At 67.4% G+C, this 57,671-nt stretch carries 53 protein-coding genes and 1 pseudogene (2 of these 54 cut by a window edge); 30 read left to right on the top strand and 24 right to left on the bottom strand.

What is annotated here, in order from left to right:
- The 6 genes from ACN675_RS02410 to ACN675_RS02385 all read left to right on the top strand — a co-directional run.
- Positions 1-356, top strand: the 3' end of a protein-coding gene (locus ACN675_RS02410; protein WP_420749394.1) for an FAS1-like dehydratase domain-containing protein. Its footprint begins 925 nt before the window's first position; only the last 356 of its 1,281 coding nucleotides appear in the window; its start codon lies beyond the left edge, outside the window; it ends in the stop codon at positions 354-356.
- A complete protein-coding gene (locus ACN675_RS02405) occupies positions 353-1,762 on the top strand; it encodes a phosphotransferase family protein (RefSeq protein WP_420749393.1) in 1,410 nt (469 codons plus the stop codon). The genes ACN675_RS02410 and ACN675_RS02405 overlap by 4 nt, the downstream gene beginning before the upstream one ends.
- Before the next feature lie 40 nt (positions 1,763-1,802).
- Entirely contained in the window at positions 1,803-2,585 is a 783-nt protein-coding gene (locus ACN675_RS02400; RefSeq protein ID WP_420749392.1) for an enoyl-CoA hydratase/isomerase family protein, read from the top strand.
- Between the two features lies 1 nt (position 2,586).
- Positions 2,587-3,777, top strand: coding sequence for an acyl-CoA dehydrogenase family protein (locus ACN675_RS02395; RefSeq protein ID WP_420749391.1), 1,191 nt, complete (start codon positions 2,587-2,589; stop codon positions 3,775-3,777).
- A 314-nt stretch (positions 3,778-4,091) separates the two neighbouring features.
- The gene (locus ACN675_RS02390) at positions 4,092-5,606 is read left to right on the top strand and encodes a class I adenylate-forming enzyme family protein (protein WP_420749390.1); all 1,515 of its coding nucleotides are present in this window, start codon (positions 4,092-4,094) and stop codon (positions 5,604-5,606) included.
- A 30-nt stretch (positions 5,607-5,636) separates the two neighbouring features.
- A complete protein-coding gene (locus tag ACN675_RS02385; RefSeq protein WP_420749412.1) occupies positions 5,637-6,791 on the top strand; it encodes a thiolase family protein in 1,155 nt (384 codons plus the stop codon).
- A gap of 96 nt (positions 6,792-6,887) precedes the next feature.
- On the opposite strand, the gene ACN675_RS02380 is transcribed toward ACN675_RS02385, so the two are convergent.
- Positions 6,888-7,283: an acyl-CoA dehydrogenase family protein gene (locus ACN675_RS02380; RefSeq protein WP_420749389.1), complete on the bottom strand. Its 396-nt coding sequence runs from the start codon at positions 7,281-7,283 to the stop codon at positions 6,888-6,890.
- The gene (locus ACN675_RS02375) at positions 7,244-7,942 is read right to left on the bottom strand and encodes a hypothetical protein (RefSeq protein WP_420749388.1); all 699 of its coding nucleotides are present in this window, start codon (positions 7,940-7,942) and stop codon (positions 7,244-7,246) included. The genes ACN675_RS02380 and ACN675_RS02375 overlap by 40 nt, the downstream gene beginning before the upstream one ends.
- A gap of 241 nt (positions 7,943-8,183) precedes the next feature.
- On the opposite strand from ACN675_RS02375, the gene ACN675_RS02370 reads away from it, so the two are divergent.
- The 3 genes from ACN675_RS02370 to ACN675_RS02360 are packed head-to-tail and all read left to right on the top strand — an operon-like array spanning position 8,184 to position 11,769.
- A complete protein-coding gene (locus tag ACN675_RS02370) occupies positions 8,184-9,839 on the top strand; it encodes an AMP-binding protein (RefSeq protein WP_420749387.1) in 1,656 nt (551 codons plus the stop codon).
- Positions 9,836-10,840 (top strand): NAD(P)H-dependent flavin oxidoreductase, encoded by a 1,005-nt coding sequence (locus ACN675_RS02365; protein WP_420749386.1) that lies wholly within the window; start codon positions 9,836-9,838, stop codon positions 10,838-10,840. The genes ACN675_RS02370 and ACN675_RS02365 overlap by 4 nt, the downstream gene beginning before the upstream one ends.
- Entirely contained in the window at positions 10,840-11,769 is a 930-nt protein-coding gene (locus ACN675_RS02360; RefSeq protein WP_420749385.1) for a DUF7065 domain-containing protein, read from the top strand. The genes ACN675_RS02365 and ACN675_RS02360 overlap by 1 nt, the downstream gene beginning before the upstream one ends.
- A 23-nt stretch (positions 11,770-11,792) precedes the next feature.
- Here the strand turns inward: ACN675_RS02360 and ACN675_RS02355 are convergent, their stop codons facing one another.
- Complete coding sequence (locus ACN675_RS02355; RefSeq protein ID WP_420749384.1) at positions 11,793-12,482, bottom strand: TetR/AcrR family transcriptional regulator; 690 nt, start codon at positions 12,480-12,482, stop codon at positions 11,793-11,795.
- 287 nt (positions 12,483-12,769) lie between these two features.
- Between ACN675_RS02355 and ACN675_RS02350 the strand changes: the two genes are divergently transcribed.
- The 10 genes from ACN675_RS02350 to ACN675_RS02305 all read left to right on the top strand — a co-directional run bounded on the left by ACN675_RS02350 (position 12,770) and on the right by ACN675_RS02305 (position 23,868).
- The gene (locus tag ACN675_RS02350; protein ID WP_420749383.1) at positions 12,770-12,958 is read left to right on the top strand and encodes a ferredoxin; all 189 of its coding nucleotides are present in this window, start codon (positions 12,770-12,772) and stop codon (positions 12,956-12,958) included.
- A gap of 181 nt (positions 12,959-13,139) precedes the next feature.
- Positions 13,140-14,000, top strand: coding sequence for a mycofactocin-coupled SDR family oxidoreductase (locus ACN675_RS02345; RefSeq protein WP_420749382.1), 861 nt, complete (start codon positions 13,140-13,142; stop codon positions 13,998-14,000).
- A 31-nt stretch (positions 14,001-14,031) separates the two neighbouring features.
- Complete coding sequence (locus ACN675_RS02340; protein ID WP_420749381.1) at positions 14,032-15,498, top strand: aldehyde dehydrogenase family protein; 1,467 nt, start codon at positions 14,032-14,034, stop codon at positions 15,496-15,498.
- 38 nt (positions 15,499-15,536) lie between these two features.
- A complete protein-coding gene (locus ACN675_RS02335; RefSeq protein WP_420749380.1) occupies positions 15,537-16,757 on the top strand; it encodes a cytochrome P450 in 1,221 nt (406 codons plus the stop codon).
- A 55-nt stretch (positions 16,758-16,812) separates the two neighbouring features.
- Complete coding sequence (locus tag ACN675_RS02330; RefSeq protein WP_420749379.1) at positions 16,813-17,991, top strand: amidohydrolase family protein; 1,179 nt, start codon at positions 16,813-16,815, stop codon at positions 17,989-17,991.
- A gap of 79 nt (positions 17,992-18,070) precedes the next feature.
- Positions 18,071-18,313 carry a hypothetical protein gene (locus ACN675_RS02325; RefSeq protein WP_420749378.1) on the top strand — a complete coding sequence of 81 codons (243 nt, stop codon included), beginning with the start codon at positions 18,071-18,073 and terminating at the stop codon, positions 18,311-18,313.
- 38 nt (positions 18,314-18,351) lie between these two features.
- Positions 18,352-20,019, top strand: a complete 1,668-nt coding sequence (locus ACN675_RS02320; RefSeq protein ID WP_420749377.1) for a thiolase C-terminal domain-containing protein — start codon at positions 18,352-18,354, stop codon at positions 20,017-20,019.
- A 51-nt stretch (positions 20,020-20,070) separates the two neighbouring features.
- A complete protein-coding gene (locus tag ACN675_RS02315) occupies positions 20,071-21,300 on the top strand; it encodes a CaiB/BaiF CoA transferase family protein (protein ID WP_420749376.1) in 1,230 nt (409 codons plus the stop codon).
- A 91-nt stretch (positions 21,301-21,391) separates the two neighbouring features.
- Positions 21,392-22,927, top strand: coding sequence for an acyl-CoA synthetase (locus ACN675_RS02310; RefSeq protein ID WP_420749375.1), 1,536 nt, complete (start codon positions 21,392-21,394; stop codon positions 22,925-22,927).
- Positions 22,928-23,013: 86 nt separating this feature from the next.
- Complete coding sequence (locus tag ACN675_RS02305; RefSeq protein ID WP_420749374.1) at positions 23,014-23,868, top strand: SDR family oxidoreductase; 855 nt, start codon at positions 23,014-23,016, stop codon at positions 23,866-23,868.
- 64 nt (positions 23,869-23,932) lie between these two features.
- Here the strand turns inward: ACN675_RS02305 and ACN675_RS02300 are convergent, their stop codons facing one another.
- Positions 23,933-24,640: a TetR/AcrR family transcriptional regulator gene (locus ACN675_RS02300; RefSeq protein ID WP_420749373.1), complete on the bottom strand. Its 708-nt coding sequence runs from the start codon at positions 24,638-24,640 to the stop codon at positions 23,933-23,935.
- 95 nt (positions 24,641-24,735) lie between these two features.
- On the opposite strand from ACN675_RS02300, the gene ACN675_RS02295 reads away from it, so the two are divergent.
- The 3 genes from ACN675_RS02295 (at position 24,736) to lpdA (ending at position 28,005) form a co-directional block, all read left to right on the top strand.
- A complete protein-coding gene (locus ACN675_RS02295) occupies positions 24,736-25,695 on the top strand; it encodes an ABC transporter ATP-binding protein (protein ID WP_420749372.1) in 960 nt (319 codons plus the stop codon).
- Positions 25,692-26,519, top strand: coding sequence for an ABC transporter permease (locus ACN675_RS02290; protein WP_420749371.1), 828 nt, complete (start codon positions 25,692-25,694; stop codon positions 26,517-26,519). The genes ACN675_RS02295 and ACN675_RS02290 overlap by 4 nt, the downstream gene beginning before the upstream one ends.
- A gap of 82 nt (positions 26,520-26,601) precedes the next feature.
- A complete protein-coding gene (lpdA, locus tag ACN675_RS02285; protein WP_420749370.1) occupies positions 26,602-28,005 on the top strand; it encodes a dihydrolipoyl dehydrogenase in 1,404 nt (467 codons plus the stop codon).
- Positions 28,006-28,141: 136 nt separating this feature from the next.
- Here lpdA and ACN675_RS02280 read toward each other — a convergent pair whose 3' ends face one another.
- On the bottom strand, positions 28,142-28,792 hold the full coding sequence (locus ACN675_RS02280; protein ID WP_420749369.1) for a helix-turn-helix transcriptional regulator: 651 nt from the start codon (positions 28,790-28,792) through the stop codon (positions 28,142-28,144).
- Positions 28,793-28,969: 177 nt separating this feature from the next.
- On the opposite strand from ACN675_RS02280, the gene ACN675_RS02275 reads away from it, so the two are divergent.
- Positions 28,970-29,326, top strand: coding sequence for a cupin domain-containing protein (locus ACN675_RS02275; protein ID WP_420749368.1), 357 nt, complete (start codon positions 28,970-28,972; stop codon positions 29,324-29,326).
- 7 nt (positions 29,327-29,333) lie between these two features.
- On the opposite strand, the gene ACN675_RS02270 is transcribed toward ACN675_RS02275, so the two are convergent.
- On the bottom strand, positions 29,334-29,708 hold the full coding sequence (locus ACN675_RS02270) for a winged helix-turn-helix transcriptional regulator (RefSeq protein ID WP_420749367.1): 375 nt from the start codon (positions 29,706-29,708) through the stop codon (positions 29,334-29,336).
- A gap of 88 nt (positions 29,709-29,796) precedes the next feature.
- On the opposite strand from ACN675_RS02270, the gene ACN675_RS02265 reads away from it, so the two are divergent.
- Positions 29,797-30,348, top strand: a complete 552-nt coding sequence (locus ACN675_RS02265) for a hypothetical protein (RefSeq protein WP_420749366.1) — start codon at positions 29,797-29,799, stop codon at positions 30,346-30,348.
- 383 nt (positions 30,349-30,731) lie between these two features.
- Here ACN675_RS02265 and ACN675_RS02260 read toward each other — a convergent pair whose 3' ends face one another.
- The 14 genes and pseudogenes from ACN675_RS02260 to ACN675_RS02195 all read right to left on the bottom strand — a co-directional run bounded on the left by ACN675_RS02260 (position 30,732) and on the right by ACN675_RS02195 (position 48,071).
- Complete coding sequence (locus ACN675_RS02260) at positions 30,732-31,145, bottom strand: hypothetical protein (RefSeq protein WP_420749365.1); 414 nt, start codon at positions 31,143-31,145, stop codon at positions 30,732-30,734.
- Between the two features lie 72 nt (positions 31,146-31,217).
- Positions 31,218-31,925, bottom strand: coding sequence for a hypothetical protein (locus tag ACN675_RS02255; RefSeq protein ID WP_420749364.1), 708 nt, complete (start codon positions 31,923-31,925; stop codon positions 31,218-31,220).
- Positions 31,922-33,523 (bottom strand): trypsin-like serine peptidase, encoded by a 1,602-nt coding sequence (locus ACN675_RS02250; protein ID WP_420749363.1) that lies wholly within the window; start codon positions 33,521-33,523, stop codon positions 31,922-31,924. The genes ACN675_RS02255 and ACN675_RS02250 overlap by 4 nt, the downstream gene beginning before the upstream one ends.
- A complete protein-coding gene (locus tag ACN675_RS02245; RefSeq protein WP_420749362.1) occupies positions 33,520-34,455 on the bottom strand; it encodes a hypothetical protein in 936 nt (311 codons plus the stop codon). Before ACN675_RS02245 ends, ACN675_RS02250 begins: the two co-directional genes overlap by 4 nt.
- Positions 34,456-34,470: 15 nt before the next feature.
- The gene (locus ACN675_RS02240) at positions 34,471-38,829 is read right to left on the bottom strand and encodes a TIR domain-containing protein (RefSeq protein ID WP_420749361.1); all 4,359 of its coding nucleotides are present in this window, start codon (positions 38,827-38,829) and stop codon (positions 34,471-34,473) included.
- 190 nt (positions 38,830-39,019) lie between these two features.
- A pseudogene (locus ACN675_RS02235) lies at positions 39,020-39,550 on the bottom strand (carboxymuconolactone decarboxylase family protein); the annotation flags it as partial.
- A gap of 5 nt (positions 39,551-39,555) precedes the next feature.
- A complete protein-coding gene (locus ACN675_RS02230) occupies positions 39,556-40,242 on the bottom strand; it encodes a GntR family transcriptional regulator (RefSeq protein ID WP_420749360.1) in 687 nt (228 codons plus the stop codon).
- Complete coding sequence (gene urtE / locus ACN675_RS02225) at positions 40,242-40,934, bottom strand: urea ABC transporter ATP-binding subunit UrtE (RefSeq protein ID WP_420749359.1); 693 nt, start codon at positions 40,932-40,934, stop codon at positions 40,242-40,244. Before urtE ends, ACN675_RS02230 begins: the two co-directional genes overlap by 1 nt.
- Positions 40,934-41,716, bottom strand: coding sequence for an urea ABC transporter ATP-binding protein UrtD (gene urtD / locus ACN675_RS02220; protein WP_420749358.1), 783 nt, complete (start codon positions 41,714-41,716; stop codon positions 40,934-40,936). Before urtD ends, urtE begins: the two co-directional genes overlap by 1 nt.
- Positions 41,713-42,831, bottom strand: a complete 1,119-nt coding sequence (gene urtC, locus ACN675_RS02215; protein WP_420749357.1) for an urea ABC transporter permease subunit UrtC — start codon at positions 42,829-42,831, stop codon at positions 41,713-41,715. Before urtC ends, urtD begins: the two co-directional genes overlap by 4 nt.
- Positions 42,831-43,715: an urea ABC transporter permease subunit UrtB gene (urtB, locus tag ACN675_RS02210; RefSeq protein ID WP_420749356.1), complete on the bottom strand. Its 885-nt coding sequence runs from the start codon at positions 43,713-43,715 to the stop codon at positions 42,831-42,833. The genes urtC and urtB overlap by 1 nt, the downstream gene beginning before the upstream one ends.
- 38 nt (positions 43,716-43,753) lie before the next feature.
- On the bottom strand, positions 43,754-45,022 hold the full coding sequence (urtA, locus tag ACN675_RS02205) for an urea ABC transporter substrate-binding protein (protein ID WP_420749355.1): 1,269 nt from the start codon (positions 45,020-45,022) through the stop codon (positions 43,754-43,756).
- 377 nt (positions 45,023-45,399) lie between these two features.
- A complete protein-coding gene (ramB, locus tag ACN675_RS02200) occupies positions 45,400-46,812 on the bottom strand; it encodes an acetate metabolism transcriptional regulator RamB (RefSeq protein WP_420749354.1) in 1,413 nt (470 codons plus the stop codon).
- A gap of 53 nt (positions 46,813-46,865) precedes the next feature.
- Entirely contained in the window at positions 46,866-48,071 is a 1,206-nt protein-coding gene (locus tag ACN675_RS02195; protein ID WP_420749411.1) for an FAD-binding oxidoreductase, read from the bottom strand.
- A gap of 514 nt (positions 48,072-48,585) precedes the next feature.
- On the opposite strand from ACN675_RS02195, the gene aceA reads away from it, so the two are divergent.
- The 4 genes from aceA (at position 48,586) to ACN675_RS02175 (ending at position 54,560) form a co-directional block, all read left to right on the top strand.
- Positions 48,586-49,875 carry an isocitrate lyase gene (gene aceA, locus ACN675_RS02190; RefSeq protein ID WP_420749353.1) on the top strand — a complete coding sequence of 430 codons (1,290 nt, stop codon included), beginning with the start codon at positions 48,586-48,588 and terminating at the stop codon, positions 49,873-49,875.
- 242 nt (positions 49,876-50,117) lie between these two features.
- Complete coding sequence (locus tag ACN675_RS02185; RefSeq protein WP_197255106.1) at positions 50,118-51,014, top strand: 3-hydroxybutyryl-CoA dehydrogenase; 897 nt, start codon at positions 50,118-50,120, stop codon at positions 51,012-51,014.
- A gap of 113 nt (positions 51,015-51,127) precedes the next feature.
- Positions 51,128-53,431, top strand: a complete 2,304-nt coding sequence (gene metE / locus ACN675_RS02180; protein WP_420749352.1) for a 5-methyltetrahydropteroyltriglutamate--homocysteine S-methyltransferase — start codon at positions 51,128-51,130, stop codon at positions 53,429-53,431.
- Positions 53,432-53,519: 88 nt separating this feature from the next.
- Positions 53,520-54,560 carry an NAD(P)-dependent alcohol dehydrogenase gene (locus ACN675_RS02175; protein ID WP_420749351.1) on the top strand — a complete coding sequence of 347 codons (1,041 nt, stop codon included), beginning with the start codon at positions 53,520-53,522 and terminating at the stop codon, positions 54,558-54,560.
- A 7-nt stretch (positions 54,561-54,567) separates the two neighbouring features.
- On the opposite strand, the gene ACN675_RS02170 is transcribed toward ACN675_RS02175, so the two are convergent.
- Together ACN675_RS02170 and ACN675_RS02165 are read right to left on the bottom strand one after the other, a co-directional pair.
- Positions 54,568-55,353 (bottom strand): SigB/SigF/SigG family RNA polymerase sigma factor, encoded by a 786-nt coding sequence (locus ACN675_RS02170; RefSeq protein ID WP_420749350.1) that lies wholly within the window; start codon positions 55,351-55,353, stop codon positions 54,568-54,570.
- A complete protein-coding gene (locus ACN675_RS02165) occupies positions 55,350-55,778 on the bottom strand; it encodes an ATP-binding protein (protein WP_420749349.1) in 429 nt (142 codons plus the stop codon). The genes ACN675_RS02170 and ACN675_RS02165 overlap by 4 nt, the downstream gene beginning before the upstream one ends.
- Positions 55,779-55,907: 129 nt before the next feature.
- Here ACN675_RS02165 and ACN675_RS02160 point away from each other — a divergent pair, with 129 nt between their 5' ends.
- Positions 55,908-56,666: a GAF and ANTAR domain-containing protein gene (locus tag ACN675_RS02160; RefSeq protein WP_420749348.1), complete on the top strand. Its 759-nt coding sequence runs from the start codon at positions 55,908-55,910 to the stop codon at positions 56,664-56,666.
- Between the two features lie 210 nt (positions 56,667-56,876).
- Positions 56,877-57,239, top strand: a complete 363-nt coding sequence (locus tag ACN675_RS02155) for an STAS domain-containing protein (RefSeq protein ID WP_420749347.1) — start codon at positions 56,877-56,879, stop codon at positions 57,237-57,239.
- An 11-nt stretch (positions 57,240-57,250) separates the two neighbouring features.
- Here ACN675_RS02155 and ACN675_RS02150 read toward each other — a convergent pair whose 3' ends face one another.
- Together ACN675_RS02150 and ACN675_RS02145 are read right to left on the bottom strand one after the other, a co-directional pair.
- Positions 57,251-57,619, bottom strand: a complete 369-nt coding sequence (locus ACN675_RS02150; protein WP_420749346.1) for a DUF2834 domain-containing protein — start codon at positions 57,617-57,619, stop codon at positions 57,251-57,253.
- Positions 57,620-57,657: 38 nt separating this feature from the next.
- Positions 57,658-57,671 carry the 3' portion of a MarR family winged helix-turn-helix transcriptional regulator gene (locus ACN675_RS02145; RefSeq protein WP_420749345.1) on the bottom strand. It continues 466 nt past the right edge of the window, so only the last 14 of its 480 coding nucleotides appear in the window; its start codon lies off the right edge, out of view — the gene reads right to left on this strand; the stop codon is at positions 57,658-57,660.

Genomic DNA, 57,671 nt, shown 5'->3' with positions numbered 1-57,671 from the left:
GTGACTGCTGGCTCAGCCACTTCCTCACGAATTGGATCGGCGACGAGGGCTGGATCGAGACCATGTCCAGCCAGATGCGCAAGTTCAACTACATGGGTGACACCCACACCTTCACGGGGGAGGTCGTGGGCAAACGCGTCGAGGGCGACCGGCACCTCGTCGACGTCGAACTGCGCGGCACGAGCCAGCGCGGTGAGGTCACGTGCCCGGCCACCGCGACGATCTCGCTGCCCAGCCGTGAAACCGGCCTGGCGGTCCTGCCGACCGCGCCGGTCGAGCTGGAGCGTGTCGCCGCCGAGATGCTCGCACGCAGCGGTGAACTGCGCGCACAGAAGCGGCGGGCCGCACGGGCATGACCACGAACGAGCGCGAAGCGAACGAACTGTCCCCCGATCTCGTGAACTGGATCGGCGAGACGGCGAACGGCACCGTGATCTCGACCGATCGGCGCCCGGGAGGGGGCCGGCGGGAAGCCTGGGTGGTGGAGGTGCGGGACGCGGACGGTACCATCCGGCCGCTGTTCCTGCGCTACGACCGCCTCGACCCCGAAGAGAAGGGTGACGATTTCACGCTGCACCGCGAGGCCGCGTTCTTCCGAGCGTTGAGCGGCACTGCCGTGCCGGTCCCCGAGGTCGTCGGGGTGCATCCGACCGAACAGGCGATCCTGTCCGAACTCGTGCCGGGCCGGGCATGGTTCTCCCGCTTGCGCGACGAGGACGAACGGGTCTCCGTCGCATCGGATTTCATGCGCATCCTCGCCGAGATGCACCGGGTGGATCCGCACCGGCTGGGGTTGCCCGACCAGGACCCCGACGCCGATCTGTGCGTGCTCGTACACCGGGAGATCGACACCTGGGAGAAGATCTATCGCGACGCCGGGACCCGTGACCCGTTGATCGATCTCGGCCTCGACTGGGTCCGCCGCAACGTGCCCGACGTGGGCGGGCCGGTGGTGATCGTGCAGGGCGACACCGGCCCGGGCAACTTCCTCTACGAGGACGGCAAGGTGACCGCGGTCCTCGATCTCGAACTGGGGCATCTCGGCGACCCGCACGACGATCTGGCCTGGGTTTCGGTGCGCGCGGTGCAGGAACCGTTCACCGACCTCATGGAGCGGTTCGCGGAGTACGCGCGCGCATCCGGAACGGACCTGGACGTCGGCCGGATTCGTTACTACCGGGTCCTCGCCGAACTCCGCATCGTGATCCTCGGGCACCGCAACCGCGTCGAACCCGATCTGCTGGGCGAGGTCGGCAACGGTCTCGTGTACGGACTGCTGCACCGGAGACTGCTCCTCGAAGCCCTGGCCGACGTCGTCGGGGTGGAGATCCCCGAGGTCGACCCGGTGCCGGCGACGCCGGGCGAGCGGGACTGGCTCTACGACGCCGCGCTCGAACAGATCCGGCAGATCATCGTTCCGCGGAGCGAGGATCCGTTCGTGATCCAGCGCAGCAAGGGCCTGGCCCGAATTCTGAAGTACCTGCGCGAGGCATCCTCGGTGGCAGGCGCCGTCGAACAGCGGAACCTGGACGATCTCGAAGCGGTGCTCGATCACCGGCCGTCGTCCGTCGCCGCGGGCACCGCAGAACTGGTGGCGCGGTGCCTCGCGGGAACGGTGCCGGCCGGGACCGCGGTGCACATGCTCCTGCGCCAGGTGGCGGGGGAGACGCAGGCGCTGCGACCCGCGATGGGTGTGCTCGCGGACCGGCGTTTCGATCCGCTGCCGCGAGTAGTCGAGACCGGCGCGACGGACGACCGGTGATATTCGTCAGGGCGCGTGCCCGTGTTCTCCAGGAGGAACTGTGGATCTGAGCGGCTTGACCACGGTAATCGCAGAGCTGAAGGACCATGTTCTGACGATCACGCTCAACCGGCCCGACGAGCTCAACTCGTTCACCGATGTGATGCGGGCCGAGTTCGCTGCGTTGTGGGCCTATGCGCGCGAGGAGGGCGACGTGCACGTCATGGTTCTCCGGGCCAACGGCGAACGCGCGTTCTCGACGGGTGTCGACGTCAAGGAGGGAACGTTCCTCTCCGACAACGTTTTCATGCGCCGCGATCCCGGCGCCGATCTCTCACCCAAGCACAACGGGTGCTGGAAGCCCCTGATCTGCGCGGTGCACGGGATGGCCGCGGGTGGTGCGCTGTACTGGCTCAACGAAGCCGACATCATCATCGCGAGCGAGGACGCCCAGTTCTTCGATCCGCATGTCTCGTACGGCATGGTCGCCGCGCTCGAGCCGATCGGTCTGGCTCATCGCATCCCGATCGGGGAAGTGCTGCGCATGGTCCTGCTCGGGCTCGACGAGCGCATGTCGGCGAAGCGTGCGCTGGAGATCGGATTCATCACCGAAATCGTGGGCCGCGACGCCCTGTGGGACCGGGCGCACGACCTCGCGGAGCGCATCGCGGCGAAGCCACCGGCCGCGGTCCAGGGCAGTATCCGGGCGATTTGGGAGTCGAAGAACACCGGGCGTGCCGCGGCGCTCGCGACCGGCATGTATTACACGGACCTGGGCAACCCGATCGGCATGGCGCAGGTTGCCCGCTCGGAGGTACCGACCCGCAAGTACGAGGTGCGCTGACATGGAGTACGGGATGACTCCGGAACTCGAGAAGTTCCGTGCCGAGGTCAGCGAGTTCGTCGCGGCCAACAAGCCCGCGGTCCCGGTCAAGGCGGGTGTACGCAGCGCCGAGGACGCCGGGGAACTCGCTCTGCTCAAGGAGTGGACCGCGAAGTTGTTCGCGGCCGGGTACATCGGCGCCGACTGGCCGGAGGAGTACGGCGGCAAGGGCGCTGCGCATTCGCCGGAGAAGGACGTCGTCGTCGGGGAGGAGCTCGCGCGCGGGCGGGCGCCGGCCGCTGTCCAGGGCGCCGCACATCTGGTGGCGCACGCGCTGATCGATTTCGGCACCGAGGAGCAGCGGCAGAAGTACCTGCCGGGAATCCGCTCGGGCGAACTCGTCTTCTGTCAGCTGTTCAGCGAGCCGAGTTCGGGCAGCGACCTCGCGTCGCTGCGCACCAAGGCGGTCCCGGTCGAGGGCGGTGGATTCCGGGTCAGCGGCCAGAAGGTGTGGACCACGAACGGGCACTGGGCCGACTACGGCTACCTGCTTGCGCGGACCGACCCGGACGCGCCGAAGCACAAGGGCATCGGCGCGTTCATCGTCGACATGCGGCTGCCGGGTGTCGACGTGCGGCCGTTGCGGGAGATGACCGGCACCTCCGATTTCAACGAGGTCTTCCTCGACAACGTCGAACTCGGGCCCGACGCGCTGATCGGTGGGGTCACGCAGGGCTGGTTGATCGCGAATTCGAGTCTCGCGCACGAACGTAGCGCCGTGGCGACGAGCGCGGTGCGGCTGCAGCAGAACATCGAGGCGCTGAAGGAGCTGGCCTCGCGCGTCACCCGGAACGGCCGTCCGGCTATCGAGGACGGTGCCGTGCAGGAGCGCATCGGCGAGCTGGCGGCGGGTGTTGCCGCGCTCTCGGCGCTCGTGTACGCGAACATCAGCCGGTGGTCGCGGGGGACCGAACGTGCGTACGACGCCCCGATGGCCAAGCTGATGTTCAGCGAACTCGGCGTGGACATCGCGCGATTCGCTCTCGATCTCGCCGGTGAGGCCGGGATTCTCGTCGAGGGTGACGAGAACGCGATCGATCACGGCCGATGGCAGGACGAATTCCTGTACGCGCGCGGGTTCACCATCGCGGGGGGAAGTTCGGAAATCATGCGCAATCTCATCGCCGAGCGTGGGTTGGGGATGCCGCGCTGAAGTGGGCGGCCGGTGCGGAGGGTCTACGGATTCTCCCCACCCGGTCATTCCAGAACCAGCGCATTCCGGGGACGAGCGCATTCCGGGGACGCGCGCGTTCCAGGGCGAGCGGCGGCGTGACGGGAACAGGCCGGGGCGACAGGGTGATCCGCAATGCCGGACACCGCACTACCCGATTGACCTAGTTAACTATGTGATCTATCTTTGGATTCGAGGCGTTTTCGCCCGGCGCCGCCGAAGGGCGGGAGCATCACGAACCGGTACCGATCCAGAAAGAACGCGGATTCTTCCCGGCGGCAGAACTGGAGGCATCAATGACGGGTATCAGGGAAGCGTTGGGCTTGCTCTGGTCGTCACCCGACCACGCGAAAATGGTGCAAGAGGGCAAGACATGGCACACGTGGGGAGAAGTGCGTGCGCTTGCCGAGAAGATCGACGACGAGCTGACGCGCGTCGGTTGCGGCGAGGGTGCCCGCATCGGAGTCGTGCTCGGAAACCGAATGGAGTCCGTCGCATCCCTGATCGCGATCCTCGGTAAGGGCCGCACGATCGTCACCCTCAACCCGATGCAGCCCACCGCTCGCGTTACCGCCGACGCGGTGGCTGCGCTCCCGCAGGTGGTGCTCGCGCCGCAGAATGATTGGGACATCGAGGATTTCACGGTCCCGCTGGCCGGAGCCGGAATCGTCGGATTCGCGGTCGACGGTGTCGAGGTCGTCCAGCGCACGGGTGGCCCGGAGGTCACCATCGAAGTTCCCACCGATGTTTCCGACCCCGTCGCGGTCGAGATGTTCACCTCGGGCACGACCGGGCCGCCCAAGCGGGTTCCGTTGACCTGGCGCCAGCTCGAAGCCGCTCTCGATGCGGTCCACGGCCACACCGGTAAGCGCGGCGGCGAGGGCGAACCGTTCTCCGGCCACGTCGGTCTCATCGCACTCCCGATGGTGCACATCGGCGGGTTCTGGGGCGTCATCCAGTCTCTCGCCGAGGCACGACCCGTCGTCCTGTTGCCGCGGTTCACCGTCGAGGGGTGGGTCGAAGCCGTGTACGAGCACCGGCTTCCGGTCGCGGGCCTGCCGCCGGCAGCCATGCGTTCGGTCCTCGACTCCGGCGTGCCGAAGGAGAAGCTCGCGAGCCTGCGCGCCCTCACCGCCGGAACCACCTTCATCAGCCCCGACCTGGCCGACGAATTCACCGAGCGCTACGGCATTCCCGTCATGATCATGTACGGCGCCACCGAATTCGGCGGTGCGGTCGCCGGGTGGACCAAACCGCTCATCGGAGAATGGTGGAGCCGCAAGCGCGGCAGCGTCGGCCGCCCGTTCCCCGGAGTGAAGATCCGCGCGGTCAGCGACGACGGTGAGGTCCTGCCCACGGGCGCGAGCGGCCGGCTCGAAGTCAATTCCAGCCAGACCGGCACGGGCACGAACGAGTGGGTGCGCACCAGCGACCTCGGCCATCTCGACGACGACGGCTTCCTCTACATCGACGGTCGCGCCGACGACGCCATCGTCCGAGGCGGATTCAAGGTGCAGCCCGAGACCGTGTGCAACGCACTGCGTGCGCATGCTTCGGTGCTCGACGCCTCCGTGTTCGGCAGGGCGGACGAACGGCTCGGCCAGGTGCCGGTTGCGGTGATCGAACTGGCCGAGGGAGCCGGGCCGGTGGACGAGGCGGAGCTCAAGGAGTTCGTCCGCACTCAGCTGACCGGTTACGAAGTGCCGGTCACCATCCACACGGTGGACGCCCTGCCGCGCAGCGTGTCCCTGAAGGTCGACAGGCGGCGACTGCTCGAGATGGTCGCCGAACTCGAATCCACGCGGGTCTGAACCCCGCAAACGCTGACAACGAAGGAACACATCATGACTGCAGTAATCGTGGAGGCCGTGCGCACGCCGGTCGGAAAGCGCAACGGCGGTCTGTCCGGCATTCACCCGGTCGACCTGTCCGCGGTCGTCCTCGACGCGCTCGTCGAGCGCGCGGGGATCGACCCGGTGGTGGTCGGCGACGTGATCTGGGGATGCGTGCAGCAGGTGGGCGAGCAGTCCCAGGACATCGCCCGCACCGCGCTGCTCGCGGCCGGATGGCCCGAAACGGTCCCCGGCGTCACCATCGATCGCCAGTGCGGTTCGTCGCAGCAGGCGCTGAACTTCGCTGTCGCGAGCGTCGAGGCCGGTCACTACGAGGTTGTCGTCGCCGGTGGCGTCGAGTCGATGTCGCGGGTGCCGATGGGTTCGTCGGTGCAGGTCGCCGGCATGCCGTTCAGCCGGTCGTTCCTCGATCGCTACGACGGTGCCGTGCCGAACCAGGGGATCGGTGCCGAGATGATCGCCGAGAAGTGGGGCATGAGCCGCACCGAGGTCGACGAGTTCTCCGCCCGCTCCCACGAACGCGCGGCGGCCGCGCAGGACGCCGGCCTGTTCGACGCCCAGATCGTGCCCGTCACGAACCCCGACGGCACGGTGATCTCGAAGGACGAAGGTATCCGCCGCGGCACCTCTGTCGAGTCTCTCGCCAAGCTGAAGCCGGTGTTCAAGGAGAGCGGTGTCATCCACGCCGGCAACGCTTCTCAGATATCCGACGGTGCTTCCGCCCTGCTCATCATGAGCGAGGAGGCGGCAGCGCAGTACGGCCTGACCCCGATCGCCAGGATCCACACGGCGACGGTCGTCGGCGCCGATCCGATCATCATGCTCACCGCACCGATCCCGGCGACGGTCGCGGCTCTCGAGAAGTCCGGCCTGACCGTCGACGACATCGGTGTGTTCGAGGTCAACGAGGCGTTCGCCCCCGTGCCACTCGCGTGGCTGAAGGAGATCGGTGCCGATCCCGAGCGCCTCAACCCCAACGGCGGAGCGATCGCCCTCGGACATCCCCTGGGCGGATCCGGCGGACGCATCCTCACCGACATGGTTCACCACATGCGCCGCAACAAGATCCGCTACGGACTGCAGACGATGTGTGAGGGCGGTGGGCAGGCCAACGCCACGATCCTCGAACTCGTCGGGAACTGACCGCCCGACAGCCGCGCCCCGGTTACTCGTCGACGAGTACCGGGGCTGCGGTGCGTTCGATGAATCGTGTTGTTGCCGAGCGGATTCAGGCTGCAATCACGCGGCGGCGAGTCGCCGGCGGTGATACGAGACCGTGCCGTCGAGGAGTTCGTCGACCTTGATGCGCCGGATCAGCAGGTGCACATCGTGTTCCCACGTGAAGCCGATACCGCCGTGCACCTGCAGCGCGGTCTGTGCGGTGGTGCCGGCCCCGTCCCCGGTGAACGCTGCTGCTGCGGAGACGGCGCGGAGGCGGGCGGCCGAATCGTCTCCGTCGAGGGCGACGGCTGCGGCCCACAGTGCCGCGCGGGAAGCCTCGACCGACAGCGCCATGTCGGCGCAGTGGTGCTTGACCGCCTGGAAACTCCCGATGGGGCGGTCGAATTGGGTTCGCTGCCCGGCGTACTCGACCGTCATCTCGACGAGGCGGGCGGCCGCGCCGAGTGCATCCATGGCGCGGAACGTCGACAGTGCGTCGTGTACGAAGGCGACGGTGCCGTGCTGCAATGTCGCCCACGCACCTTCGTCGAGGTCGAGGTGCACGTCGGCGACCGCCCCGACCGGGTCACGTCGAGCGACTCGAGGATGCGGATGGAGACCGCGTCGACGGGGACCACGGCACCCACCTCGGCGCCGCTGTCGGTGGCGGCGACGAGCAGGACGCTGTGCGCGTCGATCAGGCCGGTCACCGGCGCCGTCGTGCCGCGCAGTCGCAGCCGTGTGCCGTCGATCTGCGCGTGCAGCGCGGGGTTCTCGAGGGAGGTGAGCCCAGGTACGACGAGTTCGGCGCCGGACTCGGCAGCTTCGTAGGCCGGATGGTCGAGCTGTTCGAGCAGTCGTGTCGCGAGCGCGAGTTCCGCAACGGGCAGCGGGCTCGCCGCGCGACCGTGCTCCTCGACGAGTACGGCGAGGTCCACCTGGGTGCCGCCCGCGTCCTGGGTGAGAAGCCCGATGAGTCCGGACTCGGCGAGGTGCCGCACACCGGCGGCCGTGGTACGGGCCGGGCCGTCGTCGATCCCCGGCCGTCGCGCTGCGATCGGATCGTTCTTGGCGAGCCAGGCGCGCTCCGCCCCGGCGAGGGCTTCCTGTTCGTCACTCAGCGCAAAGTCCACGACACTCCTCCCGAGTCAGATTCGACGACTTAGTCAACCACGTCATCTATGTCTTGGGTAGCACCAACCCACGTCTCCTGAGGGTAGGGCTCTCGCCGCGGCGGGCGCGGCGGATTGCGCCCTCGAACCCCGTTCCGACCCTTGCCAACGACCTAGTTATACAGGTAATACTTGTTTGGCCGGGAGTGTGCACAGGTAACACATGCGCCCCGAAAGCCTTGGGGGAGGAAGCGGAGCTGACGTGGACACGAGCAACACCGAGCGGGTGACAGGTCGATTGGGGACAGTCGATGGCTACGATCCCGCCGCACTGCGAGACCAGTGGTATCGCGAGGGTTTCTACAGCGATCACACCTGGCCCGATGCGCTCGCCGAAAGCTGCGCGACCGGAGCGTCCACCACTCTCGTCTACGCCGGAGGCGAGAGCGAGCAACTCGTCACGACCGCCGGTGAGATCCACGCCCGGGCCCGGCGCGTGGCCGCAGCTCTGCAGGAACGGGGCATCCGCCCCGGAGATTCCGTGGCGGTGCAATTGCCCAACCGGATCGAAGCTTCCATCGCATACGCGGCGGTGATGCTGGCCGGTGCGGTCCTCGTCCCGATCGTGCACATCTACGGACCGAACGAGGTGCGGTTCATCCTCGAACAGTCCGGCGCCAAGGTCCTCGTCCAGCCCGACCGCTGGCGTTCGATCGACTACGGCAACCGCGTCGCCGGGTTCGCCGACATCCCCACGCTCGAACACGTCGTGGTGGTCGGCGAGGCCGTACCGGAGGGCGCGTGCCCGTGGGACGACCTTCTCGCCACCACGACGGAATATGCTCGCCCCACCGTCCACGCCGACGACGTCGCGTTGCTCATCTACACCTCGGGTACCACGTCCGCGCCGAAGGGCGTACAGCACAGCCACAATTCGCTGCTCGCCGAGCAGCAGTCGGCGACGGAATACCTCGGAACGGGTGACGACGCCGTTCAGCTCGTGACGTTCCCGCCCGGACACATCGCCGGCGTCGGCAGCATGCTGCGCCCCTTGCTCCACGGCCGGGACACCGTCTACATGGACATGTGGGATCCCGCTCTCGCGGTCGAACTGATCTCCCGCCACCGCGTCACCGCGACGGCCGGTACCCCCTTCCATCTCACCGGCATGCTCGACATCGAAGGAGTCGCCGGAAAGCTCGCGACACTACGCGAATTCCTCATCGGTGCGGCCACGGTGCCCGAGGACCTGGTCCGTCGCGCAGGGGACATGGGTATCGGCACCTTCCGCTGCTACGGATCGACCGAACATCCCACGGTCACATCCGGCACCGCCACCGACCCGGAACCCGCGCGTCTCGGCACCGACGGTTCGCCGCTGCCGGGCGTGCGCGTACGCATCGTCGACGAAACCGGCACCGACGTGCCCACCGGCGTCGACGGCGAGATCGTCACGCGCGGACCCGACCAGTTCGTCGGCTACCGGGACACAAGCCTCAACGCTGCGGCGTTCACCGCCGACGGCTGGATGCGCACCGGCGACCTCGGCCATCTCGACGCCGACGGGCGTCTCACGATCACCGATCGCATCAAGGACGTCGTGATCCGCGCGGGCGAGACGATCTCGTCGGGCCAGCTGGAGGACGTGCTGGGCACCCATCCGGCCGTGGCGGAGGGTGCGATCGTCGCGGCGCCCGATCCCCGATACGGGGAAGTGGTGGCCGCGGTCGTCGTCCCGATGCCCGGAGCCGACATCGATCTCGACAGCATTCGCGAGCACTTCGCCGAATCGGGACTGGCTAAACAGAAGACGCCCGAACGACTCGTCGTCGTCGACGCCCTGCCGCGCACGGCCCTGGGCAAGGTCCGCAAGGCGGAACTCCGCGCCGAGCACTTCCCGAGGGCCGGCGGCCGATGAGCGTGCGCTGGCAGGATCTGCGACTGCCGGTGATGGCGGCACCGATGTTCCTGGTCTCGAACCTCGACCTGGTGATCGCCGCGTGCCGCGCGGGTGTCGTCGGCGCATTTCCGTCCGCGAACCCGCGGGCACCCGAGACCCTCGACGGCTGGCTCGGCGCCATCCGCGCCGCCGAACGCGAAAGTATCGACCACGGTGAGCCGTTCGCGCCGTTCTGCGTGAACATGCCGGCCTCGGCTGCGCTCGACAAGGAGATGCGCGACCGCGCGCTCGCGACCGTCGCGAAGCACGAGGTGCCGCTGATCCTCACCAACATGGGCGATCCGAAGGAGATCGTCGATGCCGCGCACGGCTGGGGCGGCACGGTGTTCCACGACGTGACGACCGTTCGGCACGCCGAGAAGGCGATCGCGGCCGGTGTCGACGGACTCATGCTCGTCTGTGCGGGAGCCGGGGGACACGCGGGCACATTGTCGCCGTTCGCCTTCCTCCCGCAGGTACGCCGCATGTTCGACGGCCCCATCATGCTCGCCGGTGGTATCGCCGACGGCAACGGCATCGCCGCGGCACTCGCGCTCGGTGCCGACGTCGCGGTGATGGGTACCCGGTTCATCGCGACACTCGAATCGGGAACCGTCGACGACCACAAGAGCATGCTCGTGGAGTCGCGCAGTGAAGATGTCGTGTTCACCGACGCCATCGCGGGCCTGCCCGCGAGCTTCCTGGCATCGTCGATCGCCGCGAACGGGCTCGACCCGGACGATCTGCCGAAACCCGTTGCGCGACACAGACCGAACCTTCCTCCCGGCGTGAAGCCGTGGAAGACGGTGTTCAGTGGCGGTCATTCGACCGGCCTGATCCACGACATTCCACCGGTCGCGGGGGTGGTCGACCGGTTGGCACACGAGTTCGATGCCGCTCGCCGAGCGGGCGATTGGCGTGCCGCGCTCGCCGAATCCCTGTCACGCCGGCCGGAAGCAGCAACCCGAAAGGTGCCATGATGACCACACAGGAAATCGGCTTCGTCGAAGCCGACGACTACTTGCACCCGGTCTCCGACAACTTCTACGAGAACGAGACCTTCTGGTTCTCCTTCTTCGTTCCGGAGCGCAATATCGGCGCCTGGATCTACGTGGGAGTGCGGCAGAACGCGGGAATCACGCACGGAGGGCTGTGGCTGTGGGACGACACTGCGGTGGACCCCTGGGATCTGCCCTTCTACGAGGGTTTCTCGGCCCTGAAGATGCCGACCTTCGACGGACCGAAGCTGATCAGCCCGACCGGCGCGACGATCGAAGTGATCGAGCCGGGTGAGGTCTACGACGTCCGCTACGAGGATCGGAACCGCATCTCCGTCGAACTGTCGTTCCGGGGATTCGAGCGGCCCGTTCCGCTTCTCCGGGGAGCCCCGCCCTATCCGGCGGCCTCGCACTACGACCAGACCGGCCGGGTCACCGGGCACCTGATTCTCGACGGCGAACGAATCGACGTCGAGTGCTGCGCGATGCGGGACCGGTCGTGGGGCCCGCGCACCGAGCGGGGATACGGTCGCGTGGGATACACCTGGCTGGCCGACCCGGAGTGCAGCCTGCTCACCTATTCGGTGCCCACCGACACGACCGACAGGGTGCACACCGGGTATGTGCGCCGCGGCAACGAGGTCTCGCGTCTGGTGGGCGGCGAGCGGAAGGTGGTTCGGGATCCGGCTCGGGCCTGGGTGGACAGGCTCGAGATCGCGGTGACCGACGAGCACGGGGGTGAGGTCGTTGCCACCGGGACTGCCCGGAGCCGGATGATCCTGCCCGGTGCGACCAACGTGTGCATCAATACGTTGCTCGAATTCGAGATCGACGGCCGGACCGTCTACGGGGAGGACCAGGATGTGTGGTCGATCGAGCAGTTCCGCCGAGCGCGTTCGAGCCGGACGTGAATCCGCACACCGGCTGCGGGCGATCAGCGGTCGCCGAACCGCTCGTCGATTCCCTCGAGACGGAATCGGATGCGTACCGCCGCATCCCGGGCGGTGGCGATCGCGTCGGCGGCGGCGGACAGTGCCCGATCGAGTTCCGCATTCGGGTGCAGCGGCGGTCCGGCTGTGGTGCCGGACGCGGGTTGGGGGCGCAGGGCCGGCGCGACGAACGTCCGGAACCGGTGGCGCGCGGCCTTTTCGGATCGGTCCGGGTACTCCGCAGCGAGGTAGGTCTGCTCGAGGAGGAAGTCGATCATCTCCCGGACAGGGATGTCGGTGCGGATGACGCCGGCCGCCTGACCGGCGAGCAGGACCGGACCGGAGATCTCGTCGGTCAGCGACCGGATGTCCTCGTCCAGCACGGCAGCGGAATGCTGAGCCACCAATGCCCTGATGACCGGATCCTCGGGCAGTTCGCGCGTCGTGTAGACCAGGACGTCCTCGATCTTTCCGAGGATGTCGGGTTGCGCTGCGATGATCTCGCGGGTTCGGGCAATGTGGTTCCGGGCTCGATGGATGCCGACCAGGATGATCATGCGGGACGTGTTGCCGAGCTGACGGAACGCCGTCGCCCGCGACACCCCGGCCCGCTCGGCTACGGCGGCCATCGTGATCGCCGTGGTGCCCTGGATGCGCATCTCCTCGTCGGCTGCACGGACGAGTCGGGTTCGCACGCTCTCATCGCAGGCGGGGAGCGAGTTGGATGTCTGCGACGGCATGCGGCCACTCTAACGGCGGAGGCAGCCGGGCGCCCGTGCGACGCGAACAGTGCGTGATGTCACTACCTATCTATCTATGTGACCTAGGTCTCGACAATATGGACGATTCTCGCTACGATCGAACGCGAAAGTCTCAAGCGGTGCGATTCTGCGCGGCTCGAGTCTCACGATGAGTCGGATTTCCAGCGGTACGTGCATCGTGCTCTCCGCACGCACCGCCCACGTCGAAACGGCAGGATCCAATGAAGCTCACGGTCGACACCAACAAATGTTCCGGACATGCCCGCTGCTACGCCGTAGCTCCCGAGGTGTTCGATATCGACGATCTCGGCTATGCCCTCCCACTCGACGTCGAGGTCGAGGAACCGATCGACGAGCGGATCGCCGCCGGAATCGCGGCATGCCCCGAACACGCCATCCACCTCCATTGACCTGGATCTCTCCGGCGGGCGGCGGCACCGGATTCCTTCGCGACGGTCCGCCCTGGCCCATCGAACTGCACTACCTCGTCTCCACCCACCAGCGTCTTTCGAACCCAGCGTCTTTCGAACCCACCGTCGTTCGAGCCCACAGTCGTTCGAACACACCGTCTTCCGAACAAGGACAACAACTATGGGACGTGTACAGGACAAGGTCGTCTTCATCACCGGCGCCGCCCGTGGGCAGGGCCGCGCGCACGCCGTCCGGCTCGCGCAGGAGGGCGCGAAGATCGTCGGCGTCGACTTCTGTGAGGACATCAAGACCAACGCCTACTCTATGGCGACCCCGGAGGACCTCGCCGAGACTGGGCGACTGGTCGAAGAGGCCGGTGGCCGTATGCTCTCCACGATCGCCGATGTGCGTGACCGTCAGGCGCTGACCGCCGCGGTCGAGGCCGGAGTCGCCGAGTTCGGCCGTATCGACGGTGTCGTCGCCCAGGCCGGCATCTGCCCCCTCGGAACCGACGATCCGCAGGCCTTCCTCGACGCGTTCACGATCGACTTCGTCGGCGTCGTCAACGCTGTCGAGGCCGCCCTCCCGCACCTGGCCGACGGCGGTTCGATCGTCGCGACCGGTAGCCTCGCCGCCCTGCTGCCCGGGTCGACCGACAATCCGACGAACGGGGCCGGTGGCCTCGGGTACGCGCTCGCCAAGCGCTCGATCGCCGCTTTCGTGAACGACCTGGCAGTGGTACTCGGGCCCAAGGGAATTCGCGTGAACGCGGTCCATCCGACCAACGTCAACACCCCCATGCTCCACAGCGAGATCATGTACCGGCAGTTCCGTCCGGATCTCGAGTCTCCGACGCGCGAGGACGCCGAGCCCGTCTTCCCCGTGATGACCAACATGGGCGTGCCTTACGTCGAACCCGAAGATGTCGCCGAGATGGTGCTGTACCTCCTCTCCGATGCGTCGCGATACGTCACCGGCATGCAGATGCGCGTGGATGCCGGCGGCTACGTCCGCAACCGTCCGCAGCAACCCTCCTTCTGAACGACATCCACCGAGAATCCGGAGAAATCCCGTGGCACAGAACATCTCGAAGCTCTACATCGACGGCCGGTGGGTCGACAGCGAGTCGGATGTCGTACTCGACGTCCTGAATCCGGCGACGGAGGAAGTGATCGGCCGGGTTCCGCAGGCCACCGTCGGAGAGGTGGGTCGCGCCATCGACGCCGCGCGGCGCGCATTCGACGAGGGCCCGTGGCCGACGATGTCACCTCGCGAGCGGGCCCAGGTGATGCTGAGAATGGCCGACGCGCTGGACAAGCGTCGCGCCGAGCTCGTGGAGCTGAACATCGCAGAGTCCGGCTCGACCCGGATGCTCGCCGAATACCTGCAGGTGGGCATTCCGCTGCAGCACTTCCGCGACATGGCCGACCGGATCCTGCCGACCTTCTCGTTCGAGCGCGGGGTTCTGCCGACCATCGGCGACGGGATCGGCCAGGGCATCGTGGTCCGCGAACCGGCGGGGGTCGCGGTGCTCATCTCGGCGTACAACTTCCCGCTGTTCCTCAACATCATGAAGCTTGCCCCGGCGCTCGCCGCCGGCTGCACAGTGGTACTCAAGCCCGCCCCGACCACTCCGCTCGAGGCCTTCGTTCTCGGCGAGATCGCCGACGAGGCAGGTCTTCCCGCCGGCGTGCTCAACATCGTGACGGGCGACATCGACGCCGGGCGGGAACTGACCACGAATCCGAAGGTCGATCTCGTCAGTTTCACCGGCTCCGACACCGTCGGTCGCCTGGTCTACGAGCAGGCCGCGCCGAGTCTCAAGAAGGTGGTCCTCGAACTCGGTGGCAAGTCCCCGAACATCATCTGCGAGGACGCCGATCTCGTCGCCGTCACCACATCCGTGATCGGCAACATGATCACTCATGCGGGGCAGGGTTGCGCGCTGTTCACCCGCACCCTCGTGCATCGTTCCCGCTACGACGAGCTCGTCGCAGCCGTCAGCGCAGGACTGTCGATGGTCAAGGTCGGCGATCCCGCCGAACCGGACACCGTCATGGGGCCGCTGATCAGCGAAGCTCAGCGCAGCAAGGTCGAGGCGCTCATCGCCACCGGTGTGGAACAAGGCGCCGAGATCGCGTTCGGCGGTGGCCGCCCGGCCCTCGAGAAGGGCTTCTTCGTCGAACCGACGCTGTTCGTCGACGTCGACAACTCCATGGACATCGCCCGGAAGGAGTTCTTCGGCCCGGTCGGCGTCATCATCCCGTTCGACGACGACGACCACGCGGTGCGTCTCGCCAACGACAGTGAGTACGGCCTCGGCGGCAGTGTGTACGCCTCCGACCCCGTACGGGCACTCGCCATCGCCCGGCGGATCCGCACCGGATTCGTCTCGCTCAACGGCGGTGGCGGGGGAGTCACCCCGCACATTCCGTTCGGGGGATACAAGCAGTCCGGCCTGGGTCGCGAATGGGGCGAGGCCGGCCTCGAGGAGTACCTGCAGACCAAGGCCATCACCTGGAGCGCAGCCCGCGGCTGACCGCCCGCGCTCTCGTCGACTTCCACCTAAGGACGATCATGACCCAGACGGAACCCACACCCACGACGCCAGCCGCGGGCAAGTGCCCCGTACACAACTTCAACTACGCCGAGTACAAGCCGGTGGGTGAATGGTTCGCCCGCTACGACGAATTCCGGGAGAAGTCGCCGATCTTCCGGAACGAATTCGGACCGGGGTACTACACCGTCTCCAACTACGAGGGCATCCTCAAGGTGATGCAGGACGCGGAGACGTTCTCCAACAGCGTCGTGACCCCGCTCGACCCCAATCCGCCGTTCAAGTGGATTCCGGAGATGCTCGACGGTGACGAGCACCTGCAGTGGCGGAAGCAACTCGGTCCGCTGTTCTCCCCGAAGACCACCGAGAAGCTGGATGCGAAGGTGCGGGAGCGGGCGATCGAGCTCGTCGAGGGGATCCAGGCGAAGGGCGGTGGCGCGACCGAGTTCATGGCCGAGTTCGCCCAGCAGTTCCCGACCTCGATCTTCCTGGAACTGATGGGACTCCCCGTCGAGGAACTACCGCAGTTCATGGAGTGGGAACACGCGATTCTTCACGCCTCGGACGACGATCTCGCAGCGCGCGAGGCCGCTCAGGTCGCGGCGATGCAGGCCGTGATGGGACGGTTCTACACGACCATCACGGAGCGCCGTGCCGAGCCGAAGGACGACATCGTCAGCAAGGCACTCGAATTCGAGATCGACGGTAAGCCCGTCAGCGACGAGGACCTGCTCTCGTTCTGCCTGCTGATGTTCATGGCCGGTCTCGACACCGTGTCGGTGACGCTCGGCTGGGCGTTCTACCACCTCGCGACGCATCCGGAAGATCGTGCCCGCATCGTCGAGGATCCCGAGCTGATTCCGGATGCGGTCGAAGAGATTCTGCGGGCCTACGCCATCGTGGTGCCGGCGCGGAAGGTCATGAAGGACACCGAGCTGCTGGGCTGCCCGTTGAAGGCCGGCGACATGGTGAATTTCGCGCTCGCCGCGGCGAATCGCGACGAGTCCGTCTTCGAGAGCGGCACCGAGGTCGACATCACGCGGTCGCCGAACAACCACATCGCCTTCGGCGCGGGCCCGCATCGTTGCCTCGGATCGCACCTGGCACGCCGCGAGCTGCGGATCGCACTCGAGGAATGGCACAAGCGGATCCCGGACTACCGGCTCGCCCCGGACGCGGAGCTGTTCGAAACCGGTGGTCAGCTCGGCCTGACCTCCCTTCCCCTCGAGTGGGACCGCTAGTCCGGCTTGCCGTGCCGTTTCCACCAGCTGACTCTTCGAACCCGGGAGACGCATCATGCCACTGCAAGATCACATGCACTTGATTTCCACCGATGATCACCTGATCGAACACCCGCGGCTGTGGTCGGACCGCTTGCCGTCGAAGTACCTCGAGGCCGGCCCGAAGATCATCGAAAAGGCCATGCCGAGCGGTCTTTTCCCGATCCCCGGCGCACCTGTGGGAACCCGGCTGGCAGAAGTATGGGAGTACGAGGGGCGGATCTACCCCTACATCGGCCTGAACGCGGTCGCGGGTAAGAAGCCCGAACAGTACGGCGTGGAACCCACCCGCTACGAGGACATGCTGCCGGGATGCTACGACCCGCACGCACGTGTGCTGGACATGGACATCGACGGAGTGCAGGCGGCGTTGGCCTTCCCCTCCTTCCCCCGGTTCGCGGGCACGGTGTTCCTCGAGGGCGAGGACAAGGAACTCGCCCTGCTGTGCGTCAAAGCATGGAACGACCACATGCTCGACGAGTGGTGCGCGGCGGCGCCGGACCGGTTGATCCCCATCGTGATCCTGCCGCTGTGGTCGGTGGAGGAATGCGTGCGCGAGATCGAGCGGACTGCGGCCAAGGGCGCGAAAGCGATCTCCTTCCCCGAGAATCCGGTGCCGCTGGGGTTGCCGTCGTTCCATACCGATCACTGGGATCCGGTGCTGTCCGCGGCCGAGGCGGCCGGCATGCCGCTGTGCATGCACTTCGGCACGTCCGGTCAGGCGCCGATCACGGCACCCGAGGCGCCGATGGCCGTGATGATCGCACTGTTCGGGTGCAACTCGATGTACGCGACGGCGGATCTGCTGTTCTCCCCGGTCTTCCACAAGCACCCGAACCTGAGGGTGATGATGTCCGAGGGCGGAATCGGCTGGGCACCGTACCTGCTGGAGCGGATGGATCAGACCTGGGAGAAGCACCGGTTCTACCAGAACATCGACCAGTCGTCGCGACCGTCGGAGTTGTTCGCCGAACACATCTTCGGGTGCTTCATCGACGATCAGTTCGGAATCGACAATCGGCACGCCATCGGGATCGACAACATCACCTGGGAATGCGACTACCCCCATTCCGATTCGAACTGGCCGAACAGCCGCAAGCGCGTGCACGACGCCATGATCGATGTTCCGGACGAGGACGTGCACAAGATGGTCGAGCTGAACGCCCGTCGGCTGCTCAACTTCCCCCGTATCTGAACCGCCGGTGTGCCGAAATGGCGGCTCCCACCGCCACAAAGGCACACCGGCGCGTCCCGCGCACTCTCGGAGGACCGACATGGCCGAACCGATCGACCAGCTACCGGAGGACGACTGGGTCGACCAGGACCTACTCACGCGGAACCTGGCCGGCGACCTGCTGGACGAAGAGATCGCCGCCGAACGCGACCGGCTCGCACGGCTGGACAGGGGAGAGGATGGAGACGACATCCACATGTCCCGCGCCGATATGGAACGGCGGCTCGCGGCGATGATCGAAGCGCGAAAGCGCGTCAGCGCACCGAATTCCGTGGAATTCTGACGACCGTGCAGTTCCGACAACCGGGTGATGGAGAATACGTGAGCCGAAGTACCGTCGTCGCCACAGGACGGCCCCTGCCGCAGCCGACCCCGGCGACGTCCGAGTTCTGGGCCTCGGGAGCCGACGGGGTCCTGCGAGTGGCGCAGTGCGGCACGTGTGGCAAGAGAATGCACCCGACGACGGTGCTGTGCCCGGAGTGCAGGGGGCGCGACATCTCGCTGCAAGCGGTCTCGGGCCGCGCGGTCGTGGTGGGTGTGACGATCAACGTGCAGCAGTGGCTCCCGGATCTCCCTCCTCCGTACGTCATCGCGATCGTTGCGCTCGAAGAGGATTCGAGCGTCCGCCTGACGACCAACATCGTCGGGTGTGAACCCGCGGACGTGTCCGTGGGTACGAAGGTGCGGGTCGTGTTCGAGCAGGTGAGCCACGAGATCTGGCTACCGCTGTTCGAACCGGACCCGGACGCGGACGGTGAGCCCGGCCCGCTGCCGGAACCGGAGAACTACCGGGCGCGGTTGCGCCCGCCGGTCACCTCCGGCAAGTTCGAGGACCGTGTCGTGATCTCGGGGGTGGGGCAGTCGAGAATCGGCCGCCGGCTCATGGCCGATCCGCTGACGCTGACGGTCGACGCGTGCCTGCAGGCCATCGCGGATGCGGGTCTGTCCGTCGACGACATCGACGGCCTGTCCACCTATCCGGGTGCCGCCGTCGGCGGCATCTCGGAGGGCGGAATCATGCCCGTCGAGCAGTCCCTGCGGATCCGCCCGACCTGGGTCAACGGCGGCGGCGATCTGCCCGGACAGAACGGGTCCATCATTGCGGCGATGCTGGCGGTCGCGTCGGGACTGTGCCGGCACGTGCTGTGCTACCGCACCGTGTGGGAGTCGACCCATTCCGAACTGGTGCGGTCCGGGCAGTGGGAGGCCGGAATCGGCCGGGCGGCGGGCATGTTCGAGTTCCGTCATCCGTTCGGTGCCATCTCGGCGGCCAACTGGATCGCCTGCCAGGCGTCGCACTACTTCCACCGCTACGGTGACGCGAAGGAGACGCTCGGCGCGATCGCCGTCAACGCGCGGACCAACGCGGGTTCGAATCCCGAAGCGGTCTATCGTGATCCGATCACGATGGCCGATTACCTCGGCGCCCGAACGGTCTCCACGCCGTTCGGGTTGTACGACTGCGACGTCCCGGTCGACGGTGCGGTCGCGGTGATCGTCTCCGCCGCCGAGACCGCCCCGGACCTGCCCCACGCGCCGGTGTTCGTCGAGGCGGTGGGCACCCAGATCCTCGAGAACCTGTCGTGGGATCAGGGCACACTCACGCACCTGCCGCAGTCTCTCGGTCCGTCCGCGCACCTGTGGAGCCGCACCGATCTGCGTCCCGAGGACGTCGACGTCGCCCTGTTGTACGACGGATTCACGTTCAACGCGTTGTCGTGGCTCGAGGCACTGGGATTCTGCGAGTTCGGCGGTGCCCGGGACTTCGTCGACGGAGGGCGCGGCATCGCGATCGACGGTCGCCTACCGCTCAACCCGCACGGTGGGCAGCTGTCCGCCGGACGCACCCACGGCTACGGCTTCTTCCGGGAAGCCGTGCTGCAACTGCGAGGGCAGGCGCCGGGACTGCAGGTCGCCGGCCCGGAGGTCGCAGTCGTCACCGCCGGGGGCGGCGTGCCGTCCGGCGCCGTCCTGCTCCGCACCGGCTAGATCGCCACACCACCCGGTCACCAGTTCACCCATCCACGATCAGGAGTCGTCATGGACCGTCCCCTGGAGGGCATCCGAATCCTCGAGGTCGCCCAGTTCACCTTCGTTCCGGCCGCCGGAGCGGTACTCGCGGACTGGGGCGCCGACATCATCAAGGTGGAGCATGCCGAGACCGGCGACGCGCAACGCGGTCTCGTCCGCGTGCTCGGACTCGCCGCGGGCCAGGCCGGTTCGTCGTTCGCACCGATCATGGAGGGCCCGAACCGCAGCAAGCGCAGCATCGGACTCGACCTCGCCAAGCCCGAGGCACGACCGATCCTCGAGAACCTGGTCCGCAGCAGCGACGTGTTCCTGACCAACTACCTGCCCGGTCCGCTCGCCAAGCTCCGCCTCACCGTCGACGACATCCGCGCCATCAATCCCGACATCATCTATGTCACCGGCAACGGCTTCGGCTCCGAGGGGCCGGACGCGGACAAGGGCGCCTACGACGCAACGGCGTTCTGGGCCCGCGCCGGCAGCGCCGACGGTGTCATGCCGCCGGACACCGATCACATGGCGTTCATGCCGGCCGGTGCCTACGGCGACAACATCGGGGGAATGACGATCGCCGGAGGTATCGCGGCCGCGATCGCCGGGCGCGAACGCACCGGTGAGCCGTCCGTCGTGGATGTGTCGCTGCTCGCCGTCGGTGCATGGGCAACCCAGTTCTCCGTCAACCTGTCGCTGTTCCTCGGCGGCCCGCTGCCCAAGGTACGGCGCACGACGGCCGCGCCCGGCAACCCGCTGAGCGGTTCGTACCGCACCTCCGACGGCCGGTGGCTGCAGTTCTCGATGCTGCAACCGACTCGCTACTGGAACGAGTTCGTGGCCGCGCTCGGTCGCGAGGACCTGGTCGACGACCCCCGATTCGCCACGATGGAAGCGATCTTCGAGCACTCCCAGGAGATCGGTGACTGGTTCGCCGAGGCGATCGCGAAGCGCACCTACGACGAATGGCTCGGGGTCTTCCGCGACATCTCCGGACAATGGGCCCCGGTCCAGGACGGCTGGGAGCTCGGACACGACGAGGCGCTGATCGCCAACGGGCGGATCGTCGAGATCACCGACGCGGACGGCAAACCGCAGAAGCTGGTCGCGAGTCCGGTCAAGTTCGACAACGCGCCGGTGAAGATGTCGCGGGCTCCGCAGTTCGCCGAGCACACGGACGAGATCCTGCGGGAGATGGGACTGAACGACGAACACCTCATCGAACTGAAGATCGCGGGTGCCGTCACCTAGGTTGTACAGCCCGGTTTTCCAACTGTCCTGAGTGCGTGTTCCGGCCGCCCGTCACCACGGCGGCCCTCGTGAAGGGATTGCCGTGACGGCGATGAACCTGACGGATCTGGCGGTGGCCGAGGAGAACAAGCCCGCGATCGTGATGGCCGGCAGCGGCGCGACGCTGAGTTACCGCGAACTCGAAGACGCGTCCAACCGCATCGCCCACCTCTTCCGGCAGAAGGGGCTGCAGGCGGGCGATCACATCGCGATCCTCATGGAGAACTGCCTGGAGATGTTCCCGGTCGTCTGGGCGGCGCAACGAGCGGGACTTCTCTACACGCCCGTCAACTGGCACCTCGCCGACGACGAAGCCGCCTATGTCATCGAGAACTGCGGTGCCCGCGTGCTGGTCCATTCCGAACACCTCGACCGGCTCGCGTCGGTTATCGACTCCGGAAACCCCGCTGTGGAAACACGATTCACGGTGGGGCGGAAGTCGGCGACCGGCGCCGCGTCGCTCGCCGACGTGGCGGCCGCGCTTCCGGCGACGCCGATCGACGACGAGGTCGAGGGCTACTACATGTTCTACTCGTCCGGAACCACCGGGCGGCCCAAGGGGATTCTGCCCGAGCTGACCGGTGCGCCCTTCGGAACCGGACTGGGAATCGATACGGTGATGCGCAACGCATTCGGATTCGGTTCGGACAGCGTGTATCTGAGCCCCGGACCGCTCTATCACGCGGCACCGCTCGGGTGGTCCATGGGTACCGTCCGCAACGGTGGAACCGCAATCGTCATGGAACACTTCGACGCCGAGGGCGCGCTTGCCGCGATCGATCGGTACCGGGTCACCCATACCCAGGTCGTGCCGACGATGTTCGTCCGCATGCTGAAGCTTTCCGACGAGACGAGGGCGCGGTACGACCTGTCGAGCCTGCGTGTGGTGATCCACGCGGCCGCGCCGTGTCCGATCGAGGTCAAGGAACGCATGATCGAGTGGCTCGGTCCCAAGATCCTCGAGTTCTATGCGGGGAGCGAGGGAAACGGGTTCTTCATGATCTCCACGCCGGAATGGCTCGCGCACCGCGGATCCGTGGGCCGGCCCACCGTCGGTGAGGTGCACATCTGCGACGACGACGGACACGAACTGCGTCCGGGCGAGATCGGCACGATCTGGATGAGCGGCACCCCGAGGTTCGAGTACCACGGCGACGCCGCGAAGACCGCCGGCGCGTACAACGACAAGGGCTGGAGCACGCTCGGCGATCTCGGCCACGTGGACGAGGACGGCTACCTCTATCTGTCGGCGCGTCGCACCGACCTGATCCTGTCCGGTGGGGTGAACATCTATCCGCAGGAGATCGAGGATGCGCTCACCATGCATCCGGCGGTCCTCGACGTGGCGGTGATCGGGCTGCCCGACGACGAGATGGGGCAGCGGGTGCACGCGGTGGTGACCCCGGCCGAGGCGACCGTTGCGAACGACGCCCTCGCGGCCGAGCTGATCGGCTATGCGCGGGAGAAGCTCGCGCATTTCAAGGTGCCGCGCACCGTCGAGTTCGGTGAGGTGCCGCGCCTGCCGAGCGGCAAGATCCTCAAGCGTGCGTTGCTGTCCCGGTACGAGGGCACCGCCGTCGCGCAGTAGGAGAGTCACCCCCTGCATACCGGCTGTCGGAAGGGATCGGCCGGGCGGTACCGTCGCTGGAAACCGAAGGCGACGAGGGGATGGTAATGGGCGTTTATGCGGTGACCGGCGCGGCTTCCGGGATGGGTAAGGCAAGCGCGGATCGGCTGCGGGCCGCCGGTCACACCGTGATCGGGATCGACCTGAAGGACGGCGACGTCGTCACGGACTTGTCGACGACGGAAGGTCGCGCCGCCGCGATCGCGAAGACACTCGAACTGGCCGAGGGGCACCTCGACGGTGTCGTCCTCGCTGCCGGGCTCGGACCGCTCGCCGGCAAGGAACGCGTCATCGCCGAGGTCAACTTCCGCGGTGTCGTCGAACTGCTCGAGGGCTGGCGCTCGACGCTCGCGGCGACCGGCAACAGCAAGGTCGTGGTGTTCGGGTCGAACTCGACGACGACGGTCCCGGCCGCCCCGATGTCGGCGGTGCGGGCGTTTCTGGCGGGCGACGTGGAGAAGGCCGTCAAGCGGGCGTGCCGTATCAAGCCCGCCGGCCCGGCCTTCACCTACGCGGCCTCGAAGCTCGCAGTGACGCACTGGGTGCGCCGCGCGGCCGTGACGCCGGAGTGGGCAGGTGCGGGGATCCGTCTCAACGTGATCGCACCCGGGGCGATCGCGACACCGCTGTTGACCGCCCAGCTCGACAGCCCGGAAGGCGATCGGGTGCGGGATTTCCCGGTGCCGATCGGTGGCTTCGGTCAGCCGGAGCAGATCGGGGAGTGGGTCGAGTTCATGCTCTCGCCGGCGGCGGACTTCCTCTGCGGGTCGGTCGTCGTCGTCGACGGCGGTACCGAGCCCTTCTTCCGCGGCAGCGACTGGCCGCGTCCGGTGTCGATTCGGAAGGTCCCGGCCTACCTGCTCGCGATGCGCCGGTTCAACAAGGCGAAGAAGAACAAGTAGCCCTGCGTCGCCGGAAGTGCCCCTGAGTGACGGTCGGCGTACCGATATTTCGATACGCCGACCGTCATTTCCGTTCCGGCCGAGGTGGTTCGGTCCGGGACGCGGCGGGCGCGATTCCGAACAGCATGGCGTCGAGCCCCGCGACGAACGCGGTGTCGTTGTCGAGGGGCGTAGCGGCGCCCGAGGCATTCGAGGTGAACAGGGCCGTCAGGTGCGGATAGTCGCCGTGCGCGAGCATCTCGGACATGTGCGCGGCACCGCCCCCGCTTGCCGAGGCCGTCTCCCCGGCCGATTCCTGCGCCGCGAAATTGGTGACCCAGCCGCTGATCAGGGCGACGCCCATCATGGTGGCGGTCGCGTCGAGTCCGGCCGGTGCCAGTGCGCCGACGAGCCGGTCGAGGTAGCGGATGCTGTTCGGGCCTAGGTCGGTGGCCGGCGTTTCCCGTAGCCACGGATGACGCCGATGCAAGGATCGGGACTGCTGGGCGATGGCGAGTACATCGGTGCGGACGTCACCGGTGAGCGGGGGGAAGTCGAACTCGGCGGCGACTCGGTCGGCCATCAGCGCGAGCAGGTCGTCCTTGCCGGCCACGTATCGGTACAGCGATGCTGCCGAGGTGCCGAGCGCGTCGGCGACGCGCCGCATCGAGAGTGCGCGCATGCCTTCACTGTCGACCAGCCGGACGCAGGCCTCGCCGATGTCGTCGAGGGTGTACGTCGGGCGGGGCCCGCGCTTGCGTTCGTCGGTGCGCAGCCACAGTGAGGTCGGCATGACCCCAGCATGCCTCGAGAAAAGAGTTGCGAACACTGTTCGCATTTATCTACTCTCTAATTGCGAACATTGTTCACAGTTCGAGGGAGATGCGCATGAACGTGCTCGAAGCCGACGGTCTGACCCGGGCCTTCGGAGACCGCACCGTCGTCGACGCAGTGCACCTGAGCGTTCCCGCCGGGCACATCCATGCGCTGCTCGGCCCGAACGGCTCGGGGAAGACGACCACCGTCCGCATGCTCGCCACGCTGCTGCGACCCACCGCCGGTCGTGGCCGCGTCTGCGGCTTCGACGTCGTGCGCGATGCGGCCCACGTGAAGCGATGCATCGGGCTGGTCGGGCAGTTTCACGCGGTGGACCCCCGGCTGACCGGCCTGGAGAACCTGACTATGTTCGCGCGCCTGCACGGGCTCGACGCCCGCTCGGCCCGGGCCCGCGCGACCGAGCTGCTCGATCGGTTCGATCTGGCCGACGCCGCCGCCCGCCCGGTGAGCAGCTATTCGGGAGGCATGCGCCGACGGCTGGACCTGCTCGCCGGGATGGTGGTGCGGCCGGAAGTGCTGTTCCTCGACGAACCGACCACCGGTCTCGACCCGCACAGCCGTAACGAGATCTACCGGCTGGTGGGCGAACTCGTGGGGGAGGGCACTGCCGTGCTGCTCACGACGCAGTACCTCGACGAAGCCGACCGTCTCGCCGACACCATCACGATCCTCGACGCCGGCGCGACGATCGCGACCGGAACCCCGGCGCAGATCAAGGAGGCGGTCGGCGCCGGACTCGACGTCGCCCTGCCCGCCGCCGCGGACGTCGCCGAGGCGGTCGCCGTGACCGCCGCATTCGGCCTGCGGCACATCGCCACCGACACCGCATCCGAAACCGGCACCGTCCGACTGTCTTTCGCCGCCGACGCCGACTCGGTGCCGCTGCTACCGGTGCTGCGCGCGCTCGACGAGGCGGGCGTGCCCGTCGACGACATCGGCCGCCGCCGCGTCGGACTGGACGAGGCGTTCCTGACCCTGACCGGACACGCCCGCACGGAGGAGCCCGCATGACCACCGCCACCCACGGAAGCTCGGCACTCGCCGGCACCCGGACGTTGTTCCATCGGATCGTTCTGACGTACCGGCACTCGCCCGCGCTGCTGCTCGTCACCCTCGCCGCGCCGCTGGGCATGGTGCTGCTGTTCGGATTCGTCTTCGGCGGCGCACTGTCCGGCGGTGACGCCGCCGCCTATCGCGCGTATCTGATGCCGGGGGTACTGGTGCTCGTGGCCGCGATGGGCCTGGCCACCACCGCGGCCACCGCCAACGCCGACCTGCGCAGCGGACTCTCCGACCGGTTCCGGACGCTGCCCACCGCACCGGTGTCGGTGCCCGCCGGGCTCGCCCTCGCCGAAACCGCCACCTGTGCGGTCGCGCTCGTGCCGATGGTGGGGGTCGGGTATCTCGTCGGCTGGCGGGTCGACGCAGGCGTCCGCGAGATCACGCTCGCAATCGTGTTGCTGCTGCTGTTCCGGTTCGCGCTCTCCTGGCTGGGTATCTGGCTCGGCTTCTCGATCCGGGACGAGCAGGTGCTGCAGCAGTGCGCGCCGATGATCTTCGGGACGATCATGTTCTCCAACATCTTCGTGCCCACCGAGACCATGCCCGCGGTGATCCGGGCGATCGCGGAGTGGAATCCGGTCAGTGCCGTGGTGGCGGCCCTGCGCGAACTGCTGGGCGGCGCGGCGCCGATGGCCGCGGACGCGGCTGTGCCGATGGCCGCGGACGCGGCGTGGCCCCTGCAGTACCCCCTGTTGGCAGCCTTCGGCTGGTGCCTCGGAATCGTCGCTGTGATGGTGCCGCTCACGGTCCGCCGGTACCACACGACCCGCTGATCGGGCGCCGATCCGGTCATTACCGACGGGTAACCGGACCATCGACAGACAGCGGAAACCGGCGGGACTACCCTGTATATCCGTGACCTCACACTATGACGTCGTTGTCCTCGGAGCCGGTCCCGGTGGGTACGTCGCTGCTATCCGCGCGGCACAGCTGGGATTGAGCACCGCCATCATCGAGCAGAAGTACTGGGGAGGTGTGTGCCTGAACGTGGGCTGCATCCCCTCGAAGGCACTTCTCCGCAATGCCGAGCTGGCTCATCTCTTCACCAAAGAGGCCAAGACGTTCGGTATCTCGGGGGACGTGTCCTTCGACTTCGGTGCAGCCTTCGACCGCAGCCGCAAGGTGGCAGACGGTCGCACCAAGGGCGTGCACTTCCTCATGAAGAAGAACAAGATCACCGAGTACGACGGTAAGGGCTCGTTCGTCGACGCCAAGACCATCGACGTGGCGCTCACCAAGGGCGGCACCGACCGGGTGACCTTCGACAACGTCATCATCGCGACCGGTTCGGTCACGAAGCTGCTGCCCGGCACCTCGCTCAGCGAGAACGTCGTCACCTACGAGGAGCAGATCCTCACGCGCGACCTGCCCGGCTCGATCCTCATCGTCGGTGCCGGCGCCATCGGCATGGAGTTCGGCTACGTCCTGAAGAACTACGGTGTGGACGTCACCATCGTCGAGTTCCTCGACCGCGCTCTGCCCAACGAGGACGCCGACATCTCCAAGGAGATCACCAAGGCGTACAAGAAGCTCGGTGTCACCATCAAGACCGGTGCCGCCGTGCAGACGATCGACGACGACGGCACCAAGGTGACCGTCGCGATCAAGGACAACAAGAGCGGCAACGTCGAGACGGTCGTCGTCGACAAGGTGCTGCAGTCCGTCGGCTTCGCCCCGCGCGTCGAGGGCTACGGCCTCGAGAACACCGGCGTCGCCCTCACCGACCGCGGCGCCATCGACATCGACGAGCGCATGCGCACCAACGTCCCCGGCATCTACGCCATCGGTGACGTCACCGCCAAGCTGCAGCTCGCGCACGTCGCCGAGGCGCAGGCCGTCGTCGCCGCCGAGACCATCGGGGGTGCCGAGACGCTCGAGCTGGGCGACTACCGCATGATGCCGCGCGCGACGTTCTGCCAGCCGCAGGTCGCGTCGTTCGGTCTCACCGAGGAGCAGGCCAAGGCCGAGGGCTACGACGTGAAGGTCGCGACCTTCCCGTTCACCGCCAACGGCAAGGCCCACGGTCTCGGCGACCCGAACGGGTTCGTCAAGCTCATCGCCGACAAGACGCACGGCGAGCTGATCGGTGGCCACCTCATCGGCCCCGACGTCTCCGAGCTGCTGCCCGAGCTGACGCTGGCCCAGAAGTGGGACCTGACCGTCAACGAGCTGGCCCGCAACGTCCACACGCACCCGACGCTGTCGGAGGCGCTGCAGGAGGCCATCCACGGTCTCGCAGGACACATGATCAACTTCTGACAGAGACCTCCGCGCGGGTAGATCCCCGCCCGGATGTACCGGCCTCGGCCCGTGGAGACTTCACCGTCACCACGGGCCGTTGTCGTTGCGGTGCCCCTGTCGTTGAGGTGCCCCTGTCGTTGCGGTGCGGCTGGCGTTACGACGCCTCGGCGTCCCTGTCCGACTTCCTCAGTGCCAGGCGGATCGAGCAATTGCCGTCCCGCGGGTCCGGGAAGACCGCGGCGGTGTATCGGGCGCCGAGCGCGGCCGCGTTGTCGTCGAGGATCTGCTGGATGAGTCCGCGCTGGATGCCGCGCACGACCTCCGGGTTGGTGCGGGCGATCTCGACCAGGGGGCATGTGCACAACGTTAGCTCGTGGTTTCCGAATGCGCTTGTCGCGGATCGGGTTTCGAATCCCAGGCGGGAGAGGGCGTCGATGACGAAGGCGCCCGCGTCGGTGGTGTCGGCCGGGGCGAATCCGAGCATGCCCGCCCAGTCGCGTCCCACCTCGCAAGCCTTACGCTCCCGCTCCTCGGCGGTGCCGCCGAGCCGGGCCGCGAGCAGTGCGACGAGGTCCGTATAGGACGGTTTCGGCACGGCGGTGTATCCGAGACGCGGCCGGCCGACCTTCGTCGACTCGAGCTGCCGGGTCCGGACCAGGCCCTCCTCGATGAGCGAGTTGAGATGGAAGCGGACGGTTGTGACGTGCAGGTCGAGATCGTCGGCCAGCAGGTGGGCGTCGAGTGGCTCGGCCGACGTTTCGAGCAGGGCGAGAACGCGGTCTCGTTGCTTGACCTGTCGTGCCAATTCCTGCCCCTCTGCCGAACGCTCGGTGGGCCTCGCGTGAGTCCCGCCGTATTCAAATGAGTAATTTCCTTTATAGTCGTCGCCGGTACAGCGCGACGAGGTCAACGTTACGGTGACGGCGATCGGTTCCGGAATCGCGGTCGGGTCGCGCTCGGTCACTACGAAGGAGAGTCGAACATGTCGCAGAACCCGTCGGTGCACACCGAGCCGGACAGCCGCACCGCCGGTGTGACGCGAATCGAAGGACTCGCCGACCTGAACGTCCAGGACGGCCCTACGCCCCGCATCGAACGCATGGCGGCCGGCCCGGGCGCAACCGTCGTGCGGTTGAGCTTCGCCGCGGGCCAGACCATGGAGGAGCACCGTGCGGGCTTCCCGATTCTCGTCTCGGGGGCGAAGGGTCACGTGACCTTCGAGGTCGGCGGGGAGTCGATCGAGCTGGTGCCCGGAACCGCCGTTCATGTCGAGGCGGGAATCATGCATCGCCTCGTCGCGCACGAGGACTCGGTGGTCACACTCGTCGTCCTGCGATGAGCTTCGCTCAGTGAGCGCTGTCGTAGCGCTCCTGGGCTGCAATCACTTCCGGCATCGCGTCCTGCACGAGTTCGATCAGGCCGCGCAGGTGCTGCGCGAATCTCGAACCCAGCTCCGTGAGGCGGTATTCGACGTGCGGCGGAACCGTTGCCCGGACGTCGCGTGCGACGAGGCCGTCGCGTTCGAGCTGCTGCAGGGTCTGCGACAGCATGCGCTCGCTGACGCCGTCGATCCGGCGCCGGAGTTCCCCGAATCGGTGGGTGCCGTCGCCGAGGGCGACCAGGACGAGGGTTCCCCATCTGCCGGTGATCTCCAGCATCGTCCGGCGGGATTCGCAACAGCGCGCGAACACGTCCGCTGCGAGCGCTGGGTCCGAGGCCATGGTGTGACGATATCCCGACCGTCTTGCGCTTACTAATAGTTAGTGCTGTGATGGTGCAGAAGTTGAAGCATCAACAATTGGAGTCGACATGACGATTGCAGTGACCGGAGCGACCGGCAACCTCGGGCGCCTGACCATCGCCGCGCTCCTCGGGCGGGGTGTCGCAGCGGCCGACATCGTCGCCGTGGTCCGGGATGCTGCGAAGGCTGCCGACTGGTACTGGGAGAACTACGAATCGGCCGTCGGCACCGCCCGCGAGACCGGGGCGCTGTTCGGTGCCGCGGGCACCGGCCGCGTCGCGGGAGCGGCCCGCAAGGACTACGCCGAGGCCGCGGCCGCCGTGCTGCTCGCCGACGACGCTGCCGGCAAGGTGTACGAACTCGGTGGCGACCGGCTCACCTACACGGAACTTGCCGAAGCGCTGTCCGGCGTCGTCGGGAAGCCGGTCGTGTACAAGGACCTGTCGCGTGAGGAGTACACGCAGGTCCTCGAAGGCGCAGGGGTACCGTCCCAGTTCGCGGCTGTTCTCGCCGACTCCGACGCGGGCATCGCCGCCGGGGCCCTCGACACCGAGAGCGGCGACCTGCAGCGCCTGATCGGACGCGACGCGACCCCGGTCGCGGACGTGCTGCGCGGCTGACTTGCGCGGTGATCCGGAATCCGCCCACGCTACAGGGTGGGTAGATTCCGAATCATGCGGCGCATCAACCGATCCGACGGTTGTGCACAGGCGTGTGATTCATCCGCAGAAGTCCTGATTCGGGCCTGGTGTGGGTGGTTCGGCCGGATCGGATCGGGCAGGGTCGCCTCATGATCGACCCTCGACCACTGACCTGATCGCACCTGCTCGCATCGGGCTTCTCGGACGACCACATTCGTGCCGCGGTGCGGGCCGGCGACCTCGTCACCCTCTCGCGGGGTGTGTACCTGTGGCGCGCCGATCACGACCGGCTGGACAGCCCCGCGCGTCACCGGGTGCGGGCGCGGCACGTCGCCTCGACGATGTCGCCCGGCGCGGTGGACCTACCCGGACACCCTGGATCTGATGCCCGTGACCTTGGCGTCGGCGCGCCACCGAAGCGGGATCGCACGGGCCGCAGCGATTGTGCCGTTCCTCGACGCGCGCAGCGAAAGTCCCGGGAATCGCTGTCCCGCGTACGGATTGCAGAGAGCGGACTGCCACGTCCCGCGCTCCAGCATCCCCTCGTGTTGCGCGACGGCCGACGCGTCCGCGTCGACTTCTTCCGGGACCGGCGCGGAGTGGTCGGTGAGTTCGACGGCGCCGGCAAGTACGTCGACCACCGCGACGTGTTCACCGAGAAACTCCGCGAGGCCGCCCTGCGCGATCTCGGATTCGAGGTCATCCGCTGGACGTGGGCCGATCCGACGCGGTTCGACGTCGTCGCACAGCGATTCGAGCGAGCGGCCGCCCGCCAATCCACGCGGTGGGTGCGAAGTCGTTCACGTTACAGTGGGGGCGGATTCCGAAGCGGTAAGCGCATTTCGCGGTCAGCCCAGCAATGCAGCCTCGAGCGCCGTCCGCACGGCCTCGGGTTCGGGCGCGACGACCGTGACGAGCGGGGACACCGCGGTCGCGGCGAGCAGATCCGCGGCGCGGCCGGTGCCCGCCAGCACGAGAACCGGGCGCCCCTCGGCCAGCGACTGTGTGACGTCGTCCCGCGCGATCCCGCCGCCGTTCGCGAGCACCGTGACGGTCGGTGATCCCAGGGCGACGGCCTCGGCGACCGCGCCCAGCCACGGCGTCTCGTCGCCCCAGTGATCTCCCTCGACGGCGACGATATGGGTGTGATTCGGTTCCAGCGCGGCCGAATCGGGCAGTGTCCCGTCGTGTCCGGGCCAGCGCACCGTTCCTTCCGCGACGATCCCGAGATGCACCCCCTGAGCGCCGCTCCGGCGGCGTTCCCGCCCGACCAGTCCGATGACCCCGGAGTCCGTGCCGCCGTCGATCAAGGTCGCGCCGAAGGATTCGATCGTCGCCACGAGCGGAACGAACAGACGCTCGCAGAGAGCGGCGTCCGACGGTGCCATGCCATCCGCACCCCCGACGAGGACCACTGCGGGGGCACCGGGGGACACACCGGTTGCCCGCAGCAGTGCGGTGAGTCCGTCTCCCGGTCGCGGCGGTGTACCCGGCGGGATACGGATCAGGGCCAGCTCCCGTCCACCCACCTCGACCACGTCGCCGCCGACCGTCACGCCACCTCCCTGGCCCGGGGTGCGCGGTGTGCGAGCGCCGCGCGGAGGGCACCGACCGTGATCGCCTCGTTCGCCGAGTACGTGCCGCCCTTGTGATTCAGCCGCGGGATGTCGACGCCGCCTGCGTGGTGCAACCCGATGAGTCGCCACTGGTCGTCGAACACCGGGCTGCCGGAGCTGCCTCCCTCGGTGGGCGAACGATAGTGCACCCGGGTGTCATCGTAGTCGAGCACGATGTTGTCCTGGAGCGAGAACTGCGGCTGCTGAAGACCGCGCGGGTGCCCGATCAGATACGCGCGGGGCGGACGGGGTTCGAGTGCGGGCAGGCGTGCTGCGACGGGCAACGGCTCGACGTCGCCGGGCCAGCCGTCCAGTTCCAGGACGGAGGTGTCCAGACCCGCGCCGTCGGACGGGGCGTACCACCAGCAACGCACCGGCCGGAACCGGTCCGTGCAGGCGTCCCGCGCATGGAACACGACCACCGCGTCGGCGGCGGCAACCCCCTCGGGCACGACATGTCCGTTGGTGACGAGCACCCGCTCCGGCAGGTCCGGATGCAGATCCCGGCCGACGACGACGAACCCGGTCCCCACCCCGTCCTCCGACGGTGTGCACACCTGCGCGACCGCACGGCACCGCGACAGCCCATGGCGGTACCACGTCAGCGACTGGTAACGGTCGTGGCCGAACACCTTCTCGAGGTGGGCGAGCCGGGCCGTGCCGACCTCGCGATCGCGGACCAGCACGCCGCCGCCGTCGCGGTGCAGAAGCGCCGAGCGCAGCAGCGGCAGCATGGTGTCGCCGGGCTGCGCGGCGGTGGTCAGTTCCCACACCTCGACCAGTTGCCGCAGTAGTGCGGCGATCTTGAACGCATCGACTCCCGGATCGGCGAGAAACGCGTCGAGCCAGGAATCGGCACCTGCAGGATCGCCGAGCGCGACCTCCGCTTCGCAGGCGGTCGCGGCGGCCCACGCGTCGGGTTCGGCCGCCGTCTCGATCGCACCGAGCACCTGGGCGGCGAGTGCGCGGGACAACACGGCGGGATCGGTGATGCCGGGGACAGCGAGGCCGTCCCGATGTGCGCGGGCGAGCAGGGCTGCCGCGTTGATCGCGTGCCACGGCCGGGCCGGTGCCTCGTCACGCGCTGTCAGATACGCGTCGAGCGACGACCGCAGGTGATGCGCCCGACGCGCGGGGTCGCCGGTGGTGAGGAACAGCTGTTTGTGGCACCGGCCGATCCCACCGCGCGCCTCGACCCGCTCCGACGCCGGCGTCTGCGGATCGTCGGCCAGCTCGGAATACAGATGCAATGCGGCCGCCGGCATACCCCGGTCGACGAGCGCCTGGGCGTACTGCCGCCGCACCGCAGGAAGGTCCAGTCCGCGACCCAGGGCGGCGTCCGCGACGGCAATCACGTCGTCGAATCTGCGGTACCGGCGCAACCCGGCGAGCATCCACATGACCTCTGCCGGAGGCTGTTCGTCCGGTCCGCGGAGGAATCGGCAGTACTCCTGGACGATCCGGCCCACCTCCGGCCAGTCGAAAGTACCTGCGGAGCAGGCGATCCGGTCGATCCAGGCGACGTCGACGGTCGTCATTCCAGCACCTGGCGCAGGAAATCTCGGAGTCGGGGCTGGCCGAGATACTTGCCGATACTGTGCCGCCAGCTGCCGGTGTTCGACACCCCGACATCGGTGACCTTCCGCTGTCCGGCATGCAGGAAGTCGCCCGCGATCTGCCGGTCGAGCAACCCGCAGACCGGGTCGAGCGGGTCGTACACGTTGGTCCACCGGCCGTCGCCGAGGCACCGCGCCGGCCAGCCGTCGTTGCGTGTCCACGGTGGCGTCAGCCCGTCCTGGACCTCCGAGATTCCCAACGGACTACCGACGGTGAGCAGTGCATCCACGCGTGGGGCGTCGTCGATCGCGGTCAGGGCGTCGTAGGCGATGACGCTGCCAAGGCTGTGCCCGACGACGATGTGGGGACCGGGCTGGGAATCGCTCTCCTGCAAGGCTTTCAAGGCACGTTCACGGATATCGCTGCGGATCCGGAAGGTTTCGCCCGGTCGCGGTGTGAACGAAGCGTCGTAGAGGAAATGATGCACATCGCGCAGGAACACCTGCATCAGTCGCTTCTTCATCGCGGGTGGCAGCGGGATCGCCTCGAGTTCCGTGTCCGGCAGCACGAGCGTTTCACACTCGCCGGGAACGGGTTCGACCGTGGCAACTCCGACTTCGCGGCCCAGACGTTCGACGAACCGCCGCTCGTCGTCAGGCAATTCGCAGATCCAGTCCGGATCCTGAACCTCGAACTCGGTGGGATCGTCCGGCCCGAGGGTGGACTCGTGGGCGGTGAACGCGGCAGCGGGCTGCGCGTAGAGCGTGTCCGCCCAGTACACCATCGACGAGGTGACACCCATGGCGTCGAGATCGAGGCCGTCGTCGTCGAACAGTGCGATGCGCCATTGGTCCAGAAGTTCGTCCGGGGCGGGCTTGTTGCCGATGCCGTGGACGAACGTTACGTGAGGCATGGTGGTACTCCTTCGTCATTCGGTGTCGGGAGGAAGGTTTCGGCACACTGTCTCGGGATCGATGTCGGGGGATATCCACTCGCGCCATTCCTCTTCGGTCATGTTGCGGGTGAGTTTGGAGCACAACATGTCCGTCGCCTCCTCCGGTGTCGACGGTGGAATGTTCCACATCCGGAGGGTGCCGTCTGTCCCGCCCGAGACGAGGCGCCGTCCGTCGGAGGTGAATGCGATGGCCGCTACCCACCCAGCGTGGCCGGTTATGGGTACCGCGATCAGCCGGCCGGTGGCGGCGTCCCAGAGACGGATGTCGCCCTCGGAGCCGCCGGAGACGATGTAGCGACCATCCGGGCTGTACTTGACGCTGGTCGGCCCGCCGCGGTGTCCGAGCATCTCCGATCCGAGGAGTCGCCCGGTCTCGACGTCCCACTGCCGCAACGCGGAGTCCGTTCCACCGGCGACGATGCGTGTGCCGTCGGGACTGATATCGACGGGGAATGTGGCTGCCTTGTCCCCGGATTCCACGCCGAGCGACTGTCCGGTTTCCGGATCCCACAGCTGGAGACCTTGGACGAACGAAACCGAGAAGATCCGGTGGCCGTGTGCGGTGAACCCGACTTGCCGCACTTCGGTCCCGACTCGGATCGGATCGCCGATCGGTGCGCCGGTGTCGGCGTTCCAGAGTCGAATGGTGCCGTCATCGCCGCCGGATACGAGGCGGTGGCCGTCGGGGCTGAAGTCGATTGCGTTGATTGTGCCCTCGTGCAGAGCTTGGACGGGATCGCCGATCGGTGCGCCGGTGTCGGTGTTCCAGAACCGGATGGTGCCGTCGTCGCCTGCGGAGGCAAGCCGGTGGCCGTCGGGGCTGAAGTCGACGTACTTGACGGCACCCTGTTGTCCGGTTGGAGGAGATCCGACGGGCTGGCCGGCGCCGATGTTCCAAACACGCACGGTGCCGTCGCTGCCGCCCGAGGCGAGTAGATGCCCATCGTCGGTAGCCGTGACGACCTCGATGGTGCCGTTGTGCCCGCTGAGCGCCCCAAGCGGTTTCGCGGTGTCGAGGTCCCACAGACGTAGTGATTCGTCTTCCACACTTGCGGAGACGATGCGATGGCTGTGCGTGTCGGTCATGACGCCGTAGATCCTCCCGGCATTGCCGGTCACCGGCAGGGTGGTCGTCGCGTCCCACGTTCGCACCGTCGCGTCCCACCCTGCCGAAAACAACTGCCGGCCGTCCGAACTGAACGCCACACTGGTCACGGGCCCCTCGTGACCGGTGAGGGGTACGCCGACGGATTGTTGCCGGTCGGTGTCCCAGGCTCTGATCGTCCCGTCGAAACCTCCGGAGATGATGCGTCGTCCGTCGGCGTCGAAGGAGACACTTGTTGTCGGGCTCGGGGCGATCATCGGACTGCCGATCTCACGGTGAGTCGCGACATCCCACAGCCGTACAGTGCCGTCGTCGCTGCCCGATACGAGTTGCCGACTGTCCGGGCTGAACGCGAGTGCAGCGATGAGCCGGGTATGGCCCGTCATCGTCTCACCGACGAGGTTGTACTCGGGGGTGGACATATCCCACAACCGGATTCCGTTGTCTTCGCTTCCGGTAGCGAGCCATCGTCCGTCCGGGCTGAACGCGATCGACTGCACCGAACCGCCGACGAGATCGGTCACGGGTTCGCTGTCGAGCTGTCCGGTGCTCGGATCCCACCAGCGGAGCGCCCCATCGTAGTGTGTCGAAAGGATCCGGGATCCGTCGTCGGTGAATGCCAGGCTCGACACCATCGTCGGCGAGTCGTTTGTCGGGGTGCCGATCGGCTGGCCTGTCGCGGAGTCCCATACACGGACGGTGCCGCTGTAGTCGCCCGACGCGATTCGCGTTCCGTCCGGACTGATGGCCACCCGGAACACGGCCGCGTCGCCGTGCTGCATCGGGTCAAGGACGGAAAGACCGGTCTGCGAATCCCACACGCGAACTGTGCCGCCGTCGTCGCCTGTGACGATGCGCGTCCCGTCGGGGCTGTAGGTGGCGCTGTGGATCATGGCCGGAGCTTCGAAGATCTTCAGGTTGTCGCGACGGGCGACAAGCGCGCCGAGCAGTACGCCGGCGTCTGTTTCGGCGACGTGGGGGGCGGCGAGCAGCTGATTGATCGCACGAACCTCACTCCCGCTGCTGGCATCCGCGAGAATCGACTGGGCTTCGGCCACCAGCCGCGACGCGACCGCCTCGTCCCTTCGGGTGTCGGCGAGGTGATCCGAGCGCAGCGCCCAGCCGAATGCGGCGGTTGCGACGAGGGCGACGACGACCATCGCCGCCAGTACCGTCTGCAACCTCCGTGACTGCTTGTGCAGTACGGTGGCGTATTCCTGAGCCTTTTGTCTCGCTTCGGTTGCCGCAGCGGCCAGCGCTTCCGCCGCCTCCTGCTTCTCGCGCGCCGCTTCCAACTCCGCTTCGCGGCGGCGCTTCTCGTCGGCAACACGTCGGTCCTCCCGTTGCCGTGATGCGAGGAGGTACGGTCGTACGGGACTCAGCCTGTCCCGGAAACCCTTTCGCGCAGCCAATGCCTCGGCGTCGGTCAGGCGCTCGCCTTCGAGTAACCACGCCTCTTGCCGATTGTTTTTCCGCCACGCCGCGGAGGCCCGTTCGAGCACGTCGGCCTCCCGGAGGTTGTCGCGTTCCTCGTGGAGCCAGCCGGCGAGATCGGTCCACTGCCGCAGCAGGCTTTCCAGGGCGACTTCGACGACGACATCGCCGTCGCGCTCACCCTTCACGAGGAGCCGTCGAGCGACCATCGCGTCGAGCAGCGGCCGGCTCGGCGCAGGCAGGTCCGACCACCGGGCGAGACGGCGCATCGGCTGGTCGGTGTACTGGTCGATGTTGGCCAGCCACGGGACGAACGCGGTGCGCAGGTGCTCGAGTTGTGTGCTGCGTTCGTCGGGATCGGAGGAAAGCAGGTTGTCGATCTCGGTCTGGACGACCGCGTGCATGCCGCCCATCGCGGTGTATTCGGCGAGGGTGAGTCGCGCGGAGCTGCCGTAGTCCTCGTAGAGCCGGGCCATGGTGAGGGCCAGCAGCGGGAGGGTGTCGGCGCCCTGCCCACACGCGGACAGCAGCCGGTTCAGCAGGGCGGGCTCGACCTCGAGGGGACGTCCCGCGGCGGTGGCGCGGGCCGCGGGACCGCACACGACTTCCTTGAACTCGGTGCGCGGCATCGGCTTGAGTTCGTTGAACAGTTCGGATCGCACGTCCGCCAGCTCCGGGACTGTCTGCAGCGTCTCGAAACGGTCGGAGCGAATCGTCGCTGCGATGAGGAGCAGGGGTTCGTCGTCGCCGGGGGAGTGACGTGTGAGCCGGGCGAGCAGTGTCAGAAACTGCGATGTCTCGGGGCCTGCGTCTGCTGCGAACAGTTCTTCGGCCTGGTCCACCGGCAGGATCAGGGTGGGAAGGGGTGTGTTGCCGGTGTCGTGGAGCAGCCGGTCGGATGCCTTCTGCTGAATCTCTCGCAGCCACTGGGTGACCCGTGTGGCGTCGCCCGATCGGCACGCCGCCTTGATCTCGCCCAGCGGGGGCGTGGGCAACCCCAGTTCGGTGCGTGTCGTATGAACCGCGCGGGCCAGTCCGTGCTCGCCGGTCAGCGCGGCGCGCTCCGGACGCACGATGCCCAGGGGAAGGAAGTGTCTGTCGTCGCGGCGCAGCCGTGGGAGCAGGCCCGCTCGCAGAAACGACGACTTGCCCGCACCGGACGGTCCCAGAACGACGAACAGCGTCGCGGACCCCGACGCCCGCATGCCCCGCAGCTTGTCGAGTCCACTGATGATCTGCTCGTCGCGGCCGAAGAAGACGGCGGCGTCCTGCTCTTCGAGAGGTTCCCACCCGCGGTAGGGAGCCCGGTCCGGATCGCCGGGCGGTGGCCACGCGAAATGTTCGGCACCAACCCCGGCGTCACGCAGGCCGCGTAGCAGCCTTCGCAGCCCCTCGGTACGGAACACGATCGGTTCGCCGTCGACCGTGATCTCGGTGGTCGGCCCGTCACCGAACAGGTCGCAGTGTTGCCATTCGTGGGTGTACCGCCCAGCCGTCGCGTCGAGCCGGGCGCAGAAGATCCGCTTGTTCAGATTTTCGGCGGTGCGGTATTCGTTGGTGCATTCCTGCGACGACTCCCAGTCGGTCGACAGCAGGCACACGACGGCCTCGCAGCGTGCCGCGGTCTGCGTGAGTGCATCGCGCCACCGCACACCCGGCGCCAGCCCGGTCTCCGGATCGATGTCGAGGAAGATCTCGCCCGCGAATCCGGGTTCCTGCTCGACGAGCCACCGTTTCAGCGCGACCGCCTGCCGGCTGTCCCGGCTGGAATGGCTCAGGAAGATGCGGGTCATCGTCTGCTCCGCTCGCTGCGGGGAAACTATGACCTCAGCGTTCCGCGCGGTGTCGTCGCAGGCACGAGTAGTCGACTACTCGATTTTCGCGGTCACCCGCCGATCGACGCGGTGACTGCGAATCCGCTCACTTAGCACGTTGGTTGCCAGGATGAGCGGATTCCGAATCGGTGGGCGAGTTCGACGCGGGGAAGTCGCGTTCGATGCGCAGGGTGCGGATTGTGGTCGCCAGACCGTCGTATTGCGTGACCAACAGGCAGAATTCGATCAGGCGGCGGACGTCGAGGTGTTCGGCCAGCGCCGACCACGTCTCGTCGGTGAGGTCCTTGGTCGCGACCAGTTCGTCGACTGCGGTGAGCAGCGCACGGTGACGCGGGCTCCACCCCTCGGCCTGCGGCCCTTCGATGAGGCGTTGCAGGATCTCCGCGGTCACGCCCGCGCGACGACCGAGCCGCACGTGGTGGTCCATCTCGTAGTCGCAGCCGCGCAGGTGCGCGACGCGCAGGATGATCAGCTCCGATTCGTGGCGGGGGAGCTTGCCGCCGCCGGGCAACAGCTTGGCGGAGTAGTGCAGCCAGCCGCGGAACAGGCCACCGGAGCGACCCAGTGTGCTGAACAGCTGCGCGTCGGACGTTCCCGACGCCAGCGACAGAACGCGCCAGGTGATCCAGTTGACCGGGCCGAGCTGAGCGAACCGTCCGGGCGTGATGCGGGGCGTCATGCGCGCTAGTCTCGCACGGCTCGCGAGAGCCGGGCCATCGTCCGCGCCGCCTCGGTGCGTTGCATGATCGCCGCGCACGCGTCGACGATGTGCTCGCGCAGCCGGGTGTGCGCGTCGTCCAGTCTTCCGTCGAGTACCGCCTCCGCGACGGCGATGTGCTCGTCGACGGCGCGCTCCACCCGTTCCGGGCCGAGCTCGTCGAACATCCGGACCGTGCGTACCTTCGCGTTGACCGAATCGAGCGCGTCGCACAGGGCGTCGTTCCCCGACGCGGCGAGCAGCGCCAGGTGGAACTCCTCGTCGAGCGTGACGAACCCCGAATCGGGAGCCGGCGGATCGCTGCGGAAGCGGTACCACCGTTCGAGTTCGGCCCCGAGCACGTCCCGGTCGTGGACGACCACCCCGGACACTGCGCGCATGATGCCGCGCAGTTCCAGCGTGGCCCGCAGCTCGTAGAGGTCGCCGAGGTCCTCGAAGCGCGGACGGTACGGGAACAGCCCGTGTTCACGCCGCTCGACGAGACCCTCGGAGACGAGGCGGGCCAGGGCCTCCCGCACCGGTGTGCGGGAGACCCCGTACAGCTCGGCGAGCCGTTCCTCGCTGAGGCGCTCGTCGGGCGAGACGGTGCCCGCTGTCAGATCGGCGCGCAGAGCCCGGTAGACGCGCTCCCGCCGGGTGCCGCCGGAGAACATCAGATCGCCATCGCGCTGCGAACGGTACGAGCGGCGTCGGCGCCTCCTTCGCCGGTCGCGGTGATGCGTCCCGATTCCAGGACGTAGTAGTGGCGGGCGTTGGCGAGGGCGAATCCGATGTGCTGCTCGACGAGCAGCACCCCCAGGTCGCCGCGCCGGCTCAGGTCCACGATCGTCTTCTCGATCTCCTGAACGACGGACGGCTGGATGCCCTCGGTCGGTTCGTCGAGAATGAGCATCCGCGGGCGGGTGATCAGCGCGCGGGCGATGGCGAGCTGTTGGCGCTGGCCACCGGACAACAGGCCCGCGCGGCGATCGAGCAGCGGAACCAGCGCGGGGAACAGATCGAGCATCTCCGCGATCAGCGCCTTGCCGTTCTTACGGCCGTCCGCGACCACCTGCAGGTTCTCGGCGCAGGTGAGCTGCCCGAAGGACTGCTGGCCCTGCGGAACGTATGCGAGACCCCGGGCCACGCGGGCCGCCGGACGCAACCCGGTGATGTCCTCACCGTCGAACAGGATCTTGCCGACGGTGACCGGCAGCAGCCCGACGGCGGCCCGCAGCAGGGTGGTCTTGCCGGCACCGTTGTGGCCCATGACGGCGACGACCCCGTCGGACGGGACGGTGATCGTGGCCCCGTGGATGATCTCGGTGCGTCCGTAACCGGTACGGACGTCGACGAGTTCGAGCATCAGAGCGCCTCCTCGAGGCTGGCGGTACCCAGGTAGACCTGCTGGACCTGAGGATCGTTCTGCACTTCTTCGACGGTGCCCTCGGCGATGACCTTGCCGCGCGCCAGCACCGTCACCGAGGTCGCGAACGCGCGCATGAAGTCCATGTCGTGTTCGACGACGACGACGGTGCGCTCGGCACCGATGCGGCGCAGCAGCTGGCCGGTCTCCTCGCGTTCGTCGTGGCTCATGCCGGCGACGGGTTCGTCGAGCAGCAGCACGTCGGAGTTCTGCACGAGGAGCATGCCGATCTCGAGCCACTGCTTCTGGCCGTGCGCGAGGATCCCGGCGGGGATGTCGCGGTGGGCCCCGAGGCCGGTGGTTTCGAGGGCCTCCTCGATCTGCGGCAGCACGTCCTTGCGGCGGCGCAGCATCTGCCACGGGCTGCGGCCGGCGCCGGCGGCGATGTCGAGATTCTGCAGCACCGTCAGTTCCTCGAACACCGATGCCGTCTGGAACGTGCGGCCCACGCCGAGCCGGGCGATCTTGTGGACCTTCTTGCCGAGCAGTTCGACCCCGGACTTGGTGACCGACCCGGTCGCGGGGACGAGACCGGTGATGGCGTCGACGAGCGTGGTCTTCCCGGCGCCGTTGGGGCCGATGAGGAACCGCAGATCGCCCTGCAGCAGGGTCATGTCGACGCCGTCGACTGCGGTGAAGCCGTCGAACTGCACTCGCAGATCACGGATTTCGAGGTACTGGCTGGACATTCCGGCGTTGCCGCCGAAAGTGGGTTCGGTCATCGTGCCGGCTCCATCTCGGTGTTCTCGGCGGTCGGTTCGATATCGGGTTCCTGTGCGGGGGCGTCGCTTCCGGTGCGCTTGCGGCGCCGGAGCGTTGCGATCCCGGCGAGTCCGGCGGGGAAGAATCCGACGACCACGATGAACAGCAGGCCCTGCGCATACGTCCACGCGGACGGGAAGCTCTCCGACAGCGACGTCTGCGCCCACGCAACCCCGATCGCGCCGAGCACCGGCCCGAGCAGTGTGGTGCGGCCACCGATCGCGACCCCGATGAGGAACGCGATGGACGGCACGATGCCGATGTCCGCGGGCGAGATGATCCCGACGATCGGCACGAACATCGCACCGGCGATGCCGGCGAAGAACGCGGCGACCGTGTAGGCGACGACCTTGACGGTCGCGGGGTCGTAGCCGAGGAACCGGACGCGCTCCTCCTGGTCGCGGACTGCGACGAGCAATTCGCCGTAGCGCGAGTGCATGAGCTGGCGGGTCGCGGCGACGACGAGCAACAGGATCGCCGCGACGATGAAGAACAGCATCCGCTTGTTGACCGGATCGGACAGGTCGTAACCGAAGAACGTGCGGAACCGGTTGAGGCCGTTGGATCCTCCGGTGCTCTGCTGGCCGACGAGCAGGATCGCGAACGCCGCGGCGAGAGCCTGGGACAGGATCGCGAAGTAGGCGCCCTTGACGCGTCGCTTGAACACGCCGAGGCCGAGCAGCAGAGCCAGCAGGGCGGGCACGAGCAGGATGCCCAGCAGTGTCACGAGCGGCGACGTGAACGGCACCCAATACGCGGGCAGTTCACGGATACCCGCGATCTGCATGAAGTCCGGGACGGTGTCGCCGCGCACCTCGGCGTCGGCGATCTTCAGGTGCATCGCCATCATGTAGGCGCCGAGGCCGAAGAACACGCCCTGGCCGAGGGTCAGCATGCCGCCGCGGCCCCAGGCCAGGCCGATGCCGGCGGCGACGATGGCGAAGCACAGGAACTTCGCGAGCAGATTGAGGCGGAAGTCGGACAGGACGGCGGGGGCGAGACCGAACAGCACGAGCGCGGCGATCGCGAATCCCGCCCACGTGCGGACCGGTCCGGGCCGGGTGAGAACGGACATCAGACCAGGCTCCTTGTCTTGACCGCGAACAGACCTTGCGGGCGGATCTGCAGGAAGACCACGATGATCACGAACACGATCACCTTCGCGATCGACGCGGTGGTGGAGTATTCGATGAACGAATTGAGCAGGCCGAGCGCGACCGCGGCGATCACGGCACCCTCGATGCGGCCGAGACCGCCGATGACGACGACGAGGAACGCGTCGATCAGGTACGACTGCCCGATCGTCGGGCTCGTCGAGCCGATGAGGGTCAGCGCGACCCCTGCCAGGCCGGCGAGTCCGGAGCCGAGGAAGAACGTGGTGATGTCGGTGCGCCGGCTGGAGATACCGACGGTCTCGGCGAGATCGCGGTTCTGCACGACCGCCCGGATGCGACGGCCCATCGGTGTGTACTTCATCGCCACGATCAGCGCGACGACGCACACGGCGGCCAGCACCAAAATGAACAGGCGGGTCTTCGGAACCACCGCACCCAGGACCTCGACACCCCCGGACAGCCATTGCGGGGCAACCACATTGACCGCCGGTGCACCGAAGATGTCACGGGCGGCCTGCTGCAGCAGCAGGCCCACGCCGAACGTCACGAGCAGTGTGTCGAGCGGACGATGGTACATGCGGCGGATGAGCGTGACCTCGAGCAGCACGCCCATCGCACCGCCGACCAGGAAGCCGACGAGCAGGGAGATCAGCAGTGAGACTCCGGCCGCGGAGATCGCCTGCTGCACAACGTATGCGGTGTACGAACCGGCCATGATGAATTCGCCGTGGGCCATGTTGATCACGCCCATCTGGCCGAACGTCAACGACAGGCCCAGCGCTGCCAGCAGCAGGATCGAGCCGATGCTCAAACCCGTGAACAGCTGTCCTACCACGACATCCATATCGCCCCCTTCCTCGTCGGCTTCCCGGTCGTATCGGCTCAGCTACCGGACAGGCTCGAAGCCCAGTCGTAGCTCTTCAGGTACGGGTCCGGCTCGATCGGGGAGCCCGAGTCCCACACGGTGTAGATCAGTCCGTCGCCGCGGATCTCACCGATGCGTGCGGTCTTGGCGATGTGGTGGTTGTCGCCGTCGATCGTGACGGTGCCTTCGGGAGCGTCGAACGTGACGCCGTCGGCTGCCTCCTGGATGTCGGCCACGGCGAACGAGTTGGCCTTCTCGACGGTGTTCTTCCACAGGTAGACCGAGGTGTAGGCGGCTTCCATCGGATCCGAGGTCGGCTTGTTCGCGCCGTACTTCGCCTTGTAGGCGTCGACGAACGACTTGTTCTCCGGGGAGTCCACCGTCTGGTAGTAGTTCCACGCGGTGAGCTGGCCCTCGATGTTCTGGGCGCCGATGCCGACGACCTCCTCCTCTGCGATGGACACCGAGACCACCGGCATGTCAGCGGCTTTCAGGCCGACGTTGGCGTACTCGCGGAAGAATGCGACGTTGGAGTCGCCGTTGAGGGTGTTGAACACCGCGTCCGCGTCGGCGGTGCGGATCTTGTTGACGATCGTCGAGAAGTCGGTCGAGCCGAGCGGGGTGTAGTCCTCGCCCTTGATCTCGATGCCGTTGGCCTCGGCGTAGGCGCGGATGATGCGGTTCGCCGTCTGCGGGAACACGTAGTCGCTACCGACGAGGTAGAGGGACTTGACGCCCTTCTCCTTCAGGTAGTCCAGCGCCGGCACGATCTGCTGGTTGGTGGTCGCGCCGGTGTAGAAGATGTTCGGCGACGATTCCAGGCCCTCGTACTGCACCGGGTAGTACAGCAGTGCGTCGTTGTCCTCGAACACCGGCAGCATCGCCTTGCGGCTCGACGACGTCCAGCCGCCGAACACCGCAGCGACACAGTCGGAGCTGATGAGCTTCTCGGCCTTCTCGGCGAACACCGTCGGCTCGGACGCTCCGTCCTCGGCGACGATCTGGATCTGCTTGCCGAGCACACCACCTGAGGCGTTGATCTCCTCGACGGCCAGCGCGATCGAGTCGCGAACGGTGACTTCGGAAATTGCCATGGTGCCGGACAGGGAGTTCAGCGAACCGACCTTGATCGTGTCGCCGGAGGTGTCGACGCAGGATTCGCCCGTCGCGCCGGTCGCGGTGTCACCGGCCTTGCTGCCGCAGGCGGTGAGAAGCAGACCGGCAGCCGCGAGTGCCACCGGAACGGCGACGGCACGCTTGGCGAATGTGGACCTGGCAACTGACATGGAGATGCCCCCTTGTTTGGAAGATGAGAAGCCTCGGTTCCCCGGTGTATCCGGGCTGCGTATACAGCGCTGTATTCGTCGGCCAAACAGTAAAGGGATGGTGTTGCGCGGGTATATCTGCTTGTGACAATTGGATGTTCGATGTTTCGTCTGCGTGAACTCACCCGTGGACGGGGCCCGATATCCGAGCGAATGTACCGCTCGTCTCCTTCATCCGACCGAATGTGCCGCTCGCTCGGAAAGGGGAGGGGGAGGCGAGGGAAGGGGAGGGGAGGGGAGGGGAGGGGAGCGAGGGGGAGGCGATGGGAGGGGGGGCGGACAGCATGCGACGACCCGGCGGCACGGGTTCGCGTGTGGCGTCGGGTCGGTGGACGGGGTCAGCGAATGAGGTAGGGCGAGACCGAGCTGCGGTGCTCGTTGATGTCCAGCTCCTTGCCGAGTGGTGGGAACGCGCGCTGCGGGCAGTTGACGCGTTCGCAGATGCGGCAGCCTGCGCCGATCGGGGTGCCGGGGTTGGAATCGTCGAGGTCGAGGCCGTCGGCGTAGACGAGTCGATGCGCATGGCGCAACTCGCAGCCGAGGCCGATCGCGAACGTCTTCGACGGCTGCCCGTAGCGGGCCGCGCGGCGTTCGACGGTCCGCGCGACCCACAGGTAGCGGCGGCCGTCGGGCATCTGTGCGATCTGCGTCATGATCTTGCCCGGATACGCGAAGGTCTCGTACACGTTCCACAGCGGGCAGGTGCCGCCGCTGGTGGAGAAGTGGAAGCCCGTGGCGGACTGGCGTTTGGACATGTTGCCGGCCCGGTCGACGCGGACGAACGAGAACGGCACCCCTCGCAGTTTCGGCCGCTGCAGGGTGGAGAGCCGGTGGGCGATCGTCTCGTAACTGACGCCGTAGAACGCAGAGAGCCGTTCGACGTCGTAGCGGAAGTCCTCCGCGATCTCGTGGAACTGTGTGTACGGCAGGATCATCGCCGCCGCGAAGTAGTTCGCGAGACCGAGGCGTGCCAGCGAGCGTGAGGCATCGGACGTGAAGATGGCGTCCTCGACCATCTTGTCGATGAGATCACCGCATTCGAGGTAGGCGAGCTCGGTGGCGAGTTTGAAGACCTGTTGCCCGCCGGACAGCTGAGGAGCTATCTCGAGGGTGCGGGTCTCCGGGTCGTATCGGTGCAGGACGTTCTCGCCGAGATCGATGCGCTTGACGATCTGCACGTCGTGCACGGAGGCCATCCGCTTGGCGATCTCGCCGCCGACGTCGCCCCGGTGGAACCTGATGCGATTGGCGAGTTCCTCGGCCGCGGTGTCGAGCTCGTGCAGGTAGTTCTGCCGCTGGTAGAAGTAGTCGCGCACTTCCTCGTGCGGCATCGTGATGGCGCCGCTGCCGCTGCCGTCGCTGTACCGGTCCTCGGTCGCGGCCGCGAGCTGGGCGGTGGTGTTGCGGAACCGGCGGTGCATGTTCACCATCGCCCGGGCCAGCCCGGGATGCGCGGCGACCATCTCGGCGATCTCCTGGGCGTCGGCTTCGATCCCCATCTCCTGGTCGAGCGCGACCTCCCGCATCTCGGCGATCAGGCGTGTGTCGTCCTGGGAGGAGAAGAAGGTGGTGTCGACGCCGAAGACCTCACTGATCCGCAGCAGTACGGGAACGGTGAGGGGGCGGACGTCGTGCTCGATCTGGTTCAGGTAGCTGGCGGAGATCTCGAGGGTCTTGGCGAGTGCGGCTTGGCTGAGGCCCCGCTCGGTACGCAGCTGACGCAGGCGGGCTCCCACGAAGGTCTTGGCCATCCGCCCAGCGTACGACCAGCTGCGAAGCTTTGCAACGAAGTGTTCGCAACGTGTTAATCGTGTCGCGCGGAAACGACCTGCTGGGGACGGTCGGCACCGAGCCACGATCCGGGCGCGAACGCCTCGTAGTGGATCGACTCGACGGGTACTCCGCGCGCGACGAGGCCGTCCCTGACCGTGCGCATGAACGCGACCGGCCCGTACACGTACACCGTGGCCCCCGGCGGGATGTCGAGATCGTCGACGGGTGACCGCCCCTGCACGTGGAACTCTTCGAAATCGTTGTAACGCACCTGCATCCGCGCATTCGCCAGCCGGGAGACGAGGTCGGTGATGTCCGCACGACGCGCATGGTCGTAGGGGGAGTGGTCCACGTGCAGCGCGACGACGGGGCGCCGCGGGTCGGTCTCGGCGAGGCTCTGCAGGGCGGTCAGTGTGCTGGTGATGCCGATGCCGGCGGAGATCAGCACCAGCGGGTTGCCGCCGGCCTCGACGTGGAGGCTGCCGAAAGGGTGCGAGACGATCAGTTCGTTGCCGGGACGGACGGTGTCGAAGAGGAACGAGGAGACCAGCCCGTCCGGTACCCGCTTGATCGTGATGGCCCACTCGCCCGGGACCCGCCCTCGCACGAGGGTGTACTGCCGGATCTGACGAGTGCCGTCGGGGAGTCGCACGCAGATCGAAATGTATTGTCCTGGAAGGAAATCGGGTAGAGGTCGCCCGTTGAGTGAGCGCATGACGAAGGTTGCGACGTTGGCCCCGTCGTGTTCGACCTCCGAGACGACCACCAGTCGCCACACGTGTCCGTGGGGTACCCCGGCCGAGTCGTACAGCGCGGCTTCCTGCTTGATGAGCGAGCCCGCCATGAGCGTGTAGACCTGGTGCCAGGCCGCTGCGACGGCCGGGGTCACCGCGTCGCCGAGCACCTCGGCGATCGCGGCGAACAGGTGGAAGCGGATCATTTCGTAGTGCCCGGCCTGGATGCCGATCGACGCGTGCTTGTTGGCGATCCGGGACATGATCGCGTCGATGTCCTCGGGCTGCTCGGTGATCAGGAGCTTGGCGAACGCGGCGACCGAACTCGCGAGTGCCTTCTGCTGCTCGCGGTTGCGCTGGTTCGTGCGATTGAACAGGTCCGTGCACAGCAGGGGCGCCGCGGTGAACAGGCGCTCGTAGAACCGTTCGGAGATCCGGCCGATGTGGGCCTCCACGGCGGGCAGTGTGGCCTCGATGACGTCGTACGACGTAGGGGAAAGGATGACCGCTCCTCTGCTCGTAGGGGTGGGCGAGACACGAGCAGCTGCGCAGGCAGGTGTGCGCGACGGGTCCAGCCCCGACCTGGTCGTCGCGAGTCATGTTACGGCCGATTGCAGGAATCCTCGCGATCGAGGTACGAGGAAAATCCCTGCTCGAACCTCCCGGCCGGTGTGAAACCCCCCACATCCGCGGCCGGGGCGACCCCCGAGGCGACCGGTCCCGCGGGTCCGGTGTCGTGGAAGGCTCGCCGACGGGTGCGCCACGAATGCCGAGGTAGAGCTACTCGCCGGTAACCAATGGGGTCGTTTGCAAGGTCGTTGGAACGGCCATTGATTTACAAACTTTGCAAAGCTCCCGCGAAAGCTAGCCAAGGTTGGCATTTGTAACAGGTAGACGGCCTTTTTCGGCTGTGTCATTGTCATTGTGTACATCCGAACGGCACGCGAAGGGTGTGAAGTCGTACGCACGTACTGCTGAACACCCGGAGCGGATTCGAATCTAGAGAGTGGAGCTTTGATGTCGACCACCGGCACCCCGCGGACCGCTGAGGAAATCCAGAAGGACTGGGACACCAACCCCCGCTGGAAGGGCGTCACCCGTAACTACACGGCCGAGCAGGTCGTGAAGCTGCAGGGCACCGTCGTCGAGGAAGCCACCCTCGCCCGTCGTGGCTCGGAGATCCTCTGGGATCTCGTCAACAACGAGGACTACATCAACTCGCTCGGCGCCCTGACCGGCAACCAGGCCGTGCAGCAGGTCCGTGCCGGCCTCAAGGCCATCTACCTGTCCGGTTGGCAGGTCGCCGGTGACGCGAACCTCTCCGGCCACACCTACCCGGACCAGTCGCTGTACCCGGCGAACTCGGTTCCGCAGGTCGTCCGCCGCATCAACAACGCGCTGCTCCGCGCGGACGAGATCGCCAAGGTCGAGGGTGACACCTCGGTCGAGAACTGGCTCGCCCCGATCGTCGCCGACGGTGAGGCCGGCTTCGGTGGCGCCCTCAACGTCTACGAGCTGCAGAAGGCCATGATCGCGGCCGGTGTCGCCGGTTCGCACTGGGAGGACCAGCTCGCGTCGGAGAAGAAGTGCGGTCACCTCGGTGGCAAGGTGCTCATCCCGACCCAGCAGCACATCCGCACCCTGACCTCGGCCCGTCTCGCGGCCGACGTCGCGGACGTCCCGACCGTCGTCATCGCCCGCACCGACGCCGAGGCCGCGACCCTCATCACCTCCGATGTCGACGAGCGCGACCGCGAGTTCCTCGACGGCACCCGCACGGCCGAGGGCTTCTTCGGTATCAAGAACGGCATCGAGCCCTGCATCGCCCGTGCGAAGGCCTACGCCCCGTACGCCGACCTCATCTGGATGGAGACCGGCGTGCCGGACCTCGAGGTCGCCAAGAAGTTCTCCGAGGCCGTCCGCAGCGAGTTCCCGGACCAGCTGCTGGCCTACAACTGCTCGCCGTCCTTCAACTGGAAGGCTCACCTGGACGACGCGACCATCGCGAAGTTCCAGAAGGAGCTCGGCGCGATGGGCTTCAAGTTCCAGTTCATCACCCTCGCCGGCTTCCACTCGCTCAACTACGGCATGTTCGACCTGGCCCACGGCTACGCCCGCGAGGGCATGACCGCCTTCGTCGACCTGCAGGAGCGCGAGTTCAAGGCGGCCAAGGAGCGCGGCTTCACCGCCATCAAGCACCAGCGTGAGGTCGGTGCCGGCTACTTCGACACCATCGCCACCACGGTCGACCCGAACACCTCCACGGCTGCTCTGAAGGGCTCCACCGAGGAGGGCCAGTTCCACTAGGAACAGGCTTCGAAGTCACACACCGCGGCGGGATCCGTCCCGGACTCCCGCCGCGGTGACTTCACCCCAGCCGTACCGGCTGGACTCAGCAAGACCCCTGCGACGATCCGGTCGGTGGATGATCCCCGCCGGATCGTCGTGCAAGTACCCCCCTACAGACCACTCCGTGCAGGACCACCTGTGCAGGACCACCCTGTGCAAGACCCTCCACGACCAACCCCACATGACGAGAAGGAGCTGACGTGACCAGCGAAAAGATTCAGCGCGTCGGCGTGATCGGCGCCGGGATCATGGGCGCAGGTATCGCCGAGGTGTGCGCGCGCGCTCATGTCGACGTACTGGTGTTCGAGCAGACCCGCGAACTCGCAGCTGCCGGACGTGCCCGCATCCTCCGGTCCCTCGACCGGGGCGTGAGCAGCGGAAAGATCACCGAACGGGAGCGGGAGCAGGCCGCGTGGCGCCTCCGGTTCACCTCGGACCTCGGTGACTTCGCGGACCGTCAGCTCGTCGTGGAGGCCGTCGTCGAGGACGAGAAGGTCAAGAGCGAGATCTTCGCCGAACTCGACAAGATCGTCACGGACCCGAACGCGGTGCTCGCGTCGAACACCTCGTCGATCCCGATCATGAAGCTGGGCATCGCCACCAGCGCCCCCGAGCGCGTCATCGGCCTGCACTTCTTCAACCCCGTGCCGGTGCTCCCGCTCGTCGAGCTGGTCACCACGCTGAAGACCAGCTCCACGGTCGCCCAGCGCGCCGAGGCCTTCGCCGCCGACATTCTCGGTAAGCAGGTCGTCCGCTCCTCGGATCGTGCCGGCTTCATCGCCAACGCGCTGCTCGTGCCCTACCTGCTGTCGGCGATCCGGATGGTCGAATCCGGCTTCGCGACGAAGGAGGACATCGACAAGACGATGGTGCTCGGCTGCGCCCACCCGATGGGCCCACTCGCGCTGACCGATCTGGTCGGGCTCGACACCGTCAAGTCGATCGCCGACTCGATGTACGAGGAGTTCAAGGAGCCGCTGTATTCGGCCCCGCCGCTGTTGCTGCGCATGGTGGAGGCCGGCCTCGTCGGCAAGAAGTCGGGTGCCGGCTTCTACGAATACGCCGAAAACGGTCGGGCCTCCAAGAAGGCCAGCTAAGCAGTAGGTAGCACCACACCGTACTTCGGCGCCCGTGCCCGACAGCAGTGCCACCTGCGCACTGCTCGTCGGTGCACGGGCGCGAGGTGCATGAGGGAAAGGTCGATTCCGAGATGGCTACCAACGCCACCGGCTACGGATCCAGCATCCTCGGGTACCCGCGTATCGGACCCCGCCGCGAACTCAAGCGTGCTCTCGAGTCCTACTGGCACGGCACCAGCACGCGCGACGAACTCGTCGCCGTCGCCCGTGAAATCCAGGAGGACACCTGGAGCGAGCTCGCGGCCACCGGTCTGACGCAGGTCCCTGGCAACACGTTCTCCTACTACGACCACGTCCTGGACAACGCCCTGTTGTTCGGCGCGGTCCCCGAGCGGTTCCGTCCCCTGGTCGGCGAGCTCGACCCGCTCGACTTCTATTTCACCCTGTGCCGCGGCCGGGAGGACTTCCCGCCGCTGGAACTGGTCCGCTGGTTCGGCAGCAACTACCACTACCGGCAGCCCGAACTCGACGAGAACACCACGTTCGAGCTGAACTCGGCCGCCGTGCTCGACGAGTTCGAGCGGGCCAAGGCCAAGGGCATCGAACTGCGCCCGGTCGTGCTCGGCCCGGTGTCGCTGCTGCTGCTGTCGAAGATCTCGCCGACGTCGCAGCAGGACGGGTTCTCCACGCTCGACCTGCTCGACGCGCTGCTTCCCGAGTACGAGAAGCTCTTCGAGCAGCTCGCCAAGGCCGGCGCCACGTGCATCCAGCTCGACGAGCCGTCGTTCACCGAGGACCGCAGCGACGAGGAACTCGCGGCGCTCGAGCGGGCCTACGAGAAGTTGTCCCATGCGCCGCTGCGTCCGCGCATCCTGGTGGCCGGACCCTACGGTCACCTCGGCGCGGCGCTGCCGATTCTCGCGGCGTCGAAGGTCGAGGCCATCGGCCTGGACCTGATCAACGGCCGGATCAGCGCCGAAGAACTGGCCGCCGTGCCGGGTCTCAAGCGTAAGCGCATCTACGCCGGTGTCGTCGACGGCCGCAACGTGTGGCGCGCCGACCGTCGTCGCGTGCTCGAATACCTCGACTCGATCGCGAAGGTCGCGCCCGACCTGGTCGTGTCGACCTCCTGCACATTGCTGCACGTGCCCTACGACGTGCTCGTCGAGTACGACATCCCCGGTGACGTCGCCGACCGCCTCGCCTTCGCGAAGCAGAAGGTCGGCGAGGTGGTCTCGCTCGCCAAGGCACTGACCACCGGTGCCGAGGAGAAGTGGCGCGTGCCGCCGACGTCGGTGCACTTCAAGCAGAAGCACACCGTCCGCGCGCGGATCAACGCGCTCAAGCCCGAACATCGGGTGCGGGCGCCGTACGAGCAGCGTCGCGCCGCGCAGCAGAAGCGGCTGAACCTGCCGCCGGTCCCGGCGACCACTCTCGGGTCGTTCCCGCAGACCGACGAGATCCGCAAGATCCGCCACGACCTCGGTCAGGGCCGGATCTCGTACGACGACTACGTCAAGCGGATCCGCGAGGAGATCGAGTCCACCATCCGGTTGCAGGAGGACATCGGCCTCGACGTGCTCGTCCACGGCGAGCACGAACGCAACGACATGGTCCAGTACTTCGCCGAGCTGCTGGAGGGCTTCGCCACCACGCACTTCGGCTGGGTGCAGGCCTACGGCTCCCGGTGCACGCGTCCGCCGATCCTCTACGGCGACATCGTGCGGCCGAAGCCGATGACCGTCGAGTGGATCACGTTCGCGCAGTCGCTGACCGACAAGCCGGTCAAGGGCATGCTCACCGGTCCGGTGACGATGCTGGCCCGGTCCTACATGCGCCAGGATCAGCCGCTGCACGAAACCGCCGATCAGCTCGCGCTCGCCATCCGCGACGAGATCGCCGATCTCGAGCGGGCGGGCATCGCGATCATCCAGGTCGACGAGCCGGCCATCCGGGAACTGCTGCCGCTGCGTCAGGACGGCCGCGCCGAGTACCTGGACTGGGCGGTCGACGCGTTCCGTCTGGCCACCGGCGGAGCGAAACCGGAGACACAGATCCACACGCACCTGACGTACTCCGGTCAGAAGTCGGTCGTCGAGGCGATCGAACGGCTCGACGCGGACGTCACCGCGATCGTCGCGACCCGGTCCATCCGCTGGGTCCTCGAGGCGATCAAGGACCACGCGCTCACCCACGGCGTCGGCCCCGGCGTGTACGAGAGCCGCTCGGCGCGGATCCCGGACATCGACGAGCTGGACGATCTGCTCACCGAGGCCGCCGCGTCGGTGGACCTGGACCGGCTGTGGGCGAACCCGGACGGCGGGCTCAAGACCCGCCATCACTGGCAGCTCGAACCGTCGCTGCGCAATCTCGTCGCGGCGGCGCGCCGGCTGCGACGCCGGGCCGAAGCCCAGCAGGCCGAAGCCCAGCAGTAGCTGTCGGACCATCCCGCCCGACCGGTGCGCACCCGCGGACAGCCCCCGCGGGTGCGCACCGTCGTCTGCGCGGGTGTAGGCATGACGTATGACGATCGTTGCCGCCTACGCTGCCCCCGCCGCAGACGCACCACTCGCCAAGACCACCATCGAGCGCCGGGAACCCGGTCCGCTCGACGTGCTCATCCGGATCGAATACGCCGGGATCTGCCACTCCGACATCCACACCGTCCGCAACGAGTGGGGTCGCACCCGGTACCCCCTGGTTCCGGGACACGAGATCGTCGGCATCGTCGAGGCCGTCGGCTCCGACGTCACGAAGCACGCGGTGGGGGACCGCGTGGGCGTGGGCTGCTTCGTCGCCTCCTGCCGCGAATGCGACGCGTGCGAAGCCGGGGCCGAGCAGCACTGCGAGAATCGTGTCACCGGCACCTACAACGCCGTCGACGCCGACGGCCGGGTCACCCAGGGCGGGTACTCGACACACATCGTCGTCACCGAGCACTTCGTGCTGAAGGTGCCGGCCGGGCTGGATCCCGCGGCGGCCACCCCGCTGCTGTGCGCCGGGATCACCCTGTACTCCCCGCTGCGCCGCTACGGTGCCGGACCCGGTACCCGTGTCGCGATCATCGGGATGGGCGGACTCGGGCACGTCGGCGTGAAGATCGCCGCTGCGCTCGGTGCCGAGGTCACGGTGCTCGGTCACTCGCTGTCGAAGAAGGACGACGGCCTGCGGTTCGGTGCCGTCGACTACCGGGCGACCAGTGATCCGAATCTGTTCAAGGAACTCCGCAACCGGTTCGACCTGATTCTCAACACCGTGTCGGTGAACCTCGACATGGACAAGTATCTGTCGCTGCTGCGGCTGAACGGCACCCTCGTCGAACTCGGCCTGCCGGAACACCCCCTCACGGTGCGCGCGTTCAGCCTCGGTGCCAACAACCGCGCCCTGGCCGGGTCCAATGTCGGTGGGATCGCGGAAACCCAGGAGATGCTCGACTTCTGCGCCGAGCACGGAATCGGCGCCGAGATCGAACTGATCTCCGCCGAGCAGATCAACGACGCCTACGAACGGGTGGTCGCGAGCGACGTGCGCTACCGCTTCGTCATCGACGCGGCAACGATCTGAGAACCGTTCAGAACTGGTCGCCGAGTTGCTCGCGCAACTGGGCGAGGGTCTTGGTGAGCAGCCGTGACACGTGCATCTGCGAAACCCCGACCCGCTCGGCGATCTGTGTCTGCGTCATGTTCCCGAAGAATCGCAGCAGCACCACCGTGCGTTCGCGTTCGGGCAGCGCCGCCAGCAACGGTCGCAGCGTCTCGTGGTTCTCGACTTCGGACAGTGCGGAATCGTATTCGCCGAGAGTGTCGGCGAGGGTGACGCCGTGCCCGCCGGAATCGGTCTGCGTGCTGCGATCGACCGACACGGTCTGGTAGGCGTTCCCGGCAACCAGGCCTTCGGCGACCTCCTCGCGATCCAAGCCCAGCTCGGCGGCCAGCTCGGGGACCGTGGGGGCACGGCCGAGCTGTTGCGACAGGTCGGCGGTCGCCTTGTTCAGCGCGATGTGGAGTTCCTTCATCCGGCGCGGAACCCGCACCGCCCACCCGGTATCGCGGAAGTGCCGCCGCACCTCGCCCATGATCGTGGGGACGGCGAACGACACGAAATCCGAGCCGCGGTCCGGATCGAACCGGTCCACCGCATTGACGAGGCCGAGCCTCGCGACCTGAACGAGATCGTCGAAAGTCTCCCCGCGTCCGTCGAACCGGCGCGCGATGTGTTCGGCGAGCGGCAGGCATCGCTCGACGATCTTGTCGCGCATCTCCGTACGGGCCGCGTCGTCCGCACCGTGCGACCGGACCTCGGTGAACAGTTCGATGACGTCGGCATACTCGTCGGGGTCGCGCCTGTTCCCGCTCACCGAGCGGCACTCCCCTCGGTGACCGAGAGATCGATGGTGGTGACGCTGCCGTCCGCGGTGTCGTCGACGCGCACGTCCACCGAGTCGGCGAGCGAGTTCAGGACGTGCCAGCCGAACGTGCGTGCCGAACTCGCGGGCGAGGGGCGGGTCGTGGCGGAGACACTGATGCGCAGCGTCGGCGCGATCGCCTGGAACCGGCACGTCACGTCGGTTCCGTCGACGGCACTCATGATCAGGCGCGTGGCTGCCTCGTCGACGGCGAGTTTCACGTCGGCGACGGTGTCGAGATCGAAATCCTGCTGCAGCGCGATCGCGGCGGCGACGGCACGCAACACGGGAAGCTGTCCCGGATCGGCGCGGACGCGCAGTTCCACGATGGGATGCGTGTGTGCGCGGTCCGAGTCGATCGAAGCGGTCGTCGCCATGGGTTCTGGGCCCTTTCAGTCGAATTCTCGGTAGGTGGCCGGGGTCGAGGGCGATCCGGCACCTCCCGTTCGAGCGCAGAATACCCAAGTAGGTCGCGTCTGAATCGCGACCGCGAAAGGTGAATTCGCATGAGCAACGAGGATGCACAGCGCGAGGCGACTGCACAGCGCGAGGAGACTGCACAGCGCGAGGAGACGGGGGCCGTCTTCGCGAGGCTCGCGGAGATCGTGTACGGCCCCGAGGACTACGAGCAGATGTGCGCAGCGCTGTGCGTCGCAGCCCCGATGCTCGTTCCCGGTTGCGATCGAGCAAGTCTCGTGGTGCGGCGCGGGTCGTCCATGCGCACGGTCGCGGCCGGCGACGACACGGCCCGGCGAATCGACGCTGCCGAAAGAGAACTCCACGAAGGCCCGTGCATCGACGTCCTGCACCACGACACGGCCGAACTCGACACCGACCTGGCGGTCCGCACCCGCTGGCCGGCGCTGACCAAGTGGATCCTCGAGTCCACCCCGGTCCGTGGAGCGGCGGGCTTCCGCCTGACCGTCGAGGGTGCGGACGCCGCGGCCCTCAACATCTTCTCCGACACACCGGGCGCGTTGACGCAGGAGTCTCTCGACGCGGGCGCGGTACTCGCCGCGTTTGCGTCCGTGGCGCTGAGTGCGAGGGCCCACCGGGACCAGGCCGTCTCGCTGAGGGCCGGTCTCGAGAGCAATCGGGAGATCGGGAAGGCGATAGGACTGCTCATGGCCATCCATGAGGTGCCGGAGGAGCAGGCGTTCACGCTGCTCCGGGAGGCGTCGCAGCGGATGAATCTGCGATTGTCCGAGGTCGCAAAGCAGGTGGTAGAGACATTGAAACGAACGCCCGACCCGTCCGAAACGTGAGATTCCGATGTCGTCCGTTGAGCATTACCGTCGATTTGACGTAGGCTGAGTCCAGGTTGAGCACACAGCCTGGACCAGGAAGCATCGCGGAAGCGGGCATCCGTGGCAGGCCGCCCGACTTTCTGCGATTCTTCCCATCGTTTCGATGGGAGTGTCATGACTGTTGTTCCCAATTTTCGCGCCGCTACACGTTGGGCTACCAGCACGGGTGTGCCCGATGAGACATCCGCCGGTGCGCGTTTCACCACCGAGCGGATAAGCGGTGACATGGTGCGGGTCGCCGTGCAGGGCGAGATCGACCTGCTCAACGCGCCGGCGCTGCGTCGCTACGCCAGCGACCGGCTGCGTCCGTCCGCGCGAATGGTGCTCGACCTGTCCGAAGTCGAATTCATCGGGTCCGCGGGGCTCGCTGTGTTCGAGGCTCTCGAAGCGAGAGCGAACCAGTGCGACGCACGGTGGGTGCTCGTCGGGAAACGGCCGGTGCAACGACTGTTGCGCGCCGCGGGTGAGACCCGTCTGCAACTGCACACCTCGCTCGAGAGCGCGATGGGGGCGCTCCGGGTCTCGGCGTAGAAGAGGGGGGCTCATCCTTGCCGGTCGGGCACCGATCGGCAAGGATGAACCACCGGACCGGATACACGGTTCCCGACGAGGAACCAGAAAAACAGAGGTAGTCCCGCCGACACCCCCACCAGGCACGTCGCGAGCGTGACCCACAGTGCGCGTCCGGTGCTGATCCAACCGGTACCGAATGCCGCCAGCAGCAGGACGACTGCGGAGACCAGCACGTCGAGCCATGCGAAGGCGCTCAGCCGGGTCGCGGTGATCTCGTCGGCGATCCGCCCGAGGTCGAGGCCGTGGTCGAGCAGGAAGGGAACCAGCGCGGCGTACGGAATCACGACACCCACGACTGTCGACGCGGCGAACACGAACGCGAGATGCTTCTGCTGCACGGCGTTTCCTTCGGACGGTGGCTGTGGGGCGATTGCGGCTAGGCTCCGGTCC

It is taken from the genome of Rhodococcus sp. O3 (assembly GCF_048897285.1).
Classification (GTDB): Bacteria; Actinomycetota; Actinomycetes; order Mycobacteriales; family Mycobacteriaceae; genus Rhodococcus.
This window is presented reverse-complemented; position numbering and strand designations above follow the sequence as displayed.

Excerpts from the sequence above, each read along its gene's own strand:
- metE (WP_420749352.1), top strand. The coding sequence starts at position 51,128 with ATGGCTACCAACGCCACCGGCTACGGATCCAGCATCCTCGGGTACCCG.
- aceA (WP_420749353.1), top strand. The coding sequence starts at position 48,586 with ATGTCGACCACCGGCACCCCGCGGACCGCTGAGGAAATCCAGAAGGAC.
- ACN675_RS02380 (WP_420749389.1), bottom strand. The coding sequence starts at position 7,283 with ATGGATGCACTCGGCGCGGCCGCCCGCCTCGTCGAGATGACGGTCGAG.
- ACN675_RS02245 (WP_420749362.1), bottom strand. The coding sequence starts at position 34,455 with ATGCCTCACGTAACGTTCGTCCACGGCATCGGCAACAAGCCCGCCCCG.
- ACN675_RS02360 (WP_420749385.1), top strand. The coding sequence starts at position 10,840 with ATGACCACACAGGAAATCGGCTTCGTCGAAGCCGACGACTACTTGCAC.
- ACN675_RS02270 (WP_420749367.1), bottom strand. The coding sequence starts at position 29,708 with ATGGCCTCGGACCCAGCGCTCGCAGCGGACGTGTTCGCGCGCTGTTGC.
- ACN675_RS02390 (WP_420749390.1), top strand. The coding sequence starts at position 4,092 with ATGACGGGTATCAGGGAAGCGTTGGGCTTGCTCTGGTCGTCACCCGAC.
- ACN675_RS02335 (WP_420749380.1), top strand. The coding sequence starts at position 15,537 with ATGACCCAGACGGAACCCACACCCACGACGCCAGCCGCGGGCAAGTGC.
- ACN675_RS02350 (WP_420749383.1), top strand. The coding sequence starts at position 12,770 with ATGAAGCTCACGGTCGACACCAACAAATGTTCCGGACATGCCCGCTGC.
- ACN675_RS02165 (WP_420749349.1), bottom strand. The coding sequence starts at position 55,778 with ATGGCGACGACCGCTTCGATCGACTCGGACCGCGCACACACGCATCCC.
- urtB (WP_420749356.1), bottom strand. The coding sequence starts at position 43,715 with ATGGATGTCGTGGTAGGACAGCTGTTCACGGGTTTGAGCATCGGCTCG.
- ACN675_RS02250 (WP_420749363.1), bottom strand. The coding sequence starts at position 33,523 with ATGACGACCGTCGACGTCGCCTGGATCGACCGGATCGCCTGCTCCGCA.
- ACN675_RS02160 (WP_420749348.1), top strand. The coding sequence starts at position 55,908 with ATGAGCAACGAGGATGCACAGCGCGAGGCGACTGCACAGCGCGAGGAG.
- urtD (WP_420749358.1), bottom strand. The coding sequence starts at position 41,716 with ATGACCGAACCCACTTTCGGCGGCAACGCCGGAATGTCCAGCCAGTAC.
- ACN675_RS02365 (WP_420749386.1), top strand. The coding sequence starts at position 9,836 with ATGAGCGTGCGCTGGCAGGATCTGCGACTGCCGGTGATGGCGGCACCG.
- ACN675_RS02345 (WP_420749382.1), top strand. The coding sequence starts at position 13,140 with ATGGGACGTGTACAGGACAAGGTCGTCTTCATCACCGGCGCCGCCCGT.
- ACN675_RS02300 (WP_420749373.1), bottom strand. The coding sequence starts at position 24,640 with ATGCCGACCTCACTGTGGCTGCGCACCGACGAACGCAAGCGCGGGCCC.
- ACN675_RS02175 (WP_420749351.1), top strand. The coding sequence starts at position 53,520 with ATGACGATCGTTGCCGCCTACGCTGCCCCCGCCGCAGACGCACCACTC.
- ACN675_RS02295 (WP_420749372.1), top strand. The coding sequence starts at position 24,736 with ATGAACGTGCTCGAAGCCGACGGTCTGACCCGGGCCTTCGGAGACCGC.
- ACN675_RS02395 (WP_420749391.1), top strand. The coding sequence starts at position 2,587 with ATGGAGTACGGGATGACTCCGGAACTCGAGAAGTTCCGTGCCGAGGTC.
- ACN675_RS02275 (WP_420749368.1), top strand. The coding sequence starts at position 28,970 with ATGTCGCAGAACCCGTCGGTGCACACCGAGCCGGACAGCCGCACCGCC.
- ACN675_RS02325 (WP_420749378.1), top strand. The coding sequence starts at position 18,071 with ATGGCCGAACCGATCGACCAGCTACCGGAGGACGACTGGGTCGACCAG.
- ACN675_RS02240 (WP_420749361.1), bottom strand. The coding sequence starts at position 38,829 with ATGACCCGCATCTTCCTGAGCCATTCCAGCCGGGACAGCCGGCAGGCG.
- ACN675_RS02405 (WP_420749393.1), top strand. The coding sequence starts at position 353 with ATGACCACGAACGAGCGCGAAGCGAACGAACTGTCCCCCGATCTCGTG.
- ACN675_RS02265 (WP_420749366.1), top strand. The coding sequence starts at position 29,797 with ATGACGATTGCAGTGACCGGAGCGACCGGCAACCTCGGGCGCCTGACC.
- ACN675_RS02290 (WP_420749371.1), top strand. The coding sequence starts at position 25,692 with ATGACCACCGCCACCCACGGAAGCTCGGCACTCGCCGGCACCCGGACG.
- ACN675_RS02330 (WP_420749379.1), top strand. The coding sequence starts at position 16,813 with ATGCCACTGCAAGATCACATGCACTTGATTTCCACCGATGATCACCTG.
- ACN675_RS02230 (WP_420749360.1), bottom strand. The coding sequence starts at position 40,242 with ATGTTCTCCGGCGGCACCCGGCGGGAGCGCGTCTACCGGGCTCTGCGC.
- urtA (WP_420749355.1), bottom strand. The coding sequence starts at position 45,022 with ATGTCAGTTGCCAGGTCCACATTCGCCAAGCGTGCCGTCGCCGTTCCG.
- ACN675_RS02315 (WP_420749376.1), top strand. The coding sequence starts at position 20,071 with ATGGACCGTCCCCTGGAGGGCATCCGAATCCTCGAGGTCGCCCAGTTC.
- ramB (WP_420749354.1), bottom strand. The coding sequence starts at position 46,812 with ATGGCCAAGACCTTCGTGGGAGCCCGCCTGCGTCAGCTGCGTACCGAG.
- urtE (WP_420749359.1), bottom strand. The coding sequence starts at position 40,934 with ATGCTCGAACTCGTCGACGTCCGTACCGGTTACGGACGCACCGAGATC.
- urtC (WP_420749357.1), bottom strand. The coding sequence starts at position 42,831 with ATGTCCGTTCTCACCCGGCCCGGACCGGTCCGCACGTGGGCGGGATTC.
- ACN675_RS02305 (WP_420749374.1), top strand. The coding sequence starts at position 23,014 with ATGGGCGTTTATGCGGTGACCGGCGCGGCTTCCGGGATGGGTAAGGCA.
- ACN675_RS02310 (WP_420749375.1), top strand. The coding sequence starts at position 21,392 with ATGAACCTGACGGATCTGGCGGTGGCCGAGGAGAACAAGCCCGCGATC.